At 74.2% G+C, this 57,671-nt stretch carries 47 protein-coding genes and 1 riboswitch (1 of these 48 running past the window's edge); of the genes, 18 read left to right on the forward strand and 29 right to left on the reverse strand.

Annotated elements, in window-relative coordinates; translation table 11 throughout:
- Positions 1-50 precede the first annotated feature (50 nt).
- From AC07BF_RS03720 to AC07BF_RS03735, 4 genes are all read right to left on the reverse strand, one after another.
- On the reverse strand, positions 51-857 hold the full coding sequence (locus AC07BF_RS03720; RefSeq protein ID WP_400807579.1) for an enoyl-CoA hydratase/isomerase family protein: 807 nt from the start codon (positions 855-857) through the stop codon (positions 51-53).
- Between the two features lie 232 nt (positions 858-1,089).
- Positions 1,090-1,323: a helix-turn-helix domain-containing protein gene (locus tag AC07BF_RS03725; RefSeq protein ID WP_030059940.1), complete on the reverse strand. Its 234-nt coding sequence runs from the start codon at positions 1,321-1,323 to the stop codon at positions 1,090-1,092.
- A gap of 327 nt (positions 1,324-1,650) precedes the next feature.
- A complete protein-coding gene (abc-f, locus tag AC07BF_RS03730) occupies positions 1,651-3,249 on the reverse strand; it encodes a ribosomal protection-like ABC-F family protein (RefSeq protein ID WP_363580629.1) in 1,599 nt (532 codons plus the stop codon).
- A gap of 205 nt (positions 3,250-3,454) precedes the next feature.
- On the reverse strand, positions 3,455-4,471 hold the full coding sequence (locus AC07BF_RS03735) for a hypothetical protein (RefSeq protein ID WP_363580627.1): 1,017 nt from the start codon (positions 4,469-4,471) through the stop codon (positions 3,455-3,457).
- A gap of 360 nt (positions 4,472-4,831) precedes the next feature.
- Here AC07BF_RS03735 and AC07BF_RS03740 point away from each other — a divergent pair, with 360 nt between their 5' ends.
- Entirely contained in the window at positions 4,832-6,079 is a 1,248-nt protein-coding gene (locus AC07BF_RS03740) for a glycoside hydrolase family 26 protein (RefSeq protein WP_478317811.1), read from the forward strand.
- Between the two features lie 16 nt (positions 6,080-6,095).
- Here AC07BF_RS03740 and AC07BF_RS03745 read toward each other — a convergent pair whose 3' ends face one another.
- From AC07BF_RS03745 to AC07BF_RS03785, 9 genes are all read right to left on the reverse strand, one after another.
- On the reverse strand, positions 6,096-7,256 hold the full coding sequence (locus AC07BF_RS03745; protein ID WP_363580623.1) for a GNAT family N-acetyltransferase: 1,161 nt from the start codon (positions 7,254-7,256) through the stop codon (positions 6,096-6,098).
- On the reverse strand, positions 7,253-8,041 hold the full coding sequence (locus AC07BF_RS03750; protein ID WP_478332890.1) for a Wzz/FepE/Etk N-terminal domain-containing protein: 789 nt from the start codon (positions 8,039-8,041) through the stop codon (positions 7,253-7,255). The genes AC07BF_RS03745 and AC07BF_RS03750 overlap by 4 nt, the downstream gene beginning before the upstream one ends.
- A gap of 49 nt (positions 8,042-8,090) precedes the next feature.
- On the reverse strand, positions 8,091-9,206 hold the full coding sequence (locus AC07BF_RS03755; RefSeq protein ID WP_363627912.1) for a glycosyltransferase: 1,116 nt from the start codon (positions 9,204-9,206) through the stop codon (positions 8,091-8,093).
- The gene (locus AC07BF_RS03760) at positions 9,203-10,117 is read right to left on the reverse strand and encodes a polysaccharide deacetylase family protein (protein ID WP_363580617.1); all 915 of its coding nucleotides are present in this window, start codon (positions 10,115-10,117) and stop codon (positions 9,203-9,205) included. The genes AC07BF_RS03755 and AC07BF_RS03760 overlap by 4 nt, the downstream gene beginning before the upstream one ends.
- A complete protein-coding gene (locus AC07BF_RS03765; protein ID WP_363580615.1) occupies positions 10,107-11,843 on the reverse strand; it encodes a lipid II flippase MurJ in 1,737 nt (578 codons plus the stop codon). Before AC07BF_RS03765 ends, AC07BF_RS03760 begins: the two co-directional genes overlap by 11 nt.
- Positions 11,840-13,153, reverse strand: coding sequence for an O-antigen ligase family protein (locus AC07BF_RS03770; RefSeq protein WP_363580613.1), 1,314 nt, complete (start codon positions 13,151-13,153; stop codon positions 11,840-11,842). The genes AC07BF_RS03765 and AC07BF_RS03770 overlap by 4 nt, the downstream gene beginning before the upstream one ends.
- A 5-nt stretch (positions 13,154-13,158) precedes the next feature.
- Complete coding sequence (locus tag AC07BF_RS03775; protein WP_363618561.1) at positions 13,159-14,682, reverse strand: sugar transferase; 1,524 nt, start codon at positions 14,680-14,682, stop codon at positions 13,159-13,161.
- A gap of 378 nt (positions 14,683-15,060) precedes the next feature.
- Entirely contained in the window at positions 15,061-16,215 is a 1,155-nt protein-coding gene (locus tag AC07BF_RS03780; RefSeq protein WP_363580609.1) for a glycosyltransferase, read from the reverse strand.
- 202 nt (positions 16,216-16,417) lie between these two features.
- On the reverse strand, positions 16,418-16,858 hold the full coding sequence (locus AC07BF_RS03785; protein ID WP_363580607.1) for an SRPBCC family protein: 441 nt from the start codon (positions 16,856-16,858) through the stop codon (positions 16,418-16,420).
- A 122-nt stretch (positions 16,859-16,980) separates the two neighbouring features.
- Between AC07BF_RS03785 and AC07BF_RS03790 the strand changes: the two genes are divergently transcribed.
- A complete protein-coding gene (locus AC07BF_RS03790; protein ID WP_363580605.1) occupies positions 16,981-17,874 on the forward strand; it encodes a HipA family kinase in 894 nt (297 codons plus the stop codon).
- 121 nt (positions 17,875-17,995) lie between these two features.
- Here AC07BF_RS03790 and AC07BF_RS03795 read toward each other — a convergent pair whose 3' ends face one another.
- From AC07BF_RS03795 to AC07BF_RS03805, 3 genes are all read right to left on the reverse strand, one after another.
- Positions 17,996-19,483: a S8 family peptidase gene (locus AC07BF_RS03795; protein WP_363580603.1), complete on the reverse strand. Its 1,488-nt coding sequence runs from the start codon at positions 19,481-19,483 to the stop codon at positions 17,996-17,998.
- A gap of 208 nt (positions 19,484-19,691) precedes the next feature.
- On the reverse strand, positions 19,692-20,828 hold the full coding sequence (locus AC07BF_RS03800; RefSeq protein ID WP_363627916.1) for an amidohydrolase family protein: 1,137 nt from the start codon (positions 20,826-20,828) through the stop codon (positions 19,692-19,694).
- 3 nt (positions 20,829-20,831) lie between these two features.
- Entirely contained in the window at positions 20,832-22,286 is a 1,455-nt protein-coding gene (locus AC07BF_RS03805) for a glutamine synthetase family protein (protein WP_363580599.1), read from the reverse strand.
- A 531-nt stretch (positions 22,287-22,817) separates the two neighbouring features.
- Between AC07BF_RS03805 and AC07BF_RS03810 the strand changes: the two genes are divergently transcribed.
- The 9 genes from AC07BF_RS03810 to AC07BF_RS03850 all read left to right on the forward strand — a co-directional run bounded on the left by AC07BF_RS03810 (position 22,818) and on the right by AC07BF_RS03850 (position 34,419).
- Entirely contained in the window at positions 22,818-24,593 is a 1,776-nt protein-coding gene (locus tag AC07BF_RS03810) for a 3-hydroxyacyl-CoA dehydrogenase family protein (protein ID WP_400807560.1), read from the forward strand.
- A 194-nt stretch (positions 24,594-24,787) separates the two neighbouring features.
- Complete coding sequence (locus tag AC07BF_RS03815; protein WP_363580595.1) at positions 24,788-25,708, forward strand: TetR family transcriptional regulator; 921 nt, start codon at positions 24,788-24,790, stop codon at positions 25,706-25,708.
- Between the two features lie 367 nt (positions 25,709-26,075).
- Positions 26,076-27,413: a crotonyl-CoA carboxylase/reductase gene (gene ccrA, locus AC07BF_RS03820; RefSeq protein WP_363580593.1), complete on the forward strand. Its 1,338-nt coding sequence runs from the start codon at positions 26,076-26,078 to the stop codon at positions 27,411-27,413.
- A gap of 10 nt (positions 27,414-27,423) precedes the next feature.
- On the forward strand, positions 27,424-29,451 hold the full coding sequence (locus tag AC07BF_RS03825) for a protein meaA (protein ID WP_363627918.1): 2,028 nt from the start codon (positions 27,424-27,426) through the stop codon (positions 29,449-29,451).
- A gap of 27 nt (positions 29,452-29,478) precedes the next feature.
- Positions 29,479-30,462, forward strand: coding sequence for an HpcH/HpaI aldolase/citrate lyase family protein (locus AC07BF_RS03830; RefSeq protein ID WP_363580589.1), 984 nt, complete (start codon positions 29,479-29,481; stop codon positions 30,460-30,462).
- A gap of 11 nt (positions 30,463-30,473) precedes the next feature.
- Complete coding sequence (locus AC07BF_RS03835) at positions 30,474-30,977, forward strand: MaoC family dehydratase (RefSeq protein WP_363580587.1); 504 nt, start codon at positions 30,474-30,476, stop codon at positions 30,975-30,977.
- A 148-nt stretch (positions 30,978-31,125) separates the two neighbouring features.
- A complete protein-coding gene (locus AC07BF_RS03840) occupies positions 31,126-32,328 on the forward strand; it encodes an acyl-CoA dehydrogenase family protein (RefSeq protein ID WP_363580585.1) in 1,203 nt (400 codons plus the stop codon).
- A gap of 533 nt (positions 32,329-32,861) precedes the next feature.
- Complete coding sequence (locus AC07BF_RS03845; RefSeq protein ID WP_363580583.1) at positions 32,862-33,554, forward strand: phosphatidylserine decarboxylase; 693 nt, start codon at positions 32,862-32,864, stop codon at positions 33,552-33,554.
- Positions 33,541-34,419: a CDP-alcohol phosphatidyltransferase family protein gene (locus AC07BF_RS03850; protein WP_030059975.1), complete on the forward strand. Its 879-nt coding sequence runs from the start codon at positions 33,541-33,543 to the stop codon at positions 34,417-34,419. Before AC07BF_RS03845 ends, AC07BF_RS03850 begins: the two co-directional genes overlap by 14 nt.
- A 102-nt stretch (positions 34,420-34,521) precedes the next feature.
- Here the strand turns inward: AC07BF_RS03850 and AC07BF_RS03855 are convergent, their stop codons facing one another.
- Positions 34,522-35,955, reverse strand: a complete 1,434-nt coding sequence (locus tag AC07BF_RS03855) for a hypothetical protein (protein ID WP_363580581.1) — start codon at positions 35,953-35,955, stop codon at positions 34,522-34,524.
- Between the two features lie 345 nt (positions 35,956-36,300).
- The gene (locus AC07BF_RS03860; protein ID WP_400986478.1) at positions 36,301-37,422 is read right to left on the reverse strand and encodes an alpha/beta hydrolase family protein; all 1,122 of its coding nucleotides are present in this window, start codon (positions 37,420-37,422) and stop codon (positions 36,301-36,303) included.
- Positions 37,423-37,686: 264 nt separating this feature from the next.
- Positions 37,687-37,818, forward strand: a riboswitch (cobalamin riboswitch).
- A gap of 107 nt (positions 37,819-37,925) precedes the next feature.
- Between AC07BF_RS03860 and AC07BF_RS03865 the strand changes: the two genes are divergently transcribed.
- Genes AC07BF_RS03865 through AC07BF_RS03885 form a run of 5 tightly spaced genes read left to right on the forward strand, consistent with a single transcriptional unit; the run spans position 37,926 to position 44,569 of the window.
- Positions 37,926-38,894 carry a cobalamin biosynthesis protein gene (locus AC07BF_RS03865; RefSeq protein ID WP_363580577.1) on the forward strand — a complete coding sequence of 323 codons (969 nt, stop codon included), beginning with the start codon at positions 37,926-37,928 and terminating at the stop codon, positions 38,892-38,894.
- On the forward strand, positions 38,891-40,429 hold the full coding sequence (locus AC07BF_RS03870; protein ID WP_478332891.1) for a cobyric acid synthase: 1,539 nt from the start codon (positions 38,891-38,893) through the stop codon (positions 40,427-40,429). The genes AC07BF_RS03865 and AC07BF_RS03870 overlap by 4 nt, the downstream gene beginning before the upstream one ends.
- Entirely contained in the window at positions 40,426-42,543 is a 2,118-nt protein-coding gene (locus AC07BF_RS03875) for a putative cobaltochelatase (protein ID WP_478332892.1), read from the forward strand. Before AC07BF_RS03870 ends, AC07BF_RS03875 begins: the two co-directional genes overlap by 4 nt.
- 6 nt (positions 42,544-42,549) lie before the next feature.
- The gene (gene cobO / locus AC07BF_RS03880; RefSeq protein WP_363580571.1) at positions 42,550-43,155 is read left to right on the forward strand and encodes a cob(I)yrinic acid a,c-diamide adenosyltransferase; all 606 of its coding nucleotides are present in this window, start codon (positions 42,550-42,552) and stop codon (positions 43,153-43,155) included.
- A 25-nt stretch (positions 43,156-43,180) separates the two neighbouring features.
- The gene (locus AC07BF_RS03885; protein ID WP_478332928.1) at positions 43,181-44,569 is read left to right on the forward strand and encodes a cobyrinate a,c-diamide synthase; all 1,389 of its coding nucleotides are present in this window, start codon (positions 43,181-43,183) and stop codon (positions 44,567-44,569) included.
- A gap of 23 nt (positions 44,570-44,592) precedes the next feature.
- On the opposite strand, the gene AC07BF_RS03890 is transcribed toward AC07BF_RS03885, so the two are convergent.
- The 5 genes from AC07BF_RS03890 to AC07BF_RS03910 all read right to left on the reverse strand — a co-directional run bounded on the left by AC07BF_RS03890 (position 44,593) and on the right by AC07BF_RS03910 (position 49,444).
- Positions 44,593-45,066 carry a hypothetical protein gene (locus tag AC07BF_RS03890; RefSeq protein WP_363627922.1) on the reverse strand — a complete coding sequence of 158 codons (474 nt, stop codon included), beginning with the start codon at positions 45,064-45,066 and terminating at the stop codon, positions 44,593-44,595.
- A 210-nt stretch (positions 45,067-45,276) separates the two neighbouring features.
- Positions 45,277-46,077: a hypothetical protein gene (locus tag AC07BF_RS03895; RefSeq protein WP_478332893.1), complete on the reverse strand. Its 801-nt coding sequence runs from the start codon at positions 46,075-46,077 to the stop codon at positions 45,277-45,279.
- 66 nt (positions 46,078-46,143) lie between these two features.
- A complete protein-coding gene (locus AC07BF_RS03900; RefSeq protein ID WP_063349576.1) occupies positions 46,144-47,178 on the reverse strand; it encodes a TolB-like translocation protein in 1,035 nt (344 codons plus the stop codon).
- Positions 47,175-48,503, reverse strand: coding sequence for an MFS transporter (locus tag AC07BF_RS03905; RefSeq protein WP_478332894.1), 1,329 nt, complete (start codon positions 48,501-48,503; stop codon positions 47,175-47,177). The genes AC07BF_RS03900 and AC07BF_RS03905 overlap by 4 nt, the downstream gene beginning before the upstream one ends.
- A 5-nt stretch (positions 48,504-48,508) precedes the next feature.
- On the reverse strand, positions 48,509-49,444 hold the full coding sequence (locus AC07BF_RS03910; protein WP_478332895.1) for an alkaline phosphatase family protein: 936 nt from the start codon (positions 49,442-49,444) through the stop codon (positions 48,509-48,511).
- A 243-nt stretch (positions 49,445-49,687) separates the two neighbouring features.
- Here AC07BF_RS03910 and AC07BF_RS03915 point away from each other — a divergent pair, with 243 nt between their 5' ends.
- Positions 49,688-51,076: a cobalamin biosynthesis protein gene (locus AC07BF_RS03915; RefSeq protein ID WP_478332896.1), complete on the forward strand. Its 1,389-nt coding sequence runs from the start codon at positions 49,688-49,690 to the stop codon at positions 51,074-51,076.
- Positions 51,073-52,119 (forward strand): Rv2231c family pyridoxal phosphate-dependent protein CobC, encoded by a 1,047-nt coding sequence (gene cobC / locus AC07BF_RS03920; RefSeq protein WP_478332897.1) that lies wholly within the window; start codon positions 51,073-51,075, stop codon positions 52,117-52,119. The genes AC07BF_RS03915 and cobC overlap by 4 nt, the downstream gene beginning before the upstream one ends.
- A 53-nt stretch (positions 52,120-52,172) precedes the next feature.
- On the opposite strand, the gene AC07BF_RS03925 is transcribed toward cobC, so the two are convergent.
- From AC07BF_RS03925 to AC07BF_RS03950, 6 genes are all read right to left on the reverse strand, one after another.
- Positions 52,173-52,964: an MOSC domain-containing protein gene (locus AC07BF_RS03925; protein ID WP_363580555.1), complete on the reverse strand. Its 792-nt coding sequence runs from the start codon at positions 52,962-52,964 to the stop codon at positions 52,173-52,175.
- Positions 52,961-53,491, reverse strand: coding sequence for a hypothetical protein (locus tag AC07BF_RS03930; protein WP_400807522.1), 531 nt, complete (start codon positions 53,489-53,491; stop codon positions 52,961-52,963). Before AC07BF_RS03930 ends, AC07BF_RS03925 begins: the two co-directional genes overlap by 4 nt.
- 49 nt (positions 53,492-53,540) lie before the next feature.
- Entirely contained in the window at positions 53,541-54,638 is a 1,098-nt protein-coding gene (locus AC07BF_RS03935) for an LLM class flavin-dependent oxidoreductase (RefSeq protein WP_400807519.1), read from the reverse strand.
- 217 nt (positions 54,639-54,855) lie between these two features.
- Positions 54,856-55,878 carry a glutamine synthetase gene (glnII, locus tag AC07BF_RS03940; RefSeq protein ID WP_363580549.1) on the reverse strand — a complete coding sequence of 341 codons (1,023 nt, stop codon included), beginning with the start codon at positions 55,876-55,878 and terminating at the stop codon, positions 54,856-54,858.
- A 220-nt stretch (positions 55,879-56,098) separates the two neighbouring features.
- Complete coding sequence (locus AC07BF_RS03945; protein ID WP_478332898.1) at positions 56,099-57,154, reverse strand: SCO1860 family LAETG-anchored protein; 1,056 nt, start codon at positions 57,152-57,154, stop codon at positions 56,099-56,101.
- 184 nt (positions 57,155-57,338) lie between these two features.
- Positions 57,339-57,671: the 3' portion of a uracil-DNA glycosylase gene (locus AC07BF_RS03950; RefSeq protein ID WP_400807513.1), read on the reverse strand. Its footprint extends 345 nt past the window's final position; 333 of the gene's 678 nt are visible here — the last part of the coding sequence; its start codon lies off the right edge, out of view; the stop codon is at positions 57,339-57,341.

Below are 57,671 nucleotides of genomic sequence, written 5' to 3' on the forward strand. Positions count from 1 at the left end.
GGCCCGGGGAGCACTCCCCGGGCCGGGCCCGTTCACACGACGCAGCCTGGCTAGTCGCCGATCCCGGCGAGGTCCCGCAGGCGGCGGGCCTGCGCCGCCCGTTCGGCCGAGCGCTGCTCGTCGAAGGAGCGGCCGGCGGCGCCCTGGAGCAGGGCCTTGGTCTCGATGACGGCGTTGCGCGGCGCGCCCAGCAGGGCGGCGGCGAGGTCGCGGGCGGCGGCGTCCAGTTCCGCACCGGGGACGGCCAGGTTGGCCAGCCCGATGGCGGCGGCCTCCTCGGCGCCGACCCAGCGGCCGGTGACGCAGATCTCCAGCGCCCGCGCGTAGCCGACGAGTTCGGTGAGCGGCTTGGTGCCGGCCAGGTCGGGGACGAGGCCGAGCGAGGTCTCCTTCATGGCGAACTGGACGTCGTCGGCGACGACGCGCAGGTCACAGCCGAGGGCGAGCTGGAAGCCGGCGCCGACGGCATGGCCCTGGACGGCGGCGATGGAGACCAGGTCGGGGCGGCGCCACCAGGTGAAGGCCTGCTGGTAGGAGGCGATGGTGTCGTCGAGCTCCTGGTCGGGGGCGCCGGCGAGCTGGAGGAAGGTGGGCTCGCCGGGGATGCCCTCGGGGGTGAACATGGCCCGGTCCAGGCCCGCCGAGAAGGAGACGCCCTCCGCACGCAGCAGGACCACCCGGACGCCGCCGGGCAGGTCACGGCCCGCGGCGGCGAGGGCGCGCCACAGGGCGGGCGACTGGGCGTTGCGCCGCTTGGGCTGACACAGGGTGACGACGGCGAGCTCGCCGTCGATCTCCAGGCGGACGCCGTCCTGCTCCCAGCTCGGGGCCTGCGGGTCGGTGACGGGGGCGGTCATGCGGGGACCTCCGGTGGCGAGGGGCTTGGCTACCGGAGAGTAACAAACCTGGGCGCGCGCCGGCAGGGCGCCGGCCCGGAAAGATCGACGGAAGGAGCGCGCCCGGGGGCGGACGACACCCCGGACATGACGATCGGCGGCCGGTCCACTCGACCCGAGGGCGGACGATCGGTCCTCGTCTCCCCGGTCGGCGCCCTGCCGCCGCGCCATTCAGCCATGAGCTGACGGACCGTCAGGAACCGGCCCCGGCGGTCGCCTTGTTCTTGCCACGCGTGGCACCACCGCGGCCCCGGAGAATGACTCCGGACTCGCTCAGCATCCGGTGCACAAAGCCGTACGAACGACCGGTCTCCTCCGCGAGAGCGCGAATGCTCGCCCCGGAGTCGTACTTCTTCTTGAGATCGGCCGCGAGCTTCTCACGCGCGGCACCGGTCACCCGGCTGCCCTTTTTCAGAGTCTCGGCCACCCGTGCCTCCTCGTAGCGTTGCTCGGTCAGATTCCCATGATCACCCATCCACCGCGTCCTGGCCACCCATTCGGCAAGGTCGATGTCGGGAATGCGTGGTCCTGCGGTGGTGATCCGAGCGCATCAGGGCGCTCACGTAGAGTGCGCGCCCCCGGGCGGATTCCGCCATCCGCCGAGAAAGGGCTGATCAGCAGTGTCGGCCCGACCACGATCGAGTGGCGGGCCGACAGGAAGTCCTTAAACGGAATCCAGGCTTTCTTCATTCCCGGACACACCGTAAGTACTAGTTTTTCTGGTCCTAAAAGCGGAGATCGCGTCTACACCCGGTCAGGCCAGCGAGACCAGATCGGCGTACGCCGGGCTCCAGAGGTCCTCGACCCCGTCCGGCAGCAGGATGATCCGCTCCGGCTGGAGCGCCTCCACGGCGCCCTCGTCGTGGGTGACCAGCACGACCGCGCCGGAGAACTCCCGCAGCGCGCCGAGGATCTCCTCGCGGCTGGCCGGGTCGAGGTTGTTGGTGGGCTCGTCGAGCAGCAGCACGTTGGCGCTGGAGACCACCAGCGAGGCCAGCGCGAGCCGGGTCTTCTCACCGCCGGAGAGCACCCCGGCCGGCTTGTCGACGTCGTCGCCGGAGAACAGGAAGGAACCGAGGATCTTGCGGATCTGCACCAGGTCGGTGTCCGGCGCGGAGGAACGCATGTTCTCCAGCACCGTGCGGTCCGGGTCCAGGGTCTCGTGCTCCTGGGCGTAGTAGCCGATCTTCAGGCCGTGGCCCGGGATCACCTCGCCGGTGTCCGGCTGCTCCACCCCGGCGAGCATCCGCAGCAGGGTGGTCTTGCCCGCGCCGTTGAAGCCGAGGATGACGACCCGCGAACCGCGGTCGATGGCCAGGCCGACGTCGGTGAAGATCTCCAGCGAACCGTAGGACTTGGAGAGCCCGCTGGCCGTCAGCGGGGTCTTGCCGCAGGGCGCCGGGTCCGGGAAGCGCAGCTTGGCGACCTTGTCGTTCTGGCGCACCTGCTCCAGGCCGGAGAGCAGCTTCTCGGCACGGCGGGCCATGTTCTGCGCGGCCACCGTCTTGGTCGCCTTGGCCCGCATCTTGTCGGCCTGGGAGTTGAGGGTCGCGGCCTTCTTCTCGGCGTTGGCCCGCTCGCGCTTGCGGCGCTTCTCGTCGTCCTCACGCTGCTGCTGGTACTGCTTCCAGCCCATGTTGTAGACGTCGATGGCGGAGCGGTTGGCGTCCAGGTAGAAGACCTTGTTGACGACCGTCTCGACCAGCTCGACGTCGTGCGAGATGACGATGAAGCCACCCTTGTAGGTCTTCAGAAAGTCCCGCAGCCAGACGATCGAGTCGGCGTCGAGGTGGTTGGTGGGCTCGTCGAGCAGCAGCACGTCGGAGTCCGAGAACAGGATCCGGGCCAGCTCGACGCGGCGGCGCTGACCACCGGAGAGAGTGTGCAGCTCCTGGTTCAGGATGCGGTCCGGCAGGCCCAGGGCGGCCGCGATGGTGGCGGCCTCGGCCTCAGCGGCGTACCCGCCCTTGGTGAGGAACTCGGTCTCCAGGCGCGCGTACTTCTTCATCGCGTTGTCCCGGGTGGCGCCCTGGCCGTTGGCCATCCGGTCCTCGTTCTCGCGCATCTTCTTGAGCACGGTGTCGAGGCCGCGGGCGGAGAGGATGCGGTCCTTGGCGAGGACGTCCAGGTCGCCGGTGCGCGGGTCCTGCGGGAGGTAGCCGACCTCACCGGAGCGGGTCACCGTGCCCGAGGCCGGCATGCCCTCGCCGGCCAGCACCTTGGTCAGCGTGGTCTTGCCGGCGCCGTTGCGCCCGACCAGGCCGATCCGGTCGCCGGCGGCGACCTTGAAGTTCGCGGACTCGATCAGGATTCGGGCACCGGCGCGCAGCTCAAGGGCGTTGGCGGAAATCATGGCGGAAACTACTCCTGGGACGTGGGCGGGCGGCCGGACGGGGCCCGGGGCCGGGCAGCGGGAAGGGGCGTCGTCGGTGGTCGGCACAGCGCACGAGGCGGTGCCGCGCGCCCGCTATTGCCCGGAGAAGTCAGCCATGACGGCAAGTCTACCGGGCCGCGCGGAAACCCCCGGGGCTACCGCCCAGGGGTACCGGCGGGCGGCGTTACTGCTGGGACTGCTGAGGCTGCTGCGCCTGGAGCTGCATGGGCACCTGGTCGCCCACCGGGGCGTCCTGACCCACCGGGGCGTCCTGGGCCGGGCTCGCCGCCGGGTCGGTGCAGCCGCCCTGCGGACGGACCGCCGCGAACGGCGCGGACGGGCTGCCGCAGGCCGCCTCGGGGGCGGCCGCCTTGGTGTCGAACACCCGGGCCGGAACGATCGGGCCGTCGGTGATCAGCACCCGGCTGCCGTCCAGCGCCTTGACCGAGGCGCTCGGGCCGGTGTTCAGCTGCCAGCCGGTGCTGTCCAGCCGGTACCCGTTGATGCCGCCGGAGACGGCCTGCCCGGCGCTGTTGGTGCAGCTGCGCGGGACGAGCACGGCGTACTCGGTGCCGACCGTGCGCAGCGGGTCGTAGACGCAGCTGCCGGGCGGCTTGGAGTTGTAGCGCAGGTCACCGTCGGCGTCGCGCAGGCCCATGGTCAGGTTCGGGGTCACCACGGCCACCCAGGCAGAGCCGCCCTGCGGGACGGTGTGCAGGGCCGCCGCGGCCCGCTCCTGGGCCAGCTCCTTGCGCTGCGCGTCGGTGCGCTTGTCGGCGCCGGGCTCGCCGTCGCCGCGCAGCCAGTCCGCCAGGCCGGGCACCGCCCGGTGCCAGCGCACCTCGTGGTCGCCCGGGCGCACCGAGGTGACCAGGCCGTCGTCCCAGACCACGATGGCGTTGTCCCCCGCCATCGACAGGTACAGCGCGGTGGCGCCCTCGCGGCGGTAGGACCAGGCCTGCTCGCCGCTCTGCCGGTGGAAGGCCTCCAGTCCGGGGCCGACCTTCAGATCCAGGTCGGCCGTGCTCAGCGACTGCGTGCTGACCGGCGTGGCCTCCGCCTCGCCCGGCCCCGCCACCCGGTCGCCGAACGGCACCGGCTTGTTGGCGTGCGCCGCCGCACCGGCCGCAAGGACCAGCATCACCGCCAGGGCAGGCAGGATCGAGCGGGGGGTCAGTACACGCAGCGGCTTCCAGGACACGGCCGGAGCGTACCTTTCACCGGGCACGCGAGTCAGCCTGGAATCGCCCCCGCCCCACCCCTCGGACCGCGCGTCCGGCCGCGCGCGCCCTCCCCGCGCACCCGCCCGCCCACCTGCACCGTCGGTGCCGAGGCCGGGCCGCCGCCCGCTCCGGGGCCCGGCGCCGGGGCCCGGCCGGACCGTTACAGAGCTGATACACGCGGCGAGGCCCGGCCGGGCGTTGCGGCAGACGGCGTTCGAATACCGCCCACTTTAGGGTGACATTCGGCTTTTCCGACGCCCGCCGGGCCTACTGTCGGCGAGCGGAGCGCCACGGTCCGTCCAGCGCGCCCCCGCCCCGCGACGCCCGGAGGAGAGACCATGCGAATCGGCCGCCTGACGCTGGCCGCCGCCGCCCTGCTGCTGATGGCCACGGCCAGCGTCCCGGCCGGGTCGCCGCTCAGCCAGACCGAACGGCACACCCTCTCCTCGGACGCCTTCGAGCCGCGCGGCGCCGCCCCCCGCCCGCCCGTCCAGCGGCCCAAGCACGAGCCGCCGTTCGGCGCCTTCGTCGGTTCCTGGGACGACTACATCCCGCAGATCGGCCGGTACGCGCAGTGGCTGGGCGACGCCAACCTGCAAGTCGGCCACACCTACCTGGCGGGCAACAGCTGGGCCGACGTCGAGGGCGAGCTGATGGTGCTCGGCATGTGGTCGCAGTGGCGGCTGGCCGACCCGTCCCGGACGCTCGTCCTCGGCGTGCCGATGCTGGTGCCCAACGAGGCGAACGTGCCGGACGGCGAGGTCGCCAAGCTGCTCGCCCAGGGCGCGCGCGGGGACTTCGACCGGCACTTCCTGCGGCTCGCCCACCGGCTGGTGTCCCTCGGCGGCGCGGACACCGTGCTCACGCTCGGCTGGGAGATGAACGGCGTCACCTACACGCACCGCTGCAAGCCCGACCCGTCCGCGTGGAAGGCGTACTGGCGACGGATCGTCGGCGTGATGCGCTCGGTGCCGGGGCAGCGGTTCCGCTTCGACTTCACCCCGAACCGGGGCCTGGACGCCATCCCGTGGACCAAGTGCTACCCCGGCGACGACGTGGTCGACATCATCGGCATGGACAACTACGACCAGCCCGCCGGGGGCACCTTCGACGACTACGTGCGCGAGCCGTACGGGCTTCAGGACCAGGTGGAGTTCGCCGCCAAGCGCGGCAAGCCGGTCTCCTACCCGGAGTGGGGGCTGTTCCGCAACGGCGACAACCCGGAGTTCGTGCAGCGGATGGTCGAGTGGATGCGCACCCACGACACCGCCTACCAGACCGTCACCGACTACTGCCCGCACGGCTTCTTCGAGTGCGACCGCAACCCGCGCTCCGCCGCCCGGTTCAAGCAGCTGATGTCCGGGTCGAAGGGGGCGCCGGCGGTGGTGCCGACGGCGCCCCAGGCCCCCGTCCCGCCGATCGTCCCGCCGCGCCCGCCCACGCCCTCGGCCGTGCCCGGGGCCCCGAGCGTGGTGCCCGGCCCGTCCGCGAGCCCGTCGCCGGGCCCCTCGGCCACCACGTCGGCAAGCCCCTCGGCGAGCCCGTCCGCGAGCCCGTCGGCGGCCCGGACGCCCGCCCGGCGCTGAGCCCGGGCGGGGGCGGTCAGCCGCGGCGGCGGGCCAGCAGGGCCTCCTTGAGCCGCGGGAAGCGGGTCCGCAGCACGTGCGCCGCCTGCTGGCGGACGCGCACCGCGCCGGACCGGGCGACGGCCGCCGGCGCCGGCCCGGGCGGACCGAACAGCAGGCGCTGGTTGGACAGCTGGTCCGGCCGCCAGCGCTGCTTGTAGGGCTCCTGGCCGCGCAGCAGGCCGAGCAGCGGGACGCCCGCGCCGACCGTCTCGTCCAGGGCGGCGCTGAACAGCAGCCCGGCGATGTCCAGCCGCTCGCGCAGCACCGGGTGCGCGCCGTACATGTACAGGCCACCGAAGGAGGGGCAGAGCAGCAGCAGGTTCACCGCGACCAGTTCGCCGTTCAGCCGGAACTGGTGGACGGCCGCCCTGCCGGTGGCGACCAGGCCGACGGTGGACTCGGTCAGGTGGCGGGCGAAGCGCTCGGTGCGGTGCTCCGGGGTGACGCCGCGCTCCTGCCACTGCAGGAAGTGCAGCCGCAGCAGGCCCTCCAGCGCCGCCGGCACCTCGGCCGCCGGCGTCGAGCTGACCTGCACCCCGGCCTCGGCGATCTTGCGCAGCTTCACCCGGCTGCGCTGCGCGGTCTTGCCGGGCACCCGCTTCAGCAGCCGGTCCATCGGGACGGCCGGCAGGTACTGGCAGAGCGAGTCCTGGTAGCGGCGGCGTCGGCCGTGCCAGTGCTCGTACACCCGCTGCACCGCCGCCTCGGGGTGCACCTCGCGCAGCTCCAGGGAGTGCCACGGGCGGGTGAGCGGGAGGGCGGCGGCGAACTCGGCGGCGGCCCGGTCGGCGCAGTCGTCGTCGAGCAGCACGTCGGAGTAGTCGACCAGCCCGGCGCCCAGGGCGGTCAGCCCACCGAGCGGGCCGCCGCGGCGCCTGAAGGCACCCGCGCCGACCAGCAGGCCGTCCCGGCGGACGAGCACCACCAGCAGGCTGCCCGGGCTGCCGTAGTGGCGCCACCAGGAGCGCTGCCAGTCGGCGGCCTGGAAGAAGGTGGCGGTCCGGCAGCGGGCGGCCAGGTCGTCCCACTCCTCGGCGAGGGTGTCCAGAGCGTCGTCCTCACGGCGCAGCTCGGTGGTCCAGCCCGGCGCAGCCGGCTGGGCGGGGAGGCCGGCGTGCCGGGTCTCAGTGCTCATCGCCCGCTCCCGGCCGCGGCCTTCTCCTTGGCCGGGGGCTCCTCGGCGCTCTTCTTCGCGGCAGCGGCCTTCCCGGGCTTCTCTTCCGCCTTCTCGGCCTTCTCGGCCTGGCCGGTCTTGCCGGCCTGGTCGGCGGCGGGCGGCTCCTCGCCGCGCGGGCGGGGGGTGGCCGGCGTCGTCGGCTCCACCGGGGCCCCGGCGGGCTCGGCGGCCTCCGGCAGGGCGGCCTCGCCCCGGCGGCGGGTCATCATCACCAGGGCCCCCACCAGCAGCCCGGCCGCGCCACCGACCGCGACGTCCAGCGTGGCGGACGGGGTGGTCGGCTTGTCCGGCTCGGCGGCCGGGGCCAGCGTCACCAGCCGGACGCTGGTGTCCCTGCTGCTGGTGTTCGCGAAGGAGACCAGCGAGCGGGCCACCGCGTCGGCGGTCTGGGCCGCCTCCTGGGGGCGCGTCCCGGTGCCAGTGATCTCGATCATCGGGGCGTCCGGGGAGGTGGTCCCGTGCACCAGGGACTCCAGCTCGGCACGGGTGTGGCCGGTCTCGGCGGCCGCCACCGCGAGCACCTGCGGCTGGCCCGCCAACCGCCCGTACGCCTGGGCGAAGTTGGTCGCGGTGGCGGCTTCCCCCGGGTTCTGCGGCACCACGAGGACGTAGGCGCTGGCGGCGTACGAGGGGTGCGAGACGACGGCGTACCCGGCGCCGGCCGCGGCGCCCAGCGGCACCGCGAGCGCCACCGGCCACCAGCGGCGGACCAGGTGGCGGGCCCTTCGGCGCGGTGTGGTCATGGGTGTGACTCCTTGGGTATGTGACGGCGGTTCCGGCGGCGGCGGGCGGTCAAGCGCGGGCCAGCCGGTCGTAGAGGGCGCCCAGGTCTGCGGCGACCCGGGCGATGTCGTAGTGGCCGACCGCCGGGGGGTGCGGCAGCGGATCGGAGTTGTGGTCGTTCAGGTGCCGCAGGTCGCGCAGCGCGGCGGCGTACGCGGCGCCCTCGGACGGGATCCGGCGGGCCTGCGGGGCGGCGCTGGGCGGCAGTTCGTCGAGCGCCGGGCAGGCGCTGTGCCGCACCGGCAGGCCGGCCGCGAGGCCCTCCAGGATGCCGAGGCCGAAGGTCTCCGCGGTGGAGGGGGCGGCCAGCACGTCCAGGGCGGTCAGCAGGTCGGGCACGTCGTCGCGCTCGCCGGTGAGCACCAGCCTTTCCCGGACGCCGAGTTCGGCGGCCCGGTGCTCCAGCGCGGCGCGCTCCGGGCCCGCGCCGACCAGCACCAGCCGGGCGGCCGGGTCGAGAGCGGCGAGGGCCTCCAGCAGCACCTCGAAGCGCTTGCCGGGGACCAGCCGGCCGACTCCGCCGACCACCCAGCTCCCCTCCGGCAGGCCGAGTTCGGCCCGCAGCCGGCGGCGGGTGGCGGCCCGGTCTGCGGCCGGGCGGCGGTAGCGGGCGGAGTCGATGCCGTTGGGGATCAGCTCGACCCGGGCCGGTGGGACGCCCCAGGAGTGCAGCGTCTGGGCGACCTGCCGGGAGACCGCGACGGTGGTGCTGCCGAGTCGCTCGGCCGCCAGGTAGAGGCCCTTGACGCCGCGGGTGACCGGGCGGCCCTCGATCACCCCGGCGTGCAGCGAGTGCTCGGTGGAGACCACCGTGCGGACCCCGGCGAGCCGGGCCGCCAGCCGGCCGTACAGCTGCGCCCGGTACAGGTGGGTGTGCACCAGGTCGTAGCGGCCGGAGCGGACCAGCCGGACCAGCCGGGGCAGCGCGCCCAGGTCGCGGTTGCCGCGCATGCCGAGGTGGTGGACGGTCACCCCGTCGGCGCGCAGCGCGGCGGCGACCGTGCCGGGGTTGGTCAGTGCGACCACCTCGCACTGCTGGTGTGCGGGCAAGTGCCTCAGCAGCAGGTGGAGTTGGCGCTCGGCGCCGCCCGAGGCGAGGCCGGTGACGATGTGCAGGACCCTCACGGCCGGGCCCCCCGCCGGGCGGCCAGGGGGCTTCGGCGCAGCTCGGTGACGGCGTCGCGCAGCCGCTGCCGGCCACGTTTGGCGCGCAGCCGCCAGGCGCCGTCGCGGTCGCCGACGTAGCAGCGGGGCAGCGCGAAGCGGCCGGTGAGCGGGGAGTGCGCGATGGCGCAGGCGTAGTCGTAGCCGGCGTCGCGCACGGCCTCGGTGGCGGGCAGGTCGACGGCGCCGTACGGATAGCAGAAGCCGGTGACCGGGCCGCCGACCACCTCCTCCAGGAGGCGCCGGCTCTCCCGGGTCTGCACCGCCAGGACATCGGCCGGCAGGCCGGGCAGCGCCTGGTGGCCGAGGCCGTGCGAGCCGATCTCCCAACCGGCGGCGGCGAGTTCGGTGACCTCCTGGACGGTGAGCAGCTGCTTGCGCGGCCCCTTCGCGTCCCAGCCGTTGTCCTGGCCGAGCAGGTCGGCGACCACGTACGCGGTGGCGGTGAAGCCGTACGCCTGGAGGATCGGCACGGCGTGGCGCGCGAAGTCCGCGTAGCCGTCGTCGAAGCTCAGCCCGACCAGTCCGCCGTCCCGGCCGACGGCCCGGGCCCGCATCAGCTCGCGCACGGAGACGCCGCGCCGCCCGCGCCGGTGCAGCCAGGCGACCTGCTCGGCGAACCGCTCGGGGCTGACGGTCAGCTGGTACGGGTCCTCCTTCTCGACCGCCACCGAGTGGTACATCAGGATCCACGGCGAGGAGGAACCGGGGCCGGACGGTTCGCCGAGCGGGCGGCGGCTCCTGGGCAGCTGCGCCTTCGGCCCGGCGGGGTCGGTGTACGGGAGGTCACCACGTGGTGCGGCTGCGGCCGGTACGGCCTGGCGGCGGACGCCCGCCTGGGCCGAACGGACGGTTCCCCGTTCATTGTCCATGGGGAAGCTTCCCTTCATCGGCGACGGTTGGCGGGTTCAGGGCCCGGGCCACGGCGAGGACCGGACCGCGCACCTCACGCGCGCCGAGGCCGGTGCCGAGGACGGCGAAGGCCAGCGCCACGGTGAGGCCCCCGAGGAGGGTGGAGAGCAGGGGGCCGGCGGCCAGCCCGGCGACGGCGGCGCCGAGGGCGGTGGCGCCGCCGGCGGCGGCCACCAGCCGGGCGTGGCCGCCGAGCACCCGGCGCAGCCGCAGCGGGATGCCGCGCAGCACCAGGCCGTGCAGCAGCAGTGCGGCGGTGGCGGTGATGCCGGCCGCGTTCCCGGCGGCGAGCCCGAGAGCGCCGAAGCGGGGGGTGGCGAGCAGGCTGACCACGACGGTGACGCCGAGGCCGAGCAGCATCGCGGCGACCGGGAACCAGTCCAGCAGCCGACGGCCGCCGTCCTCGGTGCCCGGATCGTCGGCCCGGCGGACCACCGGGCGCAGCGAGAAGTACGGGCGGATCATCACGCCGATCAGCGCCTGGGCGGGCAGGCCGAAACTGTAGACCCGGATGACGGCGGCGGTGGCGGCGGTGTCCTGCGGGCCGAAGGCGCCGCGCTGGAAGAGCAGCGAGACCACCGAGGGGGCGCAGGCCATCAGGAAGGCGGTGCCGCCCAGGACGACCGCCGCGGCCTGGCCGAGGTCCTTCTCGACCCGGTCCCGGGCGGCGGCGAGGTCCCCGGCCGCCAGCGCCCGGGCGACCAGCGGGAAGGTGACGGTGCAGATCAGGATGCCGGCCGTCATGGCCAGTTGGGAGACCTTGGCGGCGTAGTTGAGGTGCGAGATGGTACCGGGCGGCAGCGCCGAGCCGAGGTAGCGCTCGACGAAGACCTGCGACTGGCGGGTCAGGGTGAACGCGGCCACCGGCAGCAGGGCGAACGGCATCAGCACCAGCGCCTTGCGGGAGCGGCCGGCGCGGCCCGCGCCGGGGTGCGATCCCGGGCCCGCACCCTGGCGCAGCCGGCGCAGGAACGGGGCGACCAGCAGGCCGGCCATCAGCAGGCTGCCGAGCGCGACGCCCAGGGCGGCGGAGCGCACGCCCAGGAAGGACTGGCAGCCGAGCAGCACGGCGAGGATGCCGACGTTGTAGGCGACGTAGATGCCGGCCGGCGCGGTGAAGCGGTGGTGGGCGCGCAGCGCGGCGGCGAGGTAGCCGGCCACGCCGAACGGCAGCACGGTGATCGCGGTGATCCGGGTGCAGGTGACGGCGAGGCCGGGGTTGGCCAGGCCGGGGGCGAGCAGCTCGACCAGCTGCGGGGCGCCGAGGGCGGCGGCCAGCGCGAGCCCGCTGAGCGCGAGCAGCAGCCAGGGCAGGGTGGCGCGGACCAGTTGGCGGACCGGGTCGGGGGCGTCCGGGTCCTCCTCGCGCAGCACCAGGGCGAGCGCGAAGGCGGGCACCATGAGGAAGGACATGGCGTCCTCGATCAGCAGCGGCGCGGCCGTCTCCGGGACGGTCCAGGCGACCAGGAAGGCGTCGGTGCCCTGGTTGGCGCCGAAGTAGCGGGCCAGCAGGAGGTCGCGCAGCAGGCCGAGGCCGGATCCGGCGGCGCTGAGGACGGCGGTGATGCCGAAGGCCTTGGCGAGGAAGCCGCGCCTGGGGGCCGGGTCGGGCCCGGACGGCGGGCCGTCGGCGGCGCCGCGCGGGGCGGGCACGGCGGAGGCGAGGGCCGGCTGGTCGGTGGTCATCGCGGGTCGGCCTCCGCGACGCAGGCCCGGGCCGCGAGGCCGAGGACGACGGAGGTCAGCACGGTGGTGGTGCCACCGATGTCCGCGTACAGGAAGTCGACCAGCACCCAGGTGAGCAGGGCCAGGGCGGCGAGGGCCGGGCCGCGGGAGTGGCGCAGGCAGCCGAGCAGCAGACCGAGGAAGAGCGCGGCGTAGGCGACGATGCCGATCAGACCCTGCTCGCTGAGCACCAGGAAGTACATGTTGTGCGGGGAGAGCAGCGGTTCGCGCTGGAAGCCGATGGTGGGGTCGGCGGCGTCGCTGCCGGAGGAGAGCCGCAGCGGGGCGTGGCTGTCGCGCAGTTGCTGGAAGGCCTTGGGGCCGGCGCCGTGGACGGGGTGGTCCTGCCAGATCCGCCCGGCGGTGGACCACAGGTCGTAGCGGTCGGAGACGGACTGGTCGGGGGCGGCGGAGACGGAACCGATCGAGCTGAGACGCTCGGTGACGCCGGAGGCGCCGAGGCCGAGGCCGCCGACCAGGACGACCGCGGCGGCCAGGCCGAGGACGGCGCCGCGGACGGCGAGCCGGGCGTCGGCGCGCAGCAGCAGCACGGTGGCCGCGGCGGCGGTGGCGATCCAGCTGCCGCGGCTGAACGAGACGGCGAGCGGGAAGGCCAGGAAGGCGGCGGCCGCGAACATGGCGCGGCGCAGCCGGACGTCGCCGCCGGGACGGCGCTCGGCGAGCGCCAGGGCCAGGGCGGCGAGCAGGCCGTAGCTGACGACCGTGGACATCGCCATGATGTCGAGGGCGCCGAAGGTGCCGACGGCCCGGATCGGCTGGCCGGTGTAGGAGGCGCCGGTCCGGGTGAGGTACTGGTGCGCGCCGACCACGCCCTGGATCAGCGCGGCGAGCACGAAGGAGCCGAGGACCAGCCGCTGGTCGACGCGGTCGCGCAGCGAGCAGAGCACCCCGGCCGGTACCAGGACGAACACCTGGGTGAGCCGGACGAAGCCGGTGAGGCTGGTGGCCGGGTCGATCGAGCCGACGGTGGCGACGGCGGCGGCGACCACGATGCCGCCGAACAGCACGCAGGTGGCGCGGCTGACGGCGGGCAGCCGCCCGCGCAGCAGGTTGAGCGCGGTGAGGGCGACCAGGGCCAGCGAGGCCACGTCGGCGGCGGTGACGTGGACGGCGGCGGCGACGTCCTTCTCACCGGTGGGCACGCAGACCAGCAGGACGGTCGCCGCGGCGAGCGGGCTGGGCCGGTCCGCGAGCGCGGGCAGCGCCTTGCGTAACGCGAGCCGCGGGACGGCGGGAAGGGTCAGGGCCACGCGGGTCAGCTCCCGTCCGGGTGGAGCATCAGGACCGCGGTGCGGCACAGGATCTTGACGTCCTGCCAGAGGCTCCAGCTCTCGATGTAGCGGTTGTCGAACCGGGCCCGGTCCTCGATCGAGGTGTCCCCGCGCAGGCCGTTGACCTGGGCGAGGCCGGTCAGGCCGACCGGGACGCGGTGGCGGTCGGCGTACTCGGGGTAGGCCTGGCCGAACCGCATGACGAAGTAGGGGCGTTCCGGGCGCGGGCCGACCAGGCTCATGTCTCCGCACAGCACGTTCCACAGCTGCGGCAGCTCGTCCAGCGAGCTGCGGCGCAGCAGTCGGCCGACGGCGCCCATCCGGTGGTCCTGGGAGATGTTCCAGCGGGTCGCCGACTCGTGTTCGTTGCTCGGGCGCAGGGTGCGGAACTTGAGGACGGTGAAGACCTTGCCGTCGAGCCCGGTGCGCTGCTGGCGGAAGAGCACGCCGGGGCCGGTGTCGAAGCGGACGGCCAGCGCGCAGAGCACCAGGACGGGGGCGAGCAGCAGCAGGCCGAGCCCGGCGGCGGTGACGTCCAAGGCGCGCTTGGCGGCCCAGCCGGGGCGGCGCATCGCCGGGCTGCCGACCCGCAGGCAGGGGAAGCCCCACAGGTGGTCGGCTCCGGCCAGCGGGCCAGCGGGCAGCGAGCCGTGCTCTCGCAGCGCGGGCACCAGCCAGACCTGGCAGCCGAGCCGGGCGGCGTCGCGCAGGGCGGCGGCGGTCTCGGCCTCGTCGGCGGCGCCGGCGGTGGCGACCACGTGGTGGATCCGGTGCCGGCGGACCTCGCGCTCCAGTACCTCGCGGCCGCCGAGGACGGGCAGGTCGGTGTCGCCGGCGAGCAGCGGCGGGTCGGCGTCGAGGAAGCCGACCGGGCGCATCCCGTACTCGCCGCGCTCGCTGAGGGCGGCGGCGACCCGGCGGCCGAGCCGGCCGGCGCCGAGCACCAGGACGGGGTTGGGGCGGCTGCGGCGGATCCGCCGGACCAGGTGGTAGAGCACGGCGCGGCCGACGGCGGCGATCAGCAGTTGGACGCCGAGCAGGACGGTGAGCCGGGCCGGGGTGGCCGGGCCGCAGTCGGGCCAGCGGCCGTCCAGGCAACCGGCCAGGGTGACGGCGAAGGCGGTGGCGACGACGGCCCGGACGGCCAGCGCGGGCAGTTCGTCCAGGACGGAGAGGGTGAGCCGGGTGCGGTAGAGGCCGCCGACCAGGTTGAGCACGAGCAGCAGGGGCAGGACGGCGGCGGCACCGAGCAGCGGCGCGAGCGGGACGGCCGGGTCGACGGCCCGGTTGGCGAGGCCGGTGGCGGTGCACAGCGCGATCGCGTCGACCTGGACCAGCGCGAGCGGCAGGGCGAGCCGGGATCGGACCGCCCCGCGGTGCCGGCGGGGCGGCGGCACCGTCCGGGTCTGGGCGGATCCGGCCGGGCGGTCGAGCAGCCCGGTGCCGGGCCGCCGCGGGCCGGACAGGGACCGACCGGATCGCGGCACGCTGTCGTGGTCAATAGTCATCAGCGCACGAACTCCCCTGCTGTGTGCCCGGGGTGACGGCGCCCCGGCACCGGATGGCGCGGAGCGGCCGTCCCGGCCCGGTGGGCGCGGTCCTGACAGCACCTGCTACCGCTGGCGGCTTTCGGTCCTCTCGCACCGGGCCCGGCCGCGCGAGGCGCGACCATGAAGGGCTCAGTCGCGAATTCCCGGCGTGAAATCGAAACGAAGCAGGCGAAATCCGACAATACATAACCTGGCTGCGTAGGCTGGAAGTTGACTTGCCGTTTCATTCCAGCCGCCCATTAATAGGTATTTCGGATTTGGCGCCTCGTCCCTATCCGGTTGAGGGTGCGAATACGACGGCGCCGGATCGGCGGGCATTCACGGCATGTGAAACGATCAGATCCGCTCTGGGACACGGGCCCGGCGCCGCCCGGCCGCCGGACCGGCACCCAGCAGATGGCGGTACAGCGCGTCCACCTGTTCGACCACCGTGCGGACGTCGTGCCGGGCGACCACGTGATCGCGCAGCCTCGCCCCGCGTCGCTCACACTCGATCGAATCGGACAGCGCTTCCGCCATTCGGGTGGCGAGCGCGGTCACGTCCTCGGGCGGCACCACCGCCCGCCCCCGCTCGGCCTGGGGCAGGCACTCCCGGGCGCCCGGCACGTCGGTCAACAGCACCGGACGGGCCACCGCCATCGCCTCCAGCGGGGCCAACGCCATGCCCTCCCAGCGCGAGGGCAGCACCACCAGGTCGGCCGCCGCCAGCCACGGCCTCGGGTCCGGCACGTCCCCGACCAGCCGGACCCGGGACGGCTCGGCCGACTCCCGGACCAGGTCCGCCAGCCGGTTCTCCTCGGGGCCGCCGCCGACCAGCGCCAGCCGGGCCTGCGGCACCGCCCGCAGCACCTCCGGCCAGGCCGCCAGCAGCACGTCCTGGCCCTTCTGGCGGCACAGCCGGCCGACGCAGACCGCGAGCGGAGCGTCCAGGTCCAGGCCCAGCGCGATCCGGGCCGCCCGGCGGTCGGCGGGTGCGTAGTGGCGCACGTCCACGCCGTTGGGCACCACCGCCCAGTCCGCGCTCACCCCGGCGGCGACGCCGTCGGCCCGCTCCTGGACGCTGACGCAGAGCAGGCGGTGCGCCCAGCGGCCGGCGAAGCGCTCCCAGTGCAGGGTGGCGGTGGCCATCGGGCCCTCGACGGCGGCGAAGGACCAGGCGTGCGGCTGGAAGACGGTCGGCACCGCGCCGCGCACCGCCAGTCGGCCTGCCAGCCCGGCCTTGGCGCTGTGCAGGTGGACCACGTCGGGCGCGGCCGCCCGGACGATCCGGCGCAGCCGCCACGCCTCGGCGGCGGTGCCCGGGCCCGGCGAGCGCCCGGCGGGCCAGTCATGGACCAGCGCGCCCACGGCGGCGGCCTCCTCGGCCAGCCGGCCGCCGCCCGGGCAGGCGACCAGCACCCGGTGACCGGCCTCGCGCTGCCCCCGGACCAGATCGGCGACGACGCGGGCGACTCCGCCGTCCACGGGCTGTGAAATGTGAAGGATCGTCATATGCACGGCGGCGAGCCTAGGGTGGCTCCCCCGCGCCGGGCGGCCCTCGTCACCCGGAGGTGGCGGGCCGTCCACCCGTACGGCTTTCCGCTCGTACGGGTGGGCGGGCCGCTCGAATTCCCGGGCGAATTGCCGCGGGAAAGGCGAACTCGACGAACTCGGCGAGCTCAGTGAGCTCGGCGGACTCAGTGAGCTCGCGGACTCAGCGGACCTCGGCGGCCAGGTTGGCCAGCACCTGGTCGTGGATCCGGTTCAGGCCCTTCGGGGCGAAGGTGCGCTCGAAGAAGCCGCCGATGCCGCTCGCGCCCTGCCAGGTGGCCGAGACGACGACCTTCGACCGGCCCTCACCGGCCGCCGAGACGGTCCAGGTGATCACCATGCTGGAGTTGGCGTCCTTCTCCACCAGTTGGTCGGGCGAGGGCGCCGAGACGGTGAACAGGCAGTCCCGCACGCGCTTCTCGGTGGCCTGGAGCTTCCAGTGCACCTGGGTGCCGGCGCCGGTGCCGCCGACCCGGACCTCGTACTCGCTGTACTGCGGGGGCAGCAGCTTCGGACGGGTCACCCGGTAGTCGGCCAGCGCCTCGTACACCCGCTCGGGGGCGGCGTCGTAGTCCCGCTCGGTGGTGGCCTGCACCTGTCCCATGGCCTTGCTCTCCTCGTCCGGTGGTCTTCCGATTCTCACCGGCAAGCCAATCACAGCGCCGGGGGCGGAGGCCGACCGGACGGGCCGCTGCGGTGGCGGGGCGGCGGGATAGGGTGGCCGGTGTGCTCGATCTGGTGACAGCAGTGCGCTACGTCGACCCGCTGCGGTCCGGCGGCTCCGTCCCCGGTGTGGTGGAGACCGACGACCTGGGAACCTACGTGGTCAAGTTCACCGGCGCCGCGCAGGGCCGCAAGGCGCTGGTCGCGGAGGTGATCGTCGGCGAGCTGGCCCGGCGGCTCGGCCTGCGCGTCCCCGAGCTGCGGCTGGTGGACTTCGATCCGGCCGTCGCCGCGGACGAGCCCGACACCGAGATCCAGGACATGCTCAAGGCCAGCGGCGGCCTCAACCTCGGGATGGACCTGCTGCCCGGCGCGCGGGACTACCGGCCGGGCATGATCCCGGTGGACTCCGCCGAGGCCGGGCGGGTGGTCTGGCTGGACGCCCTCACCGGCAACGTCGACCGCACCGTCCACAACCCCAACCTGGTGGTCTGGCACGGACGGCTCTGGCTGATCGACAACGGCGCCGCGCTGATCTTCCACCACCGCTGGACCACCGCCGAGGCGGCGGTCGGCAGGCGCTACGACCTCAGCGCGCACGCGCTGGGCGGCTCGGCCCCGGACGTCCGGCTGGCCGACGAGGAGCTCGGCCCGCTGGTCACCGTCGGCCTGCTGGAGGAAGTGCTGGCGCTCGTCCCGGACGAGTGGCTGGCCGACGAGCCCGGCTTCGACTCGGCGGCCGCCGTCCGGCACGCCTACGTGTCCCACCTGGCCGCCCGGGTGGTGCTCTCCGCGCAGTGGCTCCCGGAGGGCTTCGCCACCCCCGAGCAGCTGCGCGAGGCCGAACGCCGCCGGGAGGCCCGGACCCGGGCCGGCCGGCCCGCCTGGCTCCAGGAAGTCCCGGACCTGCACGGCAAGCCGTCGGTGGAGACCGGCTGGGACCAGCACGTCGAGTGAGCGGGCCGGGGCTCGCCCGGAGAGGTCGGCCGGGCGGGGCCCGGGCAGGAAACGACCGGGGAGCGGACCCGGATGGGCCCGCTCCCCGGCTCAGTGTTCAGGTGTCGCCGTGGTCAGCGCGTCAGCGCCACCACTGGACCGCCTTCTCGGCGTTGATGATGCCCGCGCCGTAGAAGCCGTTGTCGTCCGCGCCGCCCTCGCAGGTGGCCTTGTACGCGCCGGTGCCGCCCGGGTTGTACTCGCCGGTCGGGCAGGGGTGCGACTCCGCCTGGTTGGTGAGCAGCTCGGTCAGCTCGTCCGGGTTGGCCCACGGGAAGGTGCTGGCGAGCAGCGCGACCACGCCGACGACGTGCGGGGTGGCCATCGAGGTGCCCTGCATGTAGCCGTACTTGTTGCCCGGGATGGTGGAGAGGATCCGGCCGTTCTTGTCCGGGGTGTCCGGGATCTGGTAGCGGGCGTCGCCACCCGGCGCGGCGACGGTCACGACGCCCTTGCCGTAGCTGGAGTAGTACGCCTTGTCGCCCTTGACGCCCACCGAGGAGACGGCGATGACGCCGGGCAGCTCGGTCGGCAGCGACAGGCAGTCGTTGGTGACCGGGCGGGTCACCTTGGTGGTGTCGTCCGGGCTGGCGACGTCAACGGTCTTGTGCGCCAGGTCGATGTTCTCGTTGCCCGCCGCGGCGACGTTGAGGACGCCCTTGCGCTGCGAGAACGAGACCGCCTTGCGGACGGCGGCGCTGATCGCGGCCTGGTCCTTGTCGTTCGGGCAGTTGAACATCCACGGGTCGACGTAGTAGCTGTTGTTGGTCACCTTGAACTGGTGCTCACCGGCCCACACGAAGCCGCAGATCGCGTACTCCGGGTAGATGAACCCGCCGTCGTCGACGACCTTGACCGCGGCCAGCTTCACGTTCGGGGCGATGCCGACGACGCCCTTGCCGTTCTTGGCGGCGCCGATCGTGCCGGCCACGTGGGTGCCGTGGTCGCTGGTGGTGGGCTGCCAGGACTTCCAGTCGGTGTTCGGCTTGCCGCCGTCGATGCAGGAGACCGACTGCGAGGCGTCCACGTTGGCGGCCAGGTCCTCGTGCGTCGCGTCGATGCCGGAGTCCAGCACACCGACGGTGACGTTGCGGTTGCCGAGCGAGAGCTTGTGCGCCTTGTCGACACCGATCTGACGCATGTCCCACTGGTTGGCCTCGTACGGCTCCTGACCGGCGGCGGGCGCGCCGGCGGGCTCGGCGGCGACCTCGGCCTTGGCCTGGTCGGCGGCGGTGATGCCCTTGGTGCGGCTGGCGCCGACGGAGTCGACGCCCTTGGCCTGACGCAGCTTCTGCGCGAACGCGGTGTCGTCCGAGCGGGCGATGACGACGCCGATCTGCTCGTACGAGTACACCACCGAGCCGCCGAGGGCGGTGATCGCCTTCTCGACCTTCTGCACCTGGCCGTGGTTGGCCTTGGTGTTGACGACGTAGCTGAGCAGCGGACCGGTCGTCGAGCCCGCCGAGGGGGCCGCGACGGCGGTGCCGGCCGGGAGCGCGAGGGCGCCGGCGGTGGCGAGCACGAGGCCCACCGCCGCGAACCGGGTCCGGCTGATCCGAGGAACTCTCATAGGGGTTGGCCCTCCCGAGTCGTCATGCGGCAGCTGCGGTGTGGCAGGTGCGCCTGGAATGATCGGGACGCTAATGAATATTCGCTGATAAGCGCAAGAGGTAGTCATCTAATCGTCACATGTTGGCCAACATCGGAACCGAGGAGTCCGGAGGCCCAACACGTCAACAGAGTTGAAGAGTGTTAAAAAGTGACGGTTCGCCGACGTGCTACGGTGCGCCGGGCAGTGAGTACAGCGCGCGGGCGTTGTCCGCGGCGACCAGCCGGGCCAGCCGCCGCGCGTCCGCCGCCGAACAGGCGCCACCCGCCTGCCAGTCGGCCAGCACCGCCCCCAGTCCGTACCGGAACTGGGCGGCGCCCACCAGGTACAACTCGGGCAGCCCGTACGCGTCGGTGGAGAACAACAGCTTGCCGAACGGCGCCAGTTCCAGCATCTCGCCCAGCACCGCCGCCACCCGCGGGCCGGTGTAGGAGGCGGTCAGCCCGAGGTCGGTGTACACCGTCGGGAAGGCCTGGGCCAGCCACCCGGCCTGGCGGTGGTACGGGTAGCAGTGCAGCAGCACCAGCGGGACGCCGCTCGGCTCGGCCGCGCGCACGAAACCGGTCAGCAGCGACGGATCGGCCCGGTGCAGGGTGAGGTCGGGATCGCCGAAGCCGGTGTGGAGTTGGAGCGGCAGGCCCAGCCCGGCGCAGACGTCCACGGCCGTCCAGAGCAGGTGGTGCAGCAGCACCGGGTCGGCCAGCCGGCCCCGCCCGCCGCGCAGCCAGGCGCCGGCCGCGGCCACCACGGCCGCCCGCGCGGGCCGTTCGGCGGGGGCGGCCAGGCCGTGCCGGTAGGCGAGCACCGACTTGACCGCGACCGCACCCGCGGCGGCGGCCGCCAGCGCCTCCCCGACGGCCTGCGGCCAGGACTCGGCCGGGCCCGCCACCGCCTCGGCCACCGACTCCAGCCGGACCACCTCGTGCACCACCGCCCCGGCGGCCGCGGCCAGTTCGCCTAGCGGCAGCAGCGGAAGGCCCGCGGCGGTGGTCAGCCCGGTGTCCACCAGGCAGGTGTCCAGCCCGGCGGCGGCCAGCAGCCGGCGGGTGGCCTCGGCGCCGCCCAGCTCGCGCCGCCGGGCCAGGTAGTCGGCGGCCGGGGCGTGCGCGGGCAGGCCGAGGGCGGGCGGGCACCAGCGCCGGACGGCCAGGCCGAGCGCGCTGTCGAAGGGCGAACAGCCGGGCGCGGGCGGTCGGTCGGACTCGGTGAGCAGCCCGGCCAGGGTGTCGTCGGCGAGGTCGGCCGCCACCACGCTGTGGCAGTGGTGGTCGACCAGCCCGGGCAACGCCAGGGCCCCGGCGGGCACCGGTCAGTACCGCCAGCGGGTGGCGGCGACCAGCTGCTCGGGGGTGGCGACGGCGTACTGCTCGCCCTCGGCCCGGCGCACCGCCAGCACCGCCTCGTACAGCGGCCCGCCGAGCGCCTCGCGCAGCACCGCCGATCGCTCGAACGCGGCCAGCGCCTCCGCCGGGCCGGTCGGCAGCCGGGGCACCGAGCCGGGCTCGGCGGCGGCCGGGTCCCCGGTGAACTCCGGTGGCAGCGAGAGGTGTCGGTCGAGACCGACGAGACCGGCGGCGAGCACCGCGCCGACCGCCAGGTACGGATTGGCGCTGGCGTCGAAGCACTTGACCTCGGCGTTGGCGGCGGCGGCCCGCTCCCCCGTGGAGCCCGTCACCAGGCGCAGCGCGGCCTCGCGGTTCTCCAGGCCCCAGCACTGGTAGGCGCCGGCCCAGTGCGAGGGCACCAGCCGCAGGTAGCCGGCCGGGCTGGAGCAGCCCAGCACCAGGAGTTCGGGCAGCGCGCCGAGCACCCCGGCGAGGAAGCCCTCGGCCTCGGCGGTCAGGCCGTGCGGGCCGGGGCCGCCGTGGCCGAGGTTGTGGCCGTCCCGCCAGAGGCTCAGGTGCAGGTGCCCGCCGTTGCCGACCGCGCCGGGCTCGACCACGGGGGCGAAGGAGACCCGCAGGCCGTGCCGGGCGGAGACGGCCCGCACGGTGTGCCGGACCAGGACGGAGGTGTCGGCGGCGCCGACCGGGCCCTCGGGGGCCACCGAGACCTCGAACTGGCCCGGGGCGTACTCGGGGTGGATCTGCAGGACGGTCAGCCCCTGCTCGCCGAGGGCGCGCAGGACGTCCCGCAGGTAGTCGGTGAGGTCGGTGAGCCGGTGCATCCCGTACGCGGGGCCGTGCGTCGGGTACTGCGGCTCGTCCTGCGGGCCGCCGGCGAGGGCGACCACCCACTCGACCTCGATGCCGGCCCGCAGGGTCAGCCCGCGCTCGGCGGCGGCGGCCTCCATCCGGCGGGCGAACAGCCGCTGGCAGCCGGGGTGCGGGGTGCCGGCCTGGGTGTGCCGGTCCCCCGGGGCCCAGGCCCAGCCGGGCTGGGCGGCCAGCGGGACGACCCGGTCGAGGTCGGGGTAGAGCCGCAGGTCCCCGGTGGGGCCGCCGGTGCTCGGGCTGGTGGTGATGCCGTCGTCGGCGAGGAAGACGTCGAAGCAGGGTGCGGCGCCGACGCCCCACTGCGCGGCGTGCACCAGGGCGCCCAGCGGGACGGCCTTGACCCGGGTGATGCCCGCGTTGTCCACCCAGGTGACGGCCACCGCGTCGACGGCGGCGGTGCGCAGCCGGTCGACGGCGGCCTCGGCCTGTTCGACGCGCGCGGCGCACGGGGGCAGCGTGACGGCGGCGAGGTGCCCACCGAGGCCTCCGGCCGGGCCGGTGGAGCCGGTGGCGGACGCGGCGGGGCCGGCGGCGGTTCCGAGGGTCATGCCCCCATGTTGCCCCGCCCGTCGCGGCCGGGTAACTCCCCTATCGAGTGGTCCCCGTGGACGCCTGTCCGCCCGTTCACCCGTTCGGACCACCGCCGCCCGCCTGACCCGCCGTCCCGATGCCTTTTGTGACGCCCGCACCCCTTCCTACTCGCGGGTAGCTTCGCTACAGTGGCCGGACGCACCACCGCCGGGCTACGGGAGCCGCACCGGCGGGGGCCTGCGGTCGCCGTGTCCACGGCGGGCGCGCGGTGCGTCATTCACCGGCCGGCGCCGCGAACCGCGGCGGGCCGGGTCTCCTTCCTCGTATCAGAGCCGCTTCCTTTCACCCTTGAGCGCCTGAGCACCACGGCACACCCCTCAGTTCGGCCGGAGCGGACCGGCCGCCGCGGCGGTGTGCCGGAACCCGTCATCTCCCCAGCCCCGCGCGCGGACCCTCCCCCGGCGGCGGCCGCCCCCGCCGCACGCGCGGGCGCGGCGGCCCGGCCGCCGGGGCGTGCGCGGGCCCTTCAGGACTAGGAGTCAGGACAGATGGAGCGTCCCTTTTCCACGGTCGCCGTCGTCGGCCTCGGCACGATGGGTGCCGGTGTCGCGGTGGCCGTCGCCAGGAGCGGCCGCCGGGTGATCGGCATCGAGGCCACCGAGGACTCGGCCGCCCGGGCACTGGCCCGGATCGAGGAGGCGACCGCGCACGCGGTCGACCGGGAGCGGATCACCGCCGGGGAGCGCACCGCGCTGCTGGCGCTGATCTCGGTCGGCCACGAGCTGTCGGCCGCCGCCGGGGCCGAGCTGGTGATCGAGGAGGTGCCCGAGCAGCTGGAGCTGAAGCGGGAGCTCTTCGCCGAGCTGGACCGGATCTGCCCGGCGGGGACGGTGCTGGCCACCGGCACCACCGCGCTCTCGGTGACCCGGATCGCCGCCGCGACCGCCCGCCCGGAGCGGGTGCTGGGCCTGCACTTCTTCAACCCGGTGCACAGCATGAAGCTGGTCGAGGTGGTCCGCACGGTGCTGACCTCCCCGCAGGTCGCCGAGGACGCCGCCGCGTTCGCCCGGGACCTCGGCAAGGAGCCGGTGGCGGCCGGCGACCGGGCCGGCTTCGTCGTCAACGGCCTGCTGTTCGCGTACCTGAACCAAGCCGCCGCGATGTACGAGTCCAAGTACGCCTCCAGGGAGGACATCGACGCCGCGATGCGGCTCGGCTGCGGCCTGCCGATGGGCCCGCTGGCGCTGCTCGACCTGATCGGCGTGGACACCGCGCGGACCGTCCTGGAGGCGATGTACGAGCAGTCCCGGGACCGCCTGCACGCGCCCGCCCCGATCCTCGGCCAGCTGGTCGCGGCCGGGCTGCTGGGCCGCAAGTCCGGCCGCGGCTTCTACACCTACGAGGCGCCCGGCTCGTCCAGGGCCGTCGACGCGGCGGCCGGCCCGGCGCGGGCCGCGGTGGCGGGCCGGGAGGTCCGCGCGGTCGGCGTCTGCGGCTCGGGCACCATGGCGACCGGCATCGCCGAGGTCTTCGCCAAGGCCGGCCGCCCGGTGCTGCTGGCCGCCCGCAGCCAGGAGAAGGCCGACCGGGCCAAGGCGCAGCTGGCGAAGTCGCTGGCGCGCGCGGTCGACCGGGGCCGGCTGAGCGCGCAGGCGCGGGACGCCGCGCTGGCGCTGGTCACCCCGGTCGGCCAGTACGCCGAGCTGGCCGAGGTGGACCTGGTGATCGAGGCGGTGGCCGAGGACCTGGCGGTCAAGCGCGAGCTGTTCGCCACCCTGGACAAGATCGTCAGGCCGGGAGCGGTGCTCGCCACCACCACCTCCTCGCTGCCGGTGATCAGCTGCGCGACGGCCACCTCGCGGCCGCAGGACGTGATCGGCATGCACTTCTTCAACCCGGCGCCGGCCATGAAGCTGGTCGAGGTGGTCTCCACCGTGCTGACCGCGCCGGACGTCACCGCGACCGTGCTGGAGCTGACCGCCGAGGTCCGCAAGCACCCGGTGGAGTGCGGCGACCGGGCCGGCTTCATCGTCAACGCGCTGCTCTTCCCCTACCTGAACGACGCGGTGCGGATGCTCCAGGAGCACTACGCGACGGTGGACGACATCGACACCGCGATGAAGCTGGGCTGCGGCTACCCGATGGGCCCGTTCGAGCTGTTGGACGTGGTCGGCCTGGACGTCTCGCTGACCATCGAGCAGGTGCTGCACCAGGAGTTCCGCGAACCGGGCCTGGCCGCCGCGCCGCTGCTGGAGCACCTGGTCGCCGCCGGCTGCCTGGGCCGCAAGACCGGCCGCGGCTTCCGCGACCACGCGCGCCGGTGACCACGCCGGCTGCCGGGGGCGCCGCCGCGCGCGAGGCGGCGCCGCCCGGGACCGGGTCCGGCCCGGCCAGACCGGGCTGGAGCCCGGGGACGGTGTCCGCGCGCTGGCCCAGACCGGCCGTCACCGGCCCGGTCGCACCGGTCCGTCGGGGAAGGGCCGCGGCCGAACCGCCGGGGCCGTGTAGCGTTCCGGACATGGATCGGGTTCAGTCAGCCACCCCGCAGCACTCCGCCGGACCGCGCGGCGCCGACCGGACGGGCTCCTCGACCGGGGGCACCGGGCCGGAAGGGGGGCCGGGCAGCCGCCGGGCGGCGGCGCAGCGCCAGCAGATGCGTCAGGACCTGGCCACGGCCGCGATGGAGCTGTTCTCCTCGCAGGGCTACGAGGAGACCACGGTCGACCAGATCGCGGCCGCCGCCGGGGTGGCCCGGCGGACCTTCTTCCGGTACTTCCGGTCGAAGGAGGAGGCGATCTTCCCGGACCACGACGACACCCTCGTCCGGGTGGCCGACCTGCTGGCCAGCGCCGAGCCGGAGGAGCACCCGCTGGACGTGGTCTGCCGCGGCATCAAGGAGGTGCTGCGGATGTACGCCTCGACGCCGGGGGTGTCGGTCGCGCGGTACCAGCTGATCCGTCAGGTCCCGGCGCTGCGCGAGCGGGAGATCGCCGTGGTGGCCCGGTACGAGCGGCTGTTCACCCGGTACCTGCTGGGCCGCTTCGACACCGGGGAGTCCATCCCGTCGGGCTGGCAGCGCGGCGGCGAGGACGACTCGATGCTGGCCGAGGTGTCGGCGGCGGCGGTCGTCGCGGCGCACAACCACGTGCTGCGGCGCTGGCTGCGGGCCGGCGGGCGCGGGGACGTGGAGGCGCAGCTGGACCACTCCTTCGAGGTGATCCGGCGGACCTTCTGGGCCTCCAGCACGCCGGGTGCCAGACGCCGCGGCTCCCTGGTGGCACCGGGTGCCAATGGGGCTCCCGGTGACGTGCTGGCCGAGAGCGCACTGAGTGCCAGTCCTGGAGGTGAGGTACTCATCACAGTCGCCCGGACGGACGCTCCGCTGGACGTGGTGGTGGACAGCATCCGGGCCGCACTGAGTGGCGCCAGGGAGTCCTGAGCCCATCATTTAGCCAGTTCAGGGCGATATCGAGGGCCCGCGTCGAGCAGTCGACGCGGGCCCTTTCGATATCCGCCGCAGCGCGTTCAGGGGCCGCTCCAGCGCGCCGGAATTCGTGACACCCGGTGTCTTTACGAGTGGCACAGGGTGCCACTACCTTGTTACTCGCCAGTCGCGGCGCCGCGGCTCCCCACCTCGGCGCGCCGTCGTCCGGCGTTCCCACACCCCGGGAGCAGTGCGCGTTCGGCCCGGTCCACCCCGGGCGCCCAGCCCGACCACCCACCACCCACCTCAGCGAAGCCGGTGTCCGCTCCCGGCTACCCCAGACGCCCTGTGCCCTCACACAGGTACGCCTTCGGAGGCAGCCATGCAGGAAATCCTCGACGCGATCCTCAGCAACGACGCCACGTCGGAGGACTTCGCCGCCGTCAAGCTTCCCGAGTCCTACCGAGCGGTGACGCTCCACAAGGACGAGGAGCAGCTGTTCGCGGGCCTCGACAGCCGCGACAAGGACCCCCGCAAGTCCCTTCACCTCGACGAGGTCGCCCTGCCCGAGCTGGGCCCCGGCGAGGCGCTGGTCGCCGTCATGGCCAGCGCGGTGAACTACAACACCGTCTGGAGCTCGATCTTCGAGCCGGTCTCCACCTTCTCCTTCCTGGAGCGCTACGGCCGGCTGTCGCCGCTCACCAAGCGCCACGACCTGCCGTACCACGTCCTCGGCTCCGACCTCGCGGGCGTGGTGCTGCGCACCGGCGCCGGCGTCAACGCCTGGAAGCCCGGCGACGAGGTCGTCGCGCACTGCCTCTCCGTCGAGCTGGAGTCCCCGGACGGCCACAACGACACGATGATGGACCCCGAGCAGCGCATCTGGGGCTTCGAGACCAACTTCGGCGGGCTGGCCCAGATCGCCCTGGTGAAGACCAACCAGCTGCTGCCCAAGCCCAAGCACCTCACCTGGGAGGAGGCCGCCTCCCCCGGCCTGGTCAACTCCACCGCGTACCGCCAGCTGGTCTCGCGCAACGGCGCCGGCATGAAGCAGGGCGACAACGTGCTGATCTGGGGAGCCAGCGGCGGCCTCGGCTCGTACGCCACCCAGTACGCGCTGGCCGGCGGCGCCACCCCGATCTGTGTGGTCTCCAACGACCAGAAGGCCGCGATCTGCCGCGCCATGGGCGCCGAGGCGATCATCGACCGCTCCGCCGAGGGCTACCGGTTCTGGAAGGACGAGCACACCCAGGACCCGCGCGAGTGGAAGCGCCTGGGCGCGAAGATCCGCGAGTTCACCGGCGGCGAGGACGTCGACATCGTCTTCGAGCACCCGGGCCGGGAGACCTTCGGCGCCTCGGTGTACGTCACCCGCAAGGGCGGCACCATCGTCACCTGCGCCTCCACCTCCGGCTTCATGCACCAGTACGACAACCGCTACCTGTGGATGTCGCTCAAGCGCATCGTCGGCTCGCACTTCGCCAACTACCGCGAGGCCTTCGAGGCCAACCGCCTGATCGCCAAGGGCCGGATCCACCCGACCCTGTCCAAGGTCTACTCCCTGGAGGAGACCGGTCAGGCCGCCCTCGACGTGCACCACAACAAGCACCAGGGCAAGGTCGGCGTGCTCTGCCTGGCGCCGGAGGAGGGCCTGGGCGTGCGCGACCACGCGCTGCGCGAGCAGCACCTGCCGGCGATCAACCGCTTCCGGAACGTCTGAGGCCGATCCGATGACCGATCAGCACAAGCGCGACCGCCCCTGGCTGATGCGCACCTACGCCGGGCACTCCACCGCGAGCGACTCCAACGCGCTCTACCGGCGGAACCTGGCGAAGGGCCAGACGGGCCTCTCCGTCGCCTTCGACCTGCCGACCCAGACCGGCTACGACTCCGACCACCTCCTCGCCCGCGGCGAGGTGGGCCGGGTCGGCGTCCCGGTCGGCCACGTCGGCGATATGCGCACCCTGTTCGACGGCATCCCGCTCGAACAGACCAACACCTCCATGACGATCAACGCCACCGCGATGTGGCTGCTGGCGCTCTACCAGGTGGTCGCCGAGGAGCAGGGCGCCGACATCGCCAAGCTCACCGGCACCACCCAGAACGACATCGTCAAGGAGTACCTCTCGCGCGGGACGCACGTCTTCCCGCCCGGCCCCTCGGTGCGCCTGATCACCGACATGATCGCCTACACCGTCGGCCGCATCCCCAAGTGGAACCCGATCAACATCTGCAGCTACCACCTGCAGGAGGCCGGGGCCACGCCCGTCCAGGAGATCGCCTACGCGATGTGCACCGCCATCTCGGTGCTCGACGCCGTCCGCGACTCCGGCCAGGTGCCGGCCGAGCGGATGGGCGAGGTGGTCGCCCGGATCTCCTTCTTCGTCAACGCCGGCGTGCGCTTCGTCGAGGAGATGTGCAAGATGCGCGCCTTCGCCCAGCTGTGGGAGAAGGTCACGCTGGAGCGCTACGGCGTCCAGGACCCGAAGCAGCGCCGCTTCCGCTACGGCGTCCAGGTCAACTCGCTCGGCCTGACCGAGGCCCAGCCGGAGAACAACGTCCAGCGGATCGTCCTGGAGATGCTGGCCGTCACCCTCTCCAAGGACGCCCGCGCCCGCGCCGTCCAACTGCCGGCCTGGAACGAGGCGCTGGGCCTGCCCCGGCCCTGGGACCAGCAGTGGTCGCTGCGGATCCAGCAGGTGCTGGCCTACGAGTCGGACCTGCTGGAGTACGGCGACCTCTTCAACGGCTCCGAGGTGGTCGAGGCCAAGACCGCCGACCTGCTGGCCGGCGCCGAGGCGGAGATCGCCAAGGTGCTGGCCATGGGCGGGGTGATTCCGGCCGTGGAGTCCGGCTACCTGAAGTCCAACCTGGTCTCCTCGCACGCCGCCCGGCGGGCCCGGATCGAGTCCGGCGAGGACAGGATCGTCGGCGTCAACTGCTTCGACACCACCGAGGAGAGCCCGCTCACGGCCGACCTCGACACCGCCATCATGGTCGTCGACCCGGCCTCCGAGCAGTCCGTGCTCGCCGCCCTGGAGGCCTGGCGCGGACAGCGCGACGAGGCCGCCGTCCAGACCGCGCTGGCCGAGCTCAAGGCCACCGCGACCACCGACGCCAACCTGGTGCCGGCCACGCTCGCCTGCGCCCGGGCCGGCGTCACCACCGGCGAGTGGGCCTTCGCCCTGCGCGAGGTCTTCGGCGAGTACCGCGCGCCCACCGGCGTCGGCGGCGCCCCGGTCGCGGTGTCCGCCGAACCCGGCGGGGAACTGGCCGCGGTGCGCGCCGCCGTCGCCGCCACCGCCGAGGAGCTGGGCTCCGGCAAGCTGCGCCTGCTGGTCGGCAAGCCCGGCCTGGACGGGCACTCCAACGGCGCCGAGCAGATCGCCGTCCGGGCCCGCGACGCCGGGTTCGAGGTGGTCTACCAGGGCATCCGGCTGACCCCCGAGCAGATCGTCTCCGCCGCCGTCGCGGAGGACGTGCACTGCGTGGGCCTGTCGATCCTCTCCGGCGCCCACTGCGAGCTGGTGCCCGACGTCCTGCGCCGGCTGCGCCGGGCCGGGGTGCAGGATGTCCCGGTGATCGTGGGTGGCATCATCCCGGCAGCGGACGGCGAGGCCCTCAAGGCCGCCGGCGTCGCCGCCGTGTTCACCCCGAAGGACTTCGGCATCACCACCATCATCGGCCGGATCGTGGACGAGATCCGGCTCGCCAACAAGCTCCAGCCCTGGACGCCCGCACCCGCGCCCACCAGCTGACCACTGGGAAGGAACCGACCCACCCTCATGTCTGCCCACCCGTCGCCCGCCGCCACCTTCAACCGACTGCGCCCGCGCCGCTCCTGCCTCGCCGTGCCCGGCAGCAACCCGCGCTTCCTGGAGAAGGCCCAGGGCCTCCCCGCCGACCAGGTCTTCCTCGACCTGGAGGACGCCTGCGCCCCCCTGGCCAAGGAGAGCGCCCGCCACCACATCGTCGACGCGCTCAACAACGGCGACTGGGGCGGCAAGACCCGCGTCGTCCGGGTCAACGACTGGACCACCCACTGGACCTACCGCGACGTGATCACCGTCGTCGAGGGCGCCGGCCCCAACCTCGACTGCATCATGCTGCCCAAGGTCCAGGACGCCGAACAGGTCAAGGCGCTCGACCTGCTGCTCACCCAGATCGAGAAGACCATGGGCTTCGAGGTCGGCCGGATCGGCATCGAGGCGCAGATCGAGAACGCCAAGGGCCTGGTCAACGTCGACGCCATCGCCGAGGCCTCGCCCCGGCTGGAGACCATCATCTTCGGCCCCGCCGACTTCATGGCCTCCATCAACATGAAGTCCCTGGTGGTCGGCGAGCAGCCGGCCGGCTACCCGGCCGACGCCTACCACTACATCCTGATGCGCATCCTGATGGCCGCCCGCGCCAACGACCTCCAGGCGATCGACGGCCCGTACCTGCAGATCCGCAACCAGGAGGGCTACCGCGAGGTCGCCCGGCGCGCCGCAGCCCTCGGCTTCGACGGCAAGTGGGTGCTCCACCCCGACCAGGTCGGCGCCGCGAACGAGATCTTCTCGCCCTCCCAGGAGGACTACGACCACGCCGAGCTGATCCTCGACGCCTACGACTGGTGCACCTCCGAGGCGGGCGGCGCCAAGGGCTCCGCGATGCTCGGCGACGAGATGATCGACGAGGCCAGCCGCAAGATGGCCCTGGTCATCGCCGGTAAGGGCCGGGCCGCCGGCCTGGAGCGCACCACCAAGTTCGAGATCCCGGAAAGCTGAGGCCCGACGCGATGCAGTTCGGACGCACCTACGAGGAGTTCGAGGTCGGCGCGGTCTACAAGCACTGGCCCGGCAAGACCGTCACCGAGTACGACGACCACCTCTTCTGCCTGCTCACCATGAACCACCACCCGCTCCACCTGGACACCAACTACGCCGAGCGGACGACGGACTTCGGCAGGAACGTGGTGGTGGGCAACTACGTCTACTCGCTGCTGCTGGGCATGTCCGTCCCGGACGTCTCCGGCAAGGCCATCGCCAACCTGGAGATCGAGTCGCTGCGGCACGTCGCGCCGACCTTCCACGGCGACACCCTCTACGGCGAGACCACCGTCCTCGACAAGTGGCCGTCCAAGTCCAAGGACGACCGCGGCATCGTGTACGTCGAGACCAAGGGGTACAAGCAGGACGGCACGGTCGTCTGCATCTTCCGCCGCAAGGTGATGGTGCCGACCGAGACGTACGTCAAGGAGCGCGGCGGCGAGCAGCCCGGCCGCCCGACTCCCCTCTCCTAGGGCCCCGAATCCCCTGAGACCCCGGAGGGGCCGGCCGCCGTCATCGGCCGCCCCCCACCCGGAACGGGGGCCCTGCCGCCGCAGCCACGCCGGCAGGGCCCCCGGCAATCCCCCCCCCCCGCCCCCTTAAACCTTTCGGAGCCGCACGATGGGACGCCTGGCACAGACCGACGGCCTCACCGAGATCCAGCGGGACATCCTCGCCACCGTGCGGGATTTCGTCGACAAGGAGATCATTCCGGTCGCGACCGAGCTGGAACACCAGGACGAGTACCCGACCGCCATCGTCGAGGGGATGAAGCAGCTCGGCCTCTTCGGCCTCACCATCCCCGAGGAGTACGGCGGCCTCGGCGAGTCGCTGCTCACCTACGCCCTGGTGGTCGAGGAGATCGCCCGCGGCTGGATGAGCGTGTCCGGCATCGTCAACACCCACTTCATCGTGGCGCACATGATCAACGCCCACGGCACCCAGGAGCAGAAGGACCACTTCCTGCCGAGGATGGCCGCCGGGGAAATCCGCGGCGCGTTCTCGATGTCCGAGCCCGGCCTCGGCTCCGACGTTTCGGCCATCTCCACCAAGGGCGTCAAGGACGGGGAGTCCTACGTCCTCAACGGCCAGAAGATGTGGCTCACCAACGGCGGCACCTCCACCCTCGTCGCGGTCCTGTGCAAGACCGACGAGGGCGGCAGCACCCCGTACAAGAACATGACCACCTTCCTGATCGAGAAGACCCCCGGATTCGGCCCGAACCCGACCGTCCCCGGCCTCACCGTGCCCGGGAAGATCGAGAAGATGGGCTACAAGGGCGTCGACACCACCGAACTGGTCCTCCAGGACGTCCGGATCCCGGCCGACCGCGTCCTCGGCGGCGTCCCCGGGCGCGGCTTCTACCAGATGATGGACGGCGTCGAGGTCGGCCGCGTCAACGTCGCCGCCCGCGGCTGCGGCGTCGCCCGCCGCGCCTTCGAACTCGGCATCTCCTACGCCCAGCAGCGCTCCACCTTCGGCAAGAAGATCGCCGAGCACCAGGCCATCCAGTTCAAGCTCGCCGAGATGGCCACCAAGGTCGAGGCCGCCCACCAGATGATGGTCATGGCCGCCCGCAAGAAGGACGGCGGCGAGCGCAACGACCTCGAGGCCGGCATGGCCAAGTACCTCGCCTCCGAGTACTGCAAGGAGGTCGTCGAGGACGCGTTCCGCATCCACGGCGGCTACGGCTTCTCCAAGGAGTACGAGATCGAGCGGCTCTACCGCGAGGCCCCGATGCTGCTCATCGGTGAAGGAACTGCGGAGATCCAGAAGATGATCGTCGGACGCCGACTCCTGGAGGAGTACCGGATCGCGGAGTGAGCACCGGGTCACCCCGGCTCGACGAGCGGCCCCCGGGGCGCTCCGGGCCGGCTGGACGACCCCTTCCGAACCGCCGGTCGACGGGCGTGCGGGCCCGTCCCGGCCACCCGCCGTGCCATCACGGCCCCGGCCTGGTCCGCCGGGGTCCGGCACGGCCCTCCGGAAGCGGCCGCAGGGCGTACAGCTGCGGCGACACGCCCCGCGGCCGCTTCCGCACACCCTCGACGGGCCGTGTCCCGCACCCCCGGCGACCGCGAACGGCCCGTTCCGCCCACCGGGTTCCGCCGACAGGCCTGTTGAGACAAGTGTCACCAGCCCCGTCCGGTCCCTTGGGAACCGGACCGGGGCGAGCTACGGTCGTAGAGGTGGGACGCGCACACGCGCTTCCACCGGACACGTGAACGAGCAGGCGGGTTGCCCACCCACCGTGTGCTCCCGATAGCATCCACCGGGACAGCAAGCCGTCCCTCTATTACCCGATCCCGCGGTGGCCCCCGTCCAGCGGCCATGATCCCCCGCGACAAAGGTCTTCGATGCCCATCAGCCCGTCCCCTCACACCTCCGTCACGGACCGCGATGCCCTCGCAGCCACGACGGCCGGTCGGCGACCCCGCGTGACCATCGCGCGCGGAGCCACCCCCTGGTTCGTCCCCACCCTCGCCACGGCCGCCGTGACCACCGCCCTCACCCGGCGCAGCGGCAAGTGGGCCCTGGCAGCGGTACCCGCCTGTGCGCTCGGCGCGGGCATGCTGTGGTTCTTCCGCGACCCCGAGCGTGAGATCGGCGCGGGCAGAGTGATCTCCCCCGCCGACGGCGTGGTGCAGAGCATCGACGCCTGGCCGGACGGCCGCACCCGGGTCGCGATCTTCATGAGCCCGCTCAACGTCCACGTCAACCGCGCGCCCCTGCCCGGCACGGTGACGTCGGTCGAGCACGTCGCGGGCGGCTTCGTCCCCGCGTTCAACAAGGACAGCGACCAGAACGAGCGGGTCGTCTGGCACTTCGACACCGAGCTCGGCGACATCGAGATGGTGCAGATCGCGGGGGCCGTGGCCCGTCGCATCGTGCCGTACGTCGCCGCCGGTACCAAGGTCGAGCAGGGCGACCGGATCGGTCTGATCCGGTTCGGCTCCCGGGTCGACACCTACCTGCCGGCCGGCGTCGAGGTCGGCGTCGAGGTCGGCCAGAAGACCACAGCCGGGGTGACGCGCCTTGACCGTGACTGATCCTGAGACAATCGTCGGCCTGGACGACGAGGAGACGGCCCTGCGCCGTCGCCGCTGGGCCCGCGACCGCGAGCTGCGCGCCCCGCGCTCTCCCCAGCACCTGTCCACCGCCGACTTCCTGACCCTGGGGAACGCCGTCTGCGGCTTCCTGGCGATCTACTCGATCACCACCGGGGTCCTGGTCCCGCACATCACCAACCCGGACGCCGCACCCGACCGGCACAGCGCCGCCACCGCGGTCACGCTGCTGCTCATCGGCTCCATGTGCGACCTCTTCGACGGGCTGGTGGCGCGCAAGCTCCGCTCCTCCGCCCTCGGAGCGGAACTGGACAACCTGGCCGACCTGATCAGCTTCGGCATCGCGCCGGCCTACTTCGTCGCCGTCTGGGGCATGGTCTCGCAGGGCTCCAACAGCAAGCTCTCGGCGCTCATCGCGATCACCGTCCTGCTCGCGGTCGTCCTGCGGCTCGCCCGCTTCTCCGCCGTCAAGATGCGGCCCGGGGTGTTCCAGGGCATGCCCTGCCCGATGGGCGCGATGACGGTCATCGCCATCGTGCTGCTCGACCCGCCGTTCCTGCCCGGTCTGCTCGCCATCTTCGGCGCCGCGTACCTCATGGTCAGCCGGATCGAGTACCCCAAGCCCCAGGGGCTGCTGGCCACCGCCACGCTGTGCTGGATCGTCGTCTCGATCGGCTGCCTCGCGGCCTGGGCGACCGGCCTGCCCGGCGGCGACGCCCTGATGCACGTCGGTGCCTTCGCCCAGATCACGCTCGCCGCGATGGCCCCGCTGCTGGTCATCCGGCGCAAGGTCGGACAGAAGGTCGGCGACGTCCGCGCCAGGCGGGCGGAGTCCCGCCTCGGCTGAGTCGTTCCCGTACGCGAGAGGGGCCCGGATCCAGTCGGATCCGGGCCCCTCTTCGTCGTGCCCGCTCTTCTCCTCGTCGCGCTCGTTCTTCGACGGGCGCTGCTACGCGCCGCCGGTGTGCACGCTGAACGCCGAGCGGCGGGCCGCCCGTGCCACGCCCGGATCCGGGTGCACGCCCGAGACCGCCGTCAGCACCGAGGCCGCCCGCGGGTGCCCCGACTGCCGGGCCCGGGCGAACAACCGCACCGGATCGCCAGCCGCGGCGCCCTCGACGTGGCCCACCAGCAGCTCCGTCTCGCCGTGGTCCAGCACCGCCGCAGCCGTGTCCACCCACAGCCAGGCCGCGTCCTCCGCCCCCAGCACGTCCGCCGGCGAAACGCCCTCGTCCGAGCGTTCCGCCAGCCACAACAGCGCGTACGGGCGCAGCACCGGCTCGTCCACCGATGCCCGCACCGCCTGCTCGGCCGGGCCGCCGGCCACCCGCAGCGCCTCGAAGGCCAGGCCGCGCACCAGCGCGTCGTCCCCCTGCGCCGCGTCCAGCAGCTCCGCCACCGCCCGATCGGCCGGACGGGCCGCCACCCAGGCGCGGAACTCGGCCCGCGCCGGGCCCGGCGAGTAGTCCGCGCAGGCGTTCAGCAGCTCGAAGGCGCTCTGCTCGATGTGCCCGGCCGCGGTCTGCGCGACCGTGCAGATCTCCTCCAGCTTCGCCCGCACCGCCCAGTGGCCCAGCGGCGACAGCTCGGCGGCCTCGTCCCTGCGGACCACGGCCCCGACGGCCGCCAGGCCGTCCAGCATCCAGTCCAGGACCGCGGCCACGTCCGCCGGCGACGGCGGGGTGTCGATCTGCGGCTCCCGGCACGTGCCGCGGACCGCCGAGACCGCCGAGGCGGCGTGCGGCACGGGCGACAGGCCCGAACCGTCCGTGCCGCCCACCCGGCGCTCGTCCAGCCCCCGGCGCAGCAGCTCCAGCAGTTCGCCGTCCGACACCGGACCGGCCACCAGGTGCAGGAACGACAGCAGCTGCGGCGCCTGGTCCACCGCCTGGCCGGCCAGCACCGCGAACACGCCCCGCAGGGCGGCGGGCGGCACCGGGGCGAGCAGCGTCCAGGCGTCAAACAGTGCCGACCAGCCGCGGACGACCGCCTCGTCGTCGTGCTCCCAGGCGTGCAGGCGCCAACCCGGGACCGCACCGCCGTCCCTGGCCTCCACCAGGCCGACCAGCAGCGCCTGCCCCCACGCCTTGGCGGCGGCGCCGACCGTCATGGCCAGCGCCCGACCCGCCGCACGGGCGTCATCGGGCAGCAGCTCGCCCCGCTTGTCGACCTCTTCCAGGTCCCCCGCCCAGCGGGCGATCCGGACGGCGTCCACCAGCATCCGGCGGGCCAGCGGCGCCAGCTCGGCCGGCGCGGGGAAGCCCTCCGGTACGGGAACCCTCCCCCGACCGGGCGCCGCAGCGGGCCCTCGTCGGCGGGGTACCCCGGCCCCGCCCGGCTTGCCGGCGGCGGGCCGGTGGGCCGTACCGGGGAGACGGGTCACCGTCGCACCAGTACCGATCGTCGGAGGGAGCGGGGCATCACGGTCGCGCGGATTCCGAGACGTCACGTCGAGCAGTCTTCCCCTTGTACCGGCCTTCTGTCACATCCGGTTGGCTGTACGGACGGGCGGCCGTCGACGGCACCTCCCCAAGATCGGGCAACAATCGGGCAACAGAGGCAAACCGCCTGGCCGGAAACAGGTGGCGGGGTCATGCCATCACGGCTCAACCCTTGCGGCGACGGTCGCGCTACCCGCCCGACCGGTCACACTCCGTGGCCGACAGGTGAGGTCCGGGTTCCGTACGGAGGCCCCGCGGGTGTGACTTCTCGCGCGGGGGGGCTGGGTTCAGAGAAGGGGGGTGAGCCAGCGGCGGAGGAGTTCGGTGTAGTGGGTGGGGGCGGAGTTCCAGAGGGTGGCGTGGTCGGCGCCCGGGAAAGGCCGGAGGCTGACCACGCCGGGGCGGGCGGCGGCGAGGCGCTCGGCGGCGCGGAAGGGGGCGACCTGGTCGTCGGGGCTGTGCAGGAGGAGGGTGGGGACGCGCAGGTCGGCGCCCTCGGCGATGCGGCCGAAGTCGGCGAGGTCGACGCCGGTGCGGCCCTCGGCGGCGAGGGCGCCGAGCTCGGCGGCGGCGCCGGTGTAGCCGGCCCGGGCGGCGCCGCGGCGGGCGGTGGCGGGCAGGTCGAGGACCGGCGAGTCCAGGACGAGGCCGCTGATGGCATGGGCCCAGGCGGAGCGGGAGGCCGTCTGGAGGGCCATGGTGGCGCCGAGGGACCAGCCGTACAGGATGACCCGGCCGGCGCCGCTGTCGAGGGCGAGCCGTACCGCCGACTCGACGTCGCGCCACTCGGTCTCGCCGAAGTGGCCGAGCCCGTCCGGCGAGGCCGGGGCGCCCTGGTCGCCGCGGTAGGTGACGGCGAGGGCGGGCAGGGCGAGGCGGTCGAGGACGGGGAGGACCGGGAGGGTCTGCTGCCGGTCGGCGCCGGGGCCGTGGACGAGGATCACCCAGGTGCCGCGTTTGCCGTCGAGGCGCCAGGCGGGGAGGGCGCCGAGTTCGCCGTCGGCGGCGGTGTCGGTGAAGGGGAGGCCGAGCGCCTCGGTGGGGTCGCCGAGGTGGACGCGGGGGGTGAAGCGGACCTCGGTGCCGGGGGTGAGGGTGCCCCGGTCCGCGCGGACGAGGCGGCGGGTGACGCCGTTCTCGTCGCTGTGCAGGACCTCCTCGACGACGGCGTGGCCGTGGTCGTCCCATTCCACGGCCCAGCGGCCGGGGCGCAGGCTCTCGGGGCGGCGGTTGAAGGTGATCCGGCCCGCGGCGAGGCTCCGCACCAGGACGGGGCCGGACTCCCGGGCGGCGCTCGCCGGGTGGACCAGCCGTTCGGAGGCCCGGCGGCCGATCACCAGGACGGCGGCCCCGGCGGCCCCGGCGCCGACGACGGCGGCCGCCACGACGGCCGCGGTTCCCCAACGCATATCGCTCCCCGCTCTGCTGGTCTTGGACCGGACGGTGTCCGGGCGGTGTCCGGGCACCAGTTCACCGGGGGGCCGCGCGGGCGGCCACCGGGCTGGGCCGTCCGGGGCACGGCGGGGCCTCGGGCTGGGCGGGCGTCAGGCAGGGCGGGGCGGGCGGATCGGAGGTGGCGACGGGGCTCCGAGGTGTGACCAACCCCTCCGTGACCTCGGTTGACTCCCGGTTCGGCCGCGTGATGGGATCCTGGGGCCAAACGGAGGCATGCAGAGGAAGCCGGTGCGAGTCCGGCGCGGTCCCGCCACTGTCACCGGGGAGCACGCTCGGAACATTGCCACGGCGGACCGTCAGAAGCCGCTGGAAGGCCCGGGGGTGTGTCCGACCCGGAAGCCAGGAGACTCTCGCCCCCGGTACGTCGATCCAGGGCGCGGACCCTGAGTGAGGACACGCACGCGATGCAGGCTGCCCCGCCCCGCCGGACCCCACGCGGCCTTCCGCCGAACCCGCCGTGCGCCCGCTGACCCGCGCCGCCGCGTTCGCGCTCGGCGCCGCCGCGGGCTTCGCCGCGGACGCCCGCTTCGCCGACCCCCGGCGCGGCCACCCGGTGGCCGTCTTCGGCGGTGCGGCGACCCGGCTGGAGCGGCGGGTGTGGCAGGACGACCGGGTGGCCGGCGCCGGGTACACGGCGCTGTGCGTCGGCGCGGTCGCGGCCGGCGCGGTGGCCCTGGACCGTACGGTGGGCCGGCGTCCGCTGGGCCGGGCCGCGCTGGCGGCCGCCGCGACCTGGACGGTGCTGGGCGGCACCTCGCTGACCCGGGAAGCGCGCACCATCGGCCGGTCGCTGGCCACGGGCGACCTGGCGGCCGCGCGGGAGCGGCTGCCGCACCTGTGCGGGCGGGACCCGAGCGCGCTGGACGGGCCTCAGATCGCCCGCGCGGTGGTCGAGTCGGTGGCCGAGAACACGGCGGACGCCGTGGTGAACGCGCTGGTCTGGGGCACGCTGGCGGGCACCCCGGGGCTGCTGGCGTTCCGCGCGGTGAACACGCTGGACGCGATGGTCGGCCACCGCTCGCCGCGGTACGCCCGGTTCGGCTGGGCCTCGGCCCGGCTGGACGACGTGGCGGGCTGGCCGGGCGCCCGGCTGACGGCTCTGCTCACGGTGGCCGCCGCGCCGCAGCCGAAAACGGCCTGGCGGGTCTGGCGGCGGGACGGTTCGGCGCACCCGAGCCCGAACGCGGGCCAGGCGGAGGCGGCCTTCGCGGGCGCGGTGGGCGTCCGGCTGGGCGGGACCCTCCAGTACGGGGAGCGGGTGGAGCACCGGCCGGTGCTGGGCGCGGAGTTGCGGCCGGTGACGGCGGACGACATCGAGCGGGCCTGCGTGCTCTCCCGGCGGGTGGGCGCGCTGGCCCTGGGTACGACGGTCGCGGGGCACGTCGCGCTGCGCTTGCTGACGACACGGTGGAGGGGAAGGGCATGAGCAACGCACTGCTGGTCGCGGGGACGACCTCGGACGCGGGCAAGAGCGTGGTGACCGCGGGCATCTGCCGCTGGCTGGCCCGGCAGGGGGTGCGGGTCGCGCCGTTCAAGGCACAGAACATGTCGCTGAACTCCTTCGTCACCGCCGACGGCGCCGAGATCGGCCGGGCGCAGGCGATGCAGGCGCAGGCGGCCAGGGTGGAGCCGGAGGCGGCGATGAACCCGGTGCTGCTGAAGCCGGGGGCGGACGGCCGCAGCCAGGTGGTGCTGCTGGGCCGGCCGGTCGCCGAGGTGGGCGCGCTGGACTACCGCGAGCGCAAGCCCGTCCTGCTGGAACGGTCGCTGGAGTGCCTGGCGGATCTGCGCCGCCGCTACGAGGTGGTGGTCTGCGAGGGCGCCGGTTCGCCCGCCGAGATCAACCTGCGGGACCGGGACATCGCCAACATGGGCCTGGCGACGGCCGCCGGGCTGCCGGTGGTGGTGGTCGGGGACATCGACCGCGGCGGCGTCTTCGCGGCGATGTACGGGACGCTGGCACTGCTGTCGGCGGAGGACCAGCGGCACGTGGCGGGCTGGTTCGTCAACAAGTTCCGCGGCGACGCGCGGCTGCTGGCGCCCGGCCTGGACATGCTGCACGGGCTGACCGGCCGTCCGGTGCTGGGCACCCTGCCGATGCTGCCGGGCCTGTGGCTGGACGCCGAGGACTCGCTGGACCTGTCCACGGTGGTGGACCGGGTGGACGGCCGCGGCCCGCTCGGGGCGGACGTGCTGCGGGTGGCCGTGGTGCGCTTCCCCCGGCTGTCGAACTTCACCGACCTGGACGCGCTGGCGCAGGAGCCCGGAGTGCTGGTGCGCTGGGTGACCCGGCCGGAGGAACTGGCCGACGCCGACCTGGTGGTGCTACCCGGCACCCGGGCCACCGTGGCCGACCTGGCCTGGCTGCGCGAACGCGGCCTGGAGCCGGCGCTGAAGGCGCGGGCGGCGGCCGGGCTGCCGGTCCTCGGGGTGTGCGGCGGCTACCAGATGCTGGCGCGCGGGATCGAGGACGAGGTGGAGTCCGGGGCCGGCTCGGTCGAGGGCCTGGGCCTGCTGCCGACGCACGTGCGGTTCGGCGCCGAGAAGGTGCTGGCGCGGCCGGCCGGCACGGCGTACGGGCAGCGGGTCGAGGGGTACGAGATCCACCACGGAGTGGTGGCCGTGGAGGGGGGCGAGCCGTTCTTCTCCGATGACGACGGGCACGGCCTGGACGGCTGCCGGGTCGGCCCGGTGTGGGGCACCACCTGGCACGGCGCGCTGGAGAACGACGGCTTCCGCCGTGAACTCCTGCGCGAGGTCGCCGCGTTGGCGGGCCGGGCGTTCGTGCCGGCGCCGGACACCTCGTTCGCCGAGGCGCGCGAGGCCCGGCTGGACCGGCTGGGCGACCTGATCGAGGAACACGCGGACACCGACGCGCTGTGGAAGCTGATCGAGGGCGGGGTGCCGGCGGCCGGATCGCTGCCGTTCCTGGCGCCCGGGGCACCTGGGGAGTATGCATGAGTGACGTCCGCTATCCGTTCACCGCGATCGTCGGCATGCCCGACCTGCGGCTCGGACTGCTGCTCAACGCGGTCTCGCCGGCCGTGGGCGGCGTGCTGGTGCGCGGCGAGAAGGGCACCGCGAAGTCGACCATGGTGCGCGCGCTGGCCGGCCTGCTGCCGACCCTCGCGGCCGTCGACGGCTGCCGGTTCGCCTGCGACCCGGCCGCTCCGGACCCGCAGTGCCCGGACGGGCCGCACGACCGCCCTTCGGCGTCCGAACGCCCAGCCCAGCTGGTCGAGTTGCCGGTCGGCGTGGCCGAGGACCGGATCGTCGGCTCGCTCGACCTGGAACGGGCGCTCGCCGAGGGCGTCAAGGCGTACGAGCCGGGGCTGCTCGCCAAGGCGCACCGCGGCGTGCTCTACATCGACGAGGTGAACCTGCTCCAGGACCACGTCGTGGACCTGCTGCTGGACGCCGCCGCGATGGGCCGCTCGTACGTCGAGCGCGAGGGCGTGTCGGTGCGGCACGCCGCCCGCTTCCTGCTGGTCGGCACGATGAACCCGGAGGAGGGCGAGCTCCGGCCGCAGCTGCTCGACCGGTTCGGCCTGACCGTCGAGATCGCCGCCACCCGGGACCCGGCCGAGCGCGCCGAGGTGGTCCGCCGCCGGCTCGGCTACGACGCCGACCCGGCCGGCTTCGCCGCGCGGTTCGCCGCGGACGAGCAGGCGCTCGCCGAACGCATCACCGCCGCGCGGGAGTTGCTGCCCAAGGTGGAGCTGACGGATGTGGCACTGCGTCAGATCACCGCCGTGTGCGCCGCGTTCGAGGTGGACGGGCTGCGCGCCGACATCGTGATGGCCCGCACCGCCGTCGCGCTCGCCGCCTGGGACGGGCGGACCGAGGTGCTGGAGGAGGACGTCCGCAAGGCCGCCCAGCTGGCGCTGCCGCACCGGCGCCGCCGCAACCCCTTCGACGCGCCGGGGCTGGACGAGGAACAGCTCGACCGGACGCTGGAGGAGCACGCGCAGCCGCAGGAGCCCTCGGAGTCGTCGGAGCCCGAGGAGCCCGGGGGCTCAGGAGAGGCTGAGGGCGACGGCGAGGGCGACGGCCCCGAGGACGACGGTCCGGGCCCGGACGGCGGCCCCGGCGGCGGCCCGGACGGTGGCGGGGCCCCCGAGCCCGCCTCTGGTCCGGAGGCATCGGCCGCCGAGCCGGACGAGCCGCTCCAGCAGCCCGTGCCGGCCCAACACCCCGCCCCTGCACGGGAGTCGGCGCCGGTCGCGGCCGGCGACCCGTACCGGACCAAGCTGTTCACCGTGCAGGGCACCGGCCACGGCGCCCAGGGCCGCCGCTCCCCCGCCGAGACCACCGGCGGGCACACCGTGCGCGCCCGGCGCCCCCAGGGTGCGCTCAGCCGGCTGCACCTGACCGCCACCCTGCAGGCCGCCGCACCGCACCAGGCGGCACGCGGGCGGGCCGGCCGGGCGCTGGTGCTGCGCAAGGACGACTTCCGCGAACAGGTCCGCCAGGGACGGGAGTCCAACCTGGTGCTGTTCGTCGTCGACGCCTCCGGCTCGATGGCCGCCCGGCAGCGGATGACCGCCGTCAAGGGCGCCGTGCTGTCCCTGCTGATGGACGCCTACCAGCGGCGCGACAAGATCGGCATGATCACCTTCCGGGGCGCGGACGCCGAACTGGCGCTGCCGCCGACGTCGTCCGTGGAGGTCGGCGCGGCCCGGCTGGAGTCGCTGCCCACCGGCGGTCGCACCCCGCTGGCCGCCGGCCTGCTGCGCGCGCACGAGGTGCTGCGGGTGGAGCGGCTGCGCGACCCGAGCCGCCGCCCGCTGCTGGTCGTGGTGACCGACGGCCGGGCCACCGGCGGGCGGGACGCGCTCGCCCGGTCGCAGCGCGCGGCCGGGCTGTTCGCCGCGCAGGGCACCGCCAGCGTGGTGCTGGACTGCGAGTCCGGCCCCGTCCGACTCGGCCTCGCCCGCACCCTGGCCGGGCTGCTCGGCGGCACCGCCGTCAGCCTGGACGAGCTGCGCCCCGAGGGCGTCGCCTCGCTCGTCCGCGAGAACCGGCAGGACAGCCGGCGCGAGAACCGTGCCACCACCATGCGAAAGGCGGCCTGAGCCGACATGCCCAAGGGTGTCCCCGAGAGCGTCCCCGACGATGGCCTGACGACCCGTCAGCGCCGCACGCAGCCGATCACCGCCGTGCACACCGGCCCCGGCAAGGGCAAGTCCACGGCCGCGTTCGGCATGGCGCTGCGGGCCTGGAACCAGGGCTGGCCCGTCGGGGTGTTCCAGTTCGTGAAGTCCGCCAAGTGGAAGGTCGGCGAGGAGAACGCGCTGCGCGTGCTCGGCGCCTCCGGCGAGGGCGGGACGGTCGACTGGCACAAGATGGGCTCCGGCTGGTCGTGGATCCAGCGCTCCAGCGAGATGGAGATGGACAGCGAGGCGGCCGCCAAGGAGGGCTGGGAGCAGGTCAAGCGCGACCTGGCGGCCGAGACCTACCGCTTCTACGTGCTGGACGAGTTCACCTACCCGATGCACTGGGGCTGGGTCGACCCGGAGGAGGTCGTGTCGGTGCTCAAGGACCGCCCGGGCAGCCAGCACGTCGTCGTCACCGGCCGGTACGCACCCGAGCCGCTGACCGAATTCGCCGACCTGGTCACCGAGATGACCAAGGTCAAGCACCCCATGGACGCCGGCCGCAAGGGCCAGCGCGGTATCGAGTGGTAGACCGTTGAGCACTGCCGGCAGGCCGTTGGCCGCCATCCCCCGCCTCGTCATCGCCGCGCCCTCCTCGGGCGCCGGCAAGACCACCGTCGCCACCGGCCTGATCGCGGCGCTCACCGCGCGCGGGCTGGCGGTGTCCCCGCACAAGGTCGGCCCCGACTACATCGACCCGGGCTACCACGCGCTCGCCGCCGGGCGCCCGGGCCGCAACCTGGACGCCTTCCTGTGCGGCCCGGAGCGGATCGCCCCGCTCTTCCTGCACGGCGCGGCGGGGGCGGACGTCGCGGTGGTCGAGGGGGTCATGGGCCTGTTCGACGGGGCCTCCGGGCGGGGGGAGCTGGCCTCCACCGCGCACGTCGCCAAGCTGCTGCGGGCGCCCGTGGTCCTGGTGGTGGACGGCTCCTCGCAGTCCCGGTCGGTGGCCGCGCTGGTGCACGGCTTCGCCTCCTGGGACCCGGAGGTGCGCCTCGCCGGGGTGATCCTCAACCGGGTCGCCTCCGACCGGCACGAGCACCTCCTGCGCGAGGCCCTGGAGGAGGGCTCGGGCGTGCCCGTGCTGGGCGCGCTGCGCCGCTCCACGGCGGTCGCCACGCCGTCCCGCCACCTCGGGCTGATCCCGGCCGTGGAGCGCTCGGCGGAGGCCCTGCGCGCCGTCGCCGACATGGGTGAACTCGTCGCCGCCTCGGTCGACTTGGACGCCCTGCTCGAACTCGCCCGGACGGCCCCGGAGTTGACCGCCGAACCGTGGAACCCGTCGGCCGAGGTCGACCCGGTGGCCGGCACACCGCGGATCGCGGTGGGGGGCGGCGCCGCGTTCTCCTTCTCGTACGCCGAGAACGCCGAACTCCTCACCGCCGCAGGCGCCGAGGTCGTCCCCTTCGACCCGCTGCACGCCTCGGCGCTGCCCGACGGCACGGCCGGCCTGGTGATCGGCGGCGGCTTCCCCGAACTGTACGTCCGGGAGCTGAGCGGCAACACGGCGCTGCGCGGGGCCATCGCGGAGTTCGCCGCCGGCGGCGGCCCGATCGCCGCCGAATGCGCCGGACTCCTCTACCTGGGACGCGAGTTGGACGGCCTGCCGATGTGCGGCGTGCTGGACACCGGCGCCCGGATGACCGAACGGCTCACCCTCGGCTACCGGGAGGCCGTCGCCCTGCACGACTCCCCGCTCGCCCGGACCGGCACCCGGGTGCGCGGCCACGAGTTCCACCGGACGGTCTGCGAACCGGGCGCGGGCGAGCACCCCGCCTGGGGCTGGCGCCTGCCCACCGGCCCCCGCACCGAGGGCTTCGCGGGCAGCCACGTCCACGCCTCCTACCTGCACCTGCACTGGGCCGGAGCCCCGTCCCTGGCCACCTCCTTCACCTCCGCCGCAGCCACCTACCAGGCGACCCCCGGGAACCCCGCGTCACCGTGACCCCCCCTCGGGCCCTGCCCGTCTCAGGACGGGCCGTTGCCGAAGGTGCCGGTCAGGGGGTCGGGGCGGTCGGGGCGGTCGGCGCGGTGGCAGGTGGCGCAGCGGAGGCGGGTGTAGATCGCCACCGGGCCCATGAAGACGTCCTCGCGGCCGTCCGCCGGGGAGGCGGAGGCGGCCGGCCCGCCGCAGTCCAGGCAGGCGCGGCGGGGGCGGGCGGCGATGGAGCAGGCGCGGCAGACCAGGTGGGTCGGGTGCTCGGCGTGGACGACCACGGGCTGGGGGCCGCCGTTGAGCAGGTGGACGCACCACGTGCAGGACTCGTCCGCCTGCGCCGCCAGCATCCGGGCCCTGGTCTCCTGCTGCCACCTGGCGGCCTTCTGCACCGGGACCGTCACCGGCGACCCCCACCCGGCGGCACTGAGCCACTGGGCGCCCTCCGCCCCTGCCGCCCGCAGCTGGTCGTCGACGGCGATGTCCCTGGGGGTCTTGTCCTTCATGGGCTCCTCCTCCGGTGCGGTTCCCGCCGGGTTAACGCCACCGGGGAGGCCACGGACACGCGAACTGCCCGACCACTACGGCCGCCTGCCGCTGCCGCTGCCGCCCGCGCACGTCCGGACCGACCGTCACCGCGGGGCCGCCCCGGCCCCCCAACGTACGCCGAAGCGCCGGACCGCGCGGCGGTTCAGGCGCAGACGCCGGGGGCGCGCTCAGCCGGTGGCGCGGATGTAGATGTCGGCGGCGCCGGGGGCGGCGCCGGGGATGGTGGCGACGTAGATCCGGCGGGTGGTCTGGGGGTGGCTGGGGGGCGGGGTGGGGGTGAGGGAGGGGGTGGGCGTCGGGGTGAGCGTTGGGGTCGGGGTCAGGGGGAGGGTGACGGAGGGGGTGGGCTCGGGGGTTTCGTCGTCGAGGTCCGGGGTGGGGTCGGCGTCGGCGTCCGGTTCGGCGTCGGCGTCGGGGTCGGCGGCCTGGAGGCCAGGGGGTGCCGCGGGCGCCGGGGGCGCCGGGTCCGCGGTGGTGGCGTCGGGGGTGGGTGACGGGGTGGGGGCGGGCTCAGGGTCCGGGAGGAGTTCGGGGGCCTCGGCCGGGCCGTCGCCGCCGAGGGCGGCGGTGAGGTCGGCCGGGAGGGGTGCGGTGGGGCCGGGGGCCGGGAGGTCGTAGGCGCGGAGGAAGTCGCCGAGGCCGACGTCCTTGCCCGCGACGCGGTAGTGCAGGTAGGCGATGGGGGCGCCGTCGGGGGTGTGGGTGTAGACGGCGCCGACGGGGACGTAGGAGCGGCCGACACCGGGGTGCTGGGAGGGGTGGAGGCCGGCGAGGAGTTCGGCGCGGTCGCGGTCGGTCTCGCGGCCGACGCGGCCGGCGGTGAGCGAGTTGACGCCGCGCACCACGAGGGCGGCCGCGACGGACACGCAGAGGACCAGTCCGACGGCGACGGTGCGCCGCAGGACGGGTCGGCCGTGCAGGGCCGGCCAGGAGTCGGTGACCGCGCGCTCGGGCGGGATGCCGTCCACGATTGTCGTTCCCCCGTTCGATCAGGACGTCATTGTGCTCGACGAGGGACCGTAGCCGAGAGTTCCTCAGCCCAGGTAGGCGGGGGCGACCGCGGCCTGGGTGACCCGCCGGGGGGCACCGCCGCCGTCGGCGGGGACGGTCCACAGGTCGGCGCCGTAGTCGCCGGGCAGAGCGTAGAGGAGGGTACCGGTGTCCGACCAGACGGCCTGGTCGTCGATGTTGCGCTGTTCGGCGGTGGCCGTCTCGGTCATGGTGGCGAGGTCGAGGACGTACAGGCGCCAGGGGGCGTCGGGGGACAGGCCGGGGACGCGCTTCTTGTACGCGATGCGGGTGCCGTCCGGGGAGAGCGAGGGGCACTCGACGTTCTCGTGCAGGGTGGTGAGGGTGTGGGCGGCGAGGTCGCCGCGGACGAGGTGGGTGTGGCCGCCGGTGGCGAGGGTCGCGTAGAAGGTGTTGTCGTCGGCGAAGGTCACGCCCCAGATGTTGATGTCGTGGGCCTGGTAGGGGTGGCCGTCCTTGATCACGTCGAAGGTCTCCAGGTTGTCCCGGAGGTTCCAGTCGCGGACGTCGACGATGGAGGTGCGGGTGGAGAAGTCGGTGCCCGCGTAGGAGTCGCCGCTGACGAAGACCGTCCAGGCGGCGAGGTGCCCGGACGGGGAGACTCGGGAGCGGGTGGGGATGCCGGCCGCCGGGTAGGAGCGCCGTTCGCGCAGGTGGTCGTCGAGGACGACGGCGCGGTAGGTGTCCTCCAGGGCGCCGTGCTGGGCCTGGAGGCAGATGCCGGTGCCGGCGGCGGCGTAGAAGCGCAGGCACTGGACGCCGGAGGCGGTGCGCGGACCGTCCGGGCGGTCGGCGGGGACGGCGGTGAGTTCGTCGCGGTGCGGGCCCCAGGCCATGTTGCGGAAGACCAGCTTCCGCCCCTCGGAGGGCTTCTGCAGGGTGACGGCGCCCTCGGTGACGGCGGGGCCGCCGGGCTGGGCCTGGTCGCGCCGGGCGGTGCGGTCGGCGGCGTGGAGGACGGCCCCGGTGCCGACGGCGCCGAGCAGCAGGACGGCGACCAGGAGGATGATCACCCTGGTCCGGTTCTGGAGTCGGTTCACGGGCTCTCCTCGACGGTGGTGGTGGCGGGTTCACGCAGGACGGCGGCCGCGCCGAGCACGCAGAGCGCGAGCGCCCCCGCCGACCAGCCCAGCGCGCCGGTGCCGCCGACCGCGCTCCACAGCGCGCCGAACAGCAGCGAGCAGGCGAACCGGGCGAGCGCCTGCCCGGTGCCGACCAGGGCCAGCCCGGCGCCGCGCTGCCCGGCCGGGACGGCGTCGGCCGCGGCGGCGGCGAGCACGCCGTCGGTGGCCGCGTAGAAGGCGCCGTGCAGCACGAGGACGCAGACGGCCACCGCCGGGCCGCCGGCCGGCGAGAGCAGCAGCCCGTACGCGAGCAGCAGCAGCACGTGCCCGCCGAGGAAGAGCCGGCGGCGGCCGATCCGGTCGGCGAGGGCGCCGAGCGGGACGGCGAGCAGCAGGAAGGCGGCGGCGGTGCCGAGCGGCAGCAGCGGGAACAGGTCGACGGAGAGGCCGAGCCGGCGCTGGACGAGGAGGTAGAGGAAGGAGTCGCTGACGGTGGTGAGTCCGAGCAGGACGGCGCAGAGCGTGAGCCGTCGCAGCCCGGGCAGCCGCAGCAGGGTGAGGCTGTCGCGCAGCGTGGGAGCAGTACTTGACGGTTCGCCAGTCGACGGCCGGTTCGGCACGAACAGCAGCAGGACCAGCACGCCGAGGGCGGCGACGCACGCGCTGACCGTGAACACCGCGTTGTAGCCGTGCCGCTCTCCCCCGTCGGCGAGCATCGGCCCGCCCGCCAGGCGCAGCACGAGGAAGGCGGTGAGCGGGCCGAGCAGGGCCCCGGCGGTGTCCATCGCCCGGTGCACGCCGAACGCCCGTCCGCGGTGGGCGGGTTCGGTGGAGAGCGAGATCATCGCGTCCCGGGGCGCGGTGCGCAGGCCCTTGCCGGTGCGGTCGACGGCGATCACGGCGCCGATCAGCGGCACGGTGTGGACGAGCAGCAGCAGCGGTTTGCAGAGCGCGGACAGGCCGTAGCCGACGGCCGCGACGGCCTTGTGGCGGGCGGCGCCGTCACGGCCGCGGCGGTCGGCGAGGTGGCCCCCGGCGAGGCGCACGAGTGCGCTGAACCCGTTCTGGATGCCGTCCAGCAGCCCGAACCCGAGCGGGGAGAGGCCGAGGCCGGTGAGCAGGTAGAGCGGCAGGACGGCGGTGACCATCTCGGAGGAGATGTCGGTGACCAGGCTGACGGCGCCGAGGGCGAGCACCGTCCCGGGTACGGCGCGCAGGGCGGCGCCCCGCCGCCCCGGCGGCTCCGTTGCGGAGGCCGGGGCGGCGGGGGCCTTGGAGCTGCGGGAGTCCGCGACGTACACGGGCGTCAGTTCCAGATGCCGGTGATGTCGGTGGCGTTGGCGGCGTTGCCCGCGTGGGTGGTCAGCCCGGCGAGGTCCTCCAGGGTGCGCAGCACGTTGTAGTGGTTGTAGGTGGTGCCGGTGCTGCTGCCGGGGGTGACGTGGGCGCCGTAGACGACGGTCGGGATGCGGTTGCCGGCGAGGCGGTTGTCCTCGTCGAAGGTGACCACGAGCAGGCTGTTGTGGCTCTTGGCCCAGTCCGCGTAGGCGGCGAGGTTGGTCTGCAGCCAGGCGTCACCGGTGCCGACGGAACAGTCGTGCATGTCGTTGCACAGGTCCGGGATGACGAAGGAGACCTTGGGCAGGGTGGTGTAGTCGGTCGGGAAGGCGTCCATGCCGTAGGCGCTGGAGGCGGGCACGTTGCCGAAGCCGAACCACGGGTTGTGCTTCTGCGCGTAGTTGTCGACGCGGCAGTCGGTGGCGCCCTGGGCGGGCAGGCCCTCGTTGTAGCTGGCCCAGGTCCGGCCGGCGGCGAGCAGTTCGGAGCCCAGGTTGGGCTGCTGGAGGGCGCCGACGTCGACGCAGCTGTCGTCGGTGACGCCCTGCGCGCTGCCGGAGAACAGCATGTAGTAGTTGGGCTGGCTGGGGTGGGTGAGCGCGAAGGACTGGGTGAGCGCGGCACCGCCGGCGACCAGCGTGTTGTTGATGTACGGCGCGCTGGAGCTGCTGCCGATGACCTGCGAGTAGGCGTGGTTCTCCATCATCACGACGATCACGTGGTCGGGCGAGGGCAGCCCGCCCGTGGTGTCGGCGGCCGCGCTGCCGCCGGCGGCCCACAGGCCGAGCGAGCCGCCGACGAGGCCGAGCCCGGCGGCGAGGGCGGTGAGGGGCCGGCGGAGCGGGCGGCGGGAGGGGCGGCGGGGGGACGTGGTTCCGGGGGTGCGGAGTCGTGCGAAGGCCATCGGGTCCTCCGTGCGTCGGGGCTGCCTGGTTGGAGCGCCGAGAACAGTAGGATCGCGCCGTGTCGTGTACCGCACAAGACAAGTGAAGAACAGACGAACAGCTGCCGCCCGTCGGCGGTCCACGTCACAACCGCCCCGATTGACCCGTTCCGACCGGGCGTGGTGGGATCACGGGGGCCCTTGTGGCGGGATCGCGGATGCTCGTGCGCGGGGATCGCGGGGCTTTGGGTGAAGGAGCGGGACGTGATCGGACTGGTCGCCCTCAACGGGACGGGCCGCCTGCTGGCCGACGAGATCCACGCCGCCTGGCCCGAGACCACCCGCGTCCACACCGCGGTGGTCAGTGCCTGCTTCGGTCCGACCGAGGCCCTGGACTACGCCCTCGGCCGGGACGACCTGGTGGTCTGCCTCGCGCCGGTCGCGGCCACCGTGCGGCTGTTGATCGACGGCTCGCACCTGCGCCCCGGCGGGCCCGGCCTGGTCAGCCTGGACCTGAACCTGCGCTACGCCGTCCCGCTGACCGGGCGCGACAGCGGCGCCGACGAGCTGGCCGAGGAACTCGCCGCCCTGCTCGGTGTCCGGGCCGTCCTGGCCAGCGGCCCTCCCCCGGCCACCGCCCCGCCCTTCGCGCATCTGGCCGGGCACGCGTCGACGTCCACCCGCGGGCCGCGCGGCTCGGCGGCCGCGCAGGCGCTCGCCGAGGGCCGACCGGTCCGGCTGGAGAGCGACCTGGCGTACCCGCTGCCCGCCCTGCCGTCCTCCGCCCGTCCCGACGCGCCCGCCGACGCCCCCGTCCTGCGGGTCACCGACCGCACCCACCCCGAGGAGGACGTGCTCCTCGTGCACCCGCGCACCCTGGTCGTCGGGGTCGGCGCGGGCGGCGGCGCCACGGACTCCGAGCTGATGCGACTGATCACGGACACCCTGGCCGAACACGGCCTGGCCCGCGCCTCGATCGCCCGGCTGGCGACGGTGGCCGGCAAGGCGGACCACCCGGAGGTGCGCTGGGCCGCGTTCTGCCTCGGCGGGGTGCCGGTGGACGAGCACCCGGCGGCGGCCCTGGCCGCGGTGGCGGTGCCGAACCCGTCGGACCTGGTCGGCGCCGCCGTCGGCACCGCGAGCGTCGCCGAGGCGGCCGCCCTGGCGAGCGCCCCGGGCGGCGAACTCGTCGCCACCAAACGGAAGTCCGCCGCGGCGACGGTCGCGATCGCCCGGGCGGCGGTCCGCGGACGCCTCGCCGTCGTCGGGCTCGGGCCCGGCGCGCACGACCTGCTGGTGCCGCGCGCGCTGGCGGAACTGCGGCGCGCGTCGGCGGTCGTGGGCGCGCCGGGCGCGGTCGAGGCGGTCGCCGAGCTGCTGCGGCCCGGGACCAGGCGGATCGCGACGGACGACGGCGCCGGGGCGGCCGTCGGGGCGGCCGTCGGGGCGGCCGTCGACCTGGCCGCCGACGCGGCCGTTGACCTGGCTGTTGACCTGGCCGCGCACGGGCACGCCGTCGCACTGGTCGCCCTCGGTGACGGCGCGGCACTGAGCGTGCCGCCGGGCCCGTACGACGTCCACCGCGTCCCGGGGCTGCCCCTGCATCCGCTCGCCCCCGATGTGCCCGCCCACCCGCAAGGAGACCCCGCGTGACCACCCCCGAACCCGACCTGCGCCACCACGGCGACGCCGAGGTGCGCGCCGACGGGTCCGGCCTGGTCGACCTCGCCGTCAACGTCCGCACCGGCACACCCCCGGCCTGGCTGCGCGACCGGCTCGCGGCCACCCTCGGCGACCTCGCCGCCTACCCCGACCAGGGCGCCGCCCGCGCCGCGGTGGCCGCCCGGCACCGGCGGCCGGCCGACGAGGTGCTGCTCACCTCGGGGGCGGCGGAGGCCTTCGTCCTGCTGGCCCGTGTCCTGACGGCACGTCACATCGTCGTCGTGCACCCGCAGTTCACCGAACCAGAGGCGGCTCTGCGGGACGCCGGACACCAGGTGCACCGGGTGCTGCTGTCCCCCGAGGACGGGTTCCGGCTGGGGGCCGTCCCGGAGGAGGCCGACCTGGTCGTCCTCGGCAACCCCACCAACCCGACCTCCGTCCTGCACCCCGCCGACGCCGTCGCCGCACTCGCCCGCCCCGGACGCACCCTGGTGGTCGACGAGGCGTTCATGGACACCGTGCCCGGCGAACGCGAGTCCCTCGCCCCGGCCCGGGACCTGCCCGGCCAGGTCGTCGTCCTGCGCAGCCTCACCAAGACCTGGGGCCTGGCCGGACTGCGGATCGGCTACGTCCTCGGGCCCGCGCCACTGATCGCCGCACTCGGCGCCGCCCAGCCGCTCTGGCCGGTCTCCACCCCCGCGCTGGCCGCCGCCGAGGCGTGCAGCGGCCCGGCCGCGCTGGCCGAGGCGGAGGCAGCCGCCGCCGAACTGGCCTTGTGGCGGACATACTTGCTGAAGGGCCTGGCCGCCTTCCCGACTCTTCGGGTGTACGGCGAGCCGGCCGCGTCCTTCGTCCTGGTACGGCTGCCGGAGGCGGCGGCCGTCCGGGAGCGGCTGCGCGGGCGCGGCTTCGCCGTCCGGCGCGGGGACACCTTCCCGGGGCTGGGCGAGGAGTGGCTGCGGATCGCCGTCCGGGACGAGGCCACCACCGACCGCTTCCTGGACGCCCTCACCGCCGTCCTCGGCCCAGCCTGACCCCCGCCACCGCCCCTGCCCCGACCCCGCCTGACCTCCGCCCCGACCCCGCCTCAGTCCAGCCTGATCGCATCCCCCACCGCGACCCGGCCGGGCACCAACACCTGCGCGTACACCCCCGCGCAGGGCAGCGCGGGCATGCCCTCCAACGGGACCAGGCGGTTCCGCTCGGCCGGGACGCGCAGGGCGGACGTGCTCCGGGGCAGCGGGCCGTGCCGCAGGGTCGGGACGGCGCAGCGCGGCGTGGGCACCACGACGCGCAGCCGCAGCACCGGCCCGATCGCCAACTCCCGCCCCACCCAGGCGTTCTCGACGTACCCCTCGCCCTCGGTGCGGATCACCAGGTTCGGCCGGTAGCGCTCCGCCTCGGCGCCGGTCGCGGCCAGCGTCGAGGTGGTGACCAGGTGCAGCGGGGCGAAGTCGAAGAAGCCGCCGTCCGGCGCGGCCCGGCCCAACTCGTTGACGGTGACGTCGACTTCGGCCTCGATGCCGTGCGCCAGCACCTCCTCCGGCACGGCCCGCTCGATCGTCGCCCCGGGCGGGCACTCGGCGATCAGGGCGACCTTGCGGCCGAGCGCCGCCGACAGCTCCTCCTCGTCCACGCACCGCCCGTCCGGGCCGGTGATCACCACGCCGCCCGCCGTGGTCGCCGCCGTGTAACCGAGCAGGCCCGCCCACAGCCGCGGGTTCTTGGCGCTGGCGACCTTCCCGGTGTCGAGGTCGAGCAGGGCGCGGCCGCGGTCCCGCTCCAGGCCGCGCCCGTCCACCCCGACCGCCGCCAGTTCCTCCCCCAGCAGCGACTTCACCGGGTAGCGCCGCAGCCGTTCGACCGTCCCGATCCTCATGCCGCGACCGCCCATTCGCGCAGGGCCATGAAGTCGGCGGCCAGCAGGCCGATTCGGGGGTTGACGTGGAACGTGAGTGCCGGGGCGGGGTGGTGGGCGGCTATCCAGGCGGTGTCCTGCGGGCCCAGTTCGTCGTCCACCCAGGCGAACGGGCGGCCGTCCGCCCAGGCGACCACGTCCCGGGTCTTCCAGTGCAGGCCGTCCGGGTCCTCCCCGAACAGGTCCGTCCACTGGATGTAGGGGAGTTCGGGCAGTCCGAGGTTCGGGCCGATGTGGGTGTTCGCCTCGCCCATCCAGCCGGTGGCCCACACCAGTTCGTACGGCAGGCCGAGCAGTTCCGGCCCGTGCGCCGGGTTCAGCCACACCCGCAGCGGCTTCGCCCGCGCGTGGGAGTAGTGCGCCTGCCGGTCCGCCCACCAGGTCGGGAGCAGGCGGTGGGTGTCGTACCCCTCCGGCCGCCGGGTCGTCGGCGCGGCGTAGGGGTTGAGCGGTCCGTCCACGTCGAGGAGGAGCAGGGGCAGCGTCATGCCGTGAATTCTCCGGCCGACCCGGCGGATTGACCAGCGGTTTGCGGGTTCACGGCCGGTGCCACAGGTTGCGGGCGGCCAGCAGCGGCAGCACGCCCTCGCCGAACCAGTACGCCTCCTCCAGGTGCGGCATGCCCGACAGCACGAACTCGTCGATCCCCAGCTCGTGGTACTCGGTGATCAGGTCCGCGACCTCCCGGTGGCTGCCCACCAGGGCCGTCCCGGCGCCGCCGCGCAGCAGGCCGATCCCGGCCCACAGCCCCGGGTACACCTCCAGCCGCTCGGCCGATCCGCCGTGCAGCGCGAGCATCCGCCGCTGGCCCTCCGACTCGCTCTCGGCGAGCGCCCGCTGGGTCCGGCGCACGAGCCCCGGGTCCATTCCGGCGAGCAGCCGCTCGGTCTCCGCCCAGGCCTGCGCGGCGGTGTCCCGGGTGATCACGTGCAGCCGGATCCCGAACCGCACCACCCGCCCGCGGGCGGCGGCGAGTTCGCGGATCCAGCGGATCTTCTCCCGCACCTGGGCGGGCGGTTCGCCCCAGGTCAGGTAGACGTCCGCGGACTGCGCCGCGACCTCGCCGGCCGCCGGGGACGAGCCGCCGAAGTACACCGTCGGCACCGGCTCCGGCAGCCGGTTCAGCCGGGCCCGCTCGACCCGCAGATGGGGCCCGTGGTGGTCGACCGTCCCGCCCGCCCACAGCCGCCGGACGATGTCCAGGAACTCCCCGGTCCGCGCGTACCGGGCGTCCTTGTCCAGGAAGTCCCCGTAGGCGCGCTGCTCGGCGGACTCCCCGCCGGTCACCACGTTCAGCAACAGCCGTCCGCCGGACTGCCGTTGGTACGTCGCGGCCATCTGCGCGGCCAGCGTCGGGCTGATCTGCCCGGGCCGGAACGCCACCAGGTACTTCAGCCGCTCCGTCACCTGCGTCAGCATCGCCGTCGTCAGCCAGGCGTCCTCGCACCACGCCCCGGTCGGCGTCAGCACCCCCTCGAACCCCAACTGCTCCGCGCTGCGGGCGACCTGCCCCAGGTACCCCAGGCTCGGCGGCCGGTCCGCCCCCGCCACCCCCGGCGTGGACCCGTGACCACCCCCGACGATCTGCCGACTGTCACCGTTGGTGGGAAGGAACCAGTGGAACACGAGCGACATGAACGGACACACTCCTACGCCGGGTTGCCTGCGGGATGAGGACGGAGACACTCACCGGCAACACGCGGCCGCGCACACCCGCACCAGGTCCACGTGCAGACGTCGCACGAGGACACGGCGGGCGGAAGCGGTCATGCGAGCGATTATGCCCGACGACGACGGCCGCCGGCCCTCCCTCGTACGGGAGGACCGGCGGCCGGTGCGGAGCGGGGGCGGATCAGACCTGGCCGGCCTTCTCCAGGGCCTCGCAGCAGGTGTTGATCATGAGGCGGGTGACGACGTACGGGTCGATGTTGGCGTTCGGGCGACGGTCCTCGATGTAGCCCTTCTGCTCCACCTCGACCTGCCACGGGATGCGGACCGAGGCGCCGCGGTTGGAGACGCCGTAGCTGTAGACGTTCCACGGGGCGGTCTCGTGCTTGCCGGTCAGGCGGGACTGGATGTCGTCGCCGTACTGGCTGACGTGCTCCAACACCTTGTCCTGGGAGGCGCCGAGGGACTCGCAGGCGGTGATGATGGCGTCGTAGCCCTCGCGCATCGCCCTGGTGGAGAAGTTGGTGTGCGCACCCGCGCCGTTCCAGTCGCCCCTGACCGGCTTGGCGTCCAGGGTGGCGTCGATGCCGAACTCCTCGGCGGTGCGGTACAGCAGGTAGCGGGCGATCCACAGGTCGTCCGAGACGGTCAGCGAGGAGACCGGGCCGATCTGGAACTCCCACTGGCCGGGCATGACCTCGGCGTTGATGCCGCAGATCGCCAGGCCGGCGTCGATGCAGCGGTCCAGGTGCAGCTCGACGATCTCGCGGCCGAAGACCTCCTCGGCGCCGATGCCGCAGTAGTAGCCGCCCTGCGGGGCCGGGAAGCCGCCCTCCGGGAAGCCGAGCGGGCGGGAGCCCTTGAAGAAGGTGTACTCCTGCTCGATGCCGAAGATCGACTCCTGGGCCGCGTACTTCTCGTCGACCTCGCGCAGCAGGGCGCGGGTGTTGGACTTGTGCGGGGTGCCGTCGGTCTCCAGCACCTCGCACAGGACGAGGATGTTGTCACCGCCGCGGATCGGGTCCGGCACGACCTTCACCGGGTCCAGCACGCGGTCCGAGGCGTGGCCCTCCGCCTGGTTGGTCGAGGAGCCGTCGAAACCCCAGGTCGGGATCTTGTCCGCGTTGGGCAGGACCCGAGTCTTGGAACGGAGCTTCGCGGTCGGCTTGGTGCCGTCGATCCAGATGTACTCGGCCTTGATTGCCACGGCGGTGTACCTCGCATTGCTGGGTGGTGGGTGCCCGCGTAGCGTCGCAAGCCGCCGTTTCCCGGTTGTTCCTCTCGTGTAACGCGGATGTGAACCAACCCTCCGTGATGGCACGGTCACGGTGCGGGAGTGCCAGGGCGACATCCGGAGTGGCGGGGTGGCACCCGGGGTGCCGAGGTGGCACCCCGGGTGGCGCTCCCGCACCGCGAGGGGCCGGGGCTCAGTGCCGGCGGGCGTGCGCGGCCCGGCGGCGCCGGGTGGCCCACAGGGCGCCGGCCCCGCCGGCGACGAGGGCGGCGGCCCCGGCGGCCAGCGGGCCGGTGGCGCTGCTGCCGCCGGTCGCGGCGAGGCCGGCGGCCGGCTTCTCCGACGGGCCGGGCTTCTCGGTGGCGGCCTGCGGGACGACGGCGCGGGTGGTGGTGTCGGCGACCGGCTGGGCGGTGGCGGCGGTGCCGGTCGGCGCGGGCGACGTCGGGGCCTGGGTCGGGGTCGCGCCGACAGCCGGCGCGGAGGGCTTCTCGCAGCTCACCGAGGCCACGGTGATCCTGCCGGTGACCTTGGCGACGTTCAGGTTCAGCGGGTTCACCTCCACCTGGACCTCCAGGGCGGAGGCGGCGGCGGTGGTCGAGGTGGTGCTCTTCTTGGAGAGCTCCACCGACACGCTGCCGATCAGCGGCACGTCCACCTTGGTCGGCCCGTACAGGCCGATGGTGACGGGCTTGCCGAGCACCGTCAGCTTGGCGGGCGCGACGACGTCGGCGGTCGGCTGCCCGTCGACGGGGCAGGTCGCCTCGGCGCTCATCGCCTCCAGGCCGATCAGCGTGGTGGCGGGCAGGCCGGGGGCGTGCACGTCGGCGTTGACCAGCTTGACGGAGGCGGCGGCGCCCTTGGCGTCGATGCGGGTCACGGCCGTGCCGATGTCGGCCTTGACCAGGGTGACCGGGCCCTGCTGGTCGACGCCGTCGACCTTGGCGGTGAGGAGCGAGCCCTCGCTCTGGGCCGGCGTCTCCACCTTGTTGAGCGCGAGGTCCACCGGGACGTCGACCGTCTTGTTCAACAGGCTGACGTCCAGGGCGAGTTCGGCGGTGACGGCGCGCGCCTTGCCGGGCGAGGCGGCGGACGACGGAGAGGACGACGCAGTGGCCGCCGGGGCGGCGCACGCGGGCGGGACGGTGAGCAGCGTGCAGGCCGCGACCACGGCGGCGGCGGAAGCGGTTCGGCGGACGGAACGGACGGAACGGGCGGAGCCAGCGGAACGGGTGGAACGAGAAGACATGGCGGTACCCCCACAGGTGCTGTTGATCCGGAGCGCGCCCAGACGTCACCCGCGACAGGCGGGGAGGGGCCGGCGTTCCGAACGGTGAGCCGCCAGTCTTCTCGAACAGTCCGTCACAGGAGTCACACAGAACGTCATTTCACTCGTTGGAGTGAGATTGACGTCTGCCACTGACTCCGGTCTGCTACGGCAGTCGCCAGTCCACCGGCTGCGCCCCCTGCCGCGCCAGCAGCTCGTTCGCCCGGCTGAACGGCCGCGAGCCGAAGAAGCCGCCGCTCGCCGAGTACGGGCTCGGGTGCGCCGACTCGATCGCCGGGACGTCTCCGAGCAGCGGCCGCAGGTTGCGGGCGTCGCGCCCCCACAGGATCGCCACCAGCGGGCCGCCGCGCGCCACAAGAGCCCGGATCGCCTGCTCGGTGACCTCCTCCCAGCCCTTGCCCCGGTGCGCGGCGGGCTTGCGCGGCGCGGTGGTCAGCGCGCGGTTGAGCAGCAGGACGCCCTGCCGCGTCCACGGGGT

The organism is Kitasatospora sp. NPDC043950 (genome assembly GCF_056435345.1).

What these genes read in the sequence shown, in the direction of transcription:
- AC07BF_RS03720 (WP_400807579.1), bottom strand. Translation starts at nt 857, where the DNA reads ATGACCGCCCCCGTCACCGACCCGCAGGCCCCGAGCTGGGAGCAGGAC.
- abc-f (WP_363580629.1), bottom strand. Translation starts at nt 3,249, where the DNA reads ATGATTTCCGCCAACGCCCTTGAGCTGCGCGCCGGTGCCCGAATCCTG.
- AC07BF_RS03740 (WP_478317811.1), top strand. Translation starts at nt 4,832, where the DNA reads ATGCGAATCGGCCGCCTGACGCTGGCCGCCGCCGCCCTGCTGCTGATG.
- AC07BF_RS03745 (WP_363580623.1), bottom strand. Translation starts at nt 7,256, where the DNA reads ATGAGCACTGAGACCCGGCACGCCGGCCTCCCCGCCCAGCCGGCTGCG.
- AC07BF_RS03750 (WP_478332890.1), bottom strand. Translation starts at nt 8,041, where the DNA reads ATGACCACACCGCGCCGAAGGGCCCGCCACCTGGTCCGCCGCTGGTGG.
- AC07BF_RS03760 (WP_363580617.1), bottom strand. Translation starts at nt 10,117, where the DNA reads ATGGACAATGAACGGGGAACCGTCCGTTCGGCCCAGGCGGGCGTCCGC.
- AC07BF_RS03765 (WP_363580615.1), bottom strand. Translation starts at nt 11,843, where the DNA reads ATGACCACCGACCAGCCGGCCCTCGCCTCCGCCGTGCCCGCCCCGCGC.
- AC07BF_RS03775 (WP_363618561.1), bottom strand. Translation starts at nt 14,682, where the DNA reads ATGACTATTGACCACGACAGCGTGCCGCGATCCGGTCGGTCCCTGTCC.
- AC07BF_RS03780 (WP_363580609.1), bottom strand. Translation starts at nt 16,215, where the DNA reads ATGACGATCCTTCACATTTCACAGCCCGTGGACGGCGGAGTCGCCCGC.
- AC07BF_RS03785 (WP_363580607.1), bottom strand. Translation starts at nt 16,858, where the DNA reads ATGGGACAGGTGCAGGCCACCACCGAGCGGGACTACGACGCCGCCCCC.
- AC07BF_RS03795 (WP_363580603.1), bottom strand. Translation starts at nt 19,483, where the DNA reads ATGAGAGTTCCTCGGATCAGCCGGACCCGGTTCGCGGCGGTGGGCCTC.
- AC07BF_RS03805 (WP_363580599.1), bottom strand. Translation starts at nt 22,286, where the DNA reads ATGACCCTCGGAACCGCCGCCGGCCCCGCCGCGTCCGCCACCGGCTCC.
- AC07BF_RS03810 (WP_400807560.1), top strand. Translation starts at nt 22,818, where the DNA reads ATGGAGCGTCCCTTTTCCACGGTCGCCGTCGTCGGCCTCGGCACGATG.
- AC07BF_RS03815 (WP_363580595.1), top strand. Translation starts at nt 24,788, where the DNA reads ATGGATCGGGTTCAGTCAGCCACCCCGCAGCACTCCGCCGGACCGCGC.
- ccrA (WP_363580593.1), top strand. Translation starts at nt 26,076, where the DNA reads ATGCAGGAAATCCTCGACGCGATCCTCAGCAACGACGCCACGTCGGAG.
- AC07BF_RS03825 (WP_363627918.1), top strand. Translation starts at nt 27,424, where the DNA reads ATGACCGATCAGCACAAGCGCGACCGCCCCTGGCTGATGCGCACCTAC.
- AC07BF_RS03830 (WP_363580589.1), top strand. Translation starts at nt 29,479, where the DNA reads ATGTCTGCCCACCCGTCGCCCGCCGCCACCTTCAACCGACTGCGCCCG.
- AC07BF_RS03835 (WP_363580587.1), top strand. Translation starts at nt 30,474, where the DNA reads ATGCAGTTCGGACGCACCTACGAGGAGTTCGAGGTCGGCGCGGTCTAC.
- AC07BF_RS03840 (WP_363580585.1), top strand. Translation starts at nt 31,126, where the DNA reads ATGGGACGCCTGGCACAGACCGACGGCCTCACCGAGATCCAGCGGGAC.
- AC07BF_RS03845 (WP_363580583.1), top strand. Translation starts at nt 32,862, where the DNA reads ATGCCCATCAGCCCGTCCCCTCACACCTCCGTCACGGACCGCGATGCC.
- AC07BF_RS03860 (WP_400986478.1), bottom strand. Translation starts at nt 37,422, where the DNA reads ATGCGTTGGGGAACCGCGGCCGTCGTGGCGGCCGCCGTCGTCGGCGCC.
- AC07BF_RS03870 (WP_478332891.1), top strand. Translation starts at nt 38,891, where the DNA reads ATGAGCAACGCACTGCTGGTCGCGGGGACGACCTCGGACGCGGGCAAG.
- AC07BF_RS03875 (WP_478332892.1), top strand. Translation starts at nt 40,426, where the DNA reads ATGAGTGACGTCCGCTATCCGTTCACCGCGATCGTCGGCATGCCCGAC.
- cobO (WP_363580571.1), top strand. Translation starts at nt 42,550, where the DNA reads ATGCCCAAGGGTGTCCCCGAGAGCGTCCCCGACGATGGCCTGACGACC.
- AC07BF_RS03890 (WP_363627922.1), bottom strand. Translation starts at nt 45,066, where the DNA reads ATGAAGGACAAGACCCCCAGGGACATCGCCGTCGACGACCAGCTGCGG.
- AC07BF_RS03910 (WP_478332895.1), bottom strand. Translation starts at nt 49,444, where the DNA reads ATGGCCTTCGCACGACTCCGCACCCCCGGAACCACGTCCCCCCGCCGC.
- AC07BF_RS03925 (WP_363580555.1), bottom strand. Translation starts at nt 52,964, where the DNA reads ATGAGGATCGGGACGGTCGAACGGCTGCGGCGCTACCCGGTGAAGTCG.
- AC07BF_RS03930 (WP_400807522.1), bottom strand. Translation starts at nt 53,491, where the DNA reads ATGACGCTGCCCCTGCTCCTCCTCGACGTGGACGGACCGCTCAACCCC.
- AC07BF_RS03935 (WP_400807519.1), bottom strand. Translation starts at nt 54,638, where the DNA reads ATGTCGCTCGTGTTCCACTGGTTCCTTCCCACCAACGGTGACAGTCGG.
- AC07BF_RS03945 (WP_478332898.1), bottom strand. Translation starts at nt 57,154, where the DNA reads ATGTCTTCTCGTTCCACCCGTTCCGCTGGCTCCGCCCGTTCCGTCCGT.